We start from the raw sequence: 57,671 nt of genomic DNA on the forward strand, positions 1-57,671 counted from the left end.
CCCCATGTTCGCTAGCATGCTTTCCGCCATGATGTCCACCTCCATGCATGCCACCTTGATGACCCTGCTCATGTTGAGCGTATGCCTGTGCACTTACACTTAGCAGCAGTGCCAGGAGCAATATTTTTTTCATGTTGCCTCCGTAAAATATGGGCGTGATTGCCGCCAGCTTCATTTGAGAATATCAAACTCTTATAAAGAAATGTTGCTGCAGGTTTACATTCATTATTAAGCATTACAAGAAAATTGATAAATTTATTGTATACCTGATAAACGTGAATCTGTTATTTCTCGCTAGCGTCGCCAGCTTTCTTGCGGTTGCATGCACAAAAGATTTCGACTTGATTCCTGCGTGGGAAATGCCACATGCATCAAGATCGGTTATGACTAATGTTGGGGGGGTGGAACATCGATCTAAGTCGGTGCGGTTTTGTGTGCCGGATGAGAGAACGTGTCGGAAAATTTTACAGCCAGTCAATGCTATAAAAAGACTCTGGTTCTCAATGTTTTTAAATCAAAAGTTTATATAAGTTGGCATAAAAATTGCTTGCATGTTATATGGGGCATGACTTTCCATGAGGGGATAGGCATGTAGGCAAATCAATTTGCTTGTGTAGAGTACACAGACTTTGACCGTTTTCTGTTTTAAAAAATAAAAAATATGGAGATCAAGTATGAGTAAAAGGCAGTCCGGACGTTTGTCCCCATCTTTTTATACTTTGCTGGAAGCAAGTCTTGAAAAGAAGACGACCAATACCAAAATACTCGCGCAGCACTTGAATCGTTCTCCGGCGACTGTGCGCACGCAATACCAAAGAATTATGGAGCGTTTGGGTGTTCACTGCCGATACGAAGCATTGCGTACGGCTGAAGAAATTGGACTCATCAGGCGAGATAAACGTATCAACATCTAGGTTTTAAGTGATTCGGGCTTCTGAATGAAAGGCCTCCGGGTCACTCTGATACCAGCGGCATGCGCTTGGAAATTTCCGTTTCAGAATCATCTCCTCAACGCCGTATCCCTTGCGGCGATGCATTGTCGCTGAAAAGTGTCTGCATGGCTGTGGTCCGTTGGGCCTCGCCATGAACTATGAACTGTACTTCAAGTCAAGCAGATTCTGGAAAAAAATTTTTGCCTCAGCTATTGGGTGCGCTTACGCACCATCCAGCCGACGTTAATTCAGGTTGCCGGAAAAAGATCTGGCTTCGCGGTTGTCAGCTGTGTGAAGGATGAACATGTACCCAGCAATAATTTATCATCGGTTTTATGGTGCGCAAGCGCACCCTACCGCCGCGCTCTACCAGCTCTGCATTGGATGGCTTCACATCTTGATGCTGGGTGCCTTGCCAGGCAGCAGGGTAGGTTGCCCATAGTTTTGAAATAGCAGTACGTATTCGTATTAACAGACATCATGCTGTTGCATGATCAATCGAATCCAGTGTTTCCAAACAGCTTCTTAGGGAAGAGTGCATAAATCATTTGTTTCGCTTGTCTATGAGATGAAAGCCTACTTCATATCATGGCTATTCCGCTGCCACGCAGTTTAGCCGGGTAACCCGATTGTGCTATGCCTCTTGTTCCAGCATAAAAGTTAGATTTCAATAAATTGCCTCTGCCTGTCGATGAGGCTGACCTGAAGCAGGCATTTCCCAGCCATTTCTCAGGAATCGATTAAATTTCCCACGCGTTCGATCGCTTTGCGCAGATTATCCATCGATGTCGCAAAGGACAACCGTATGTAACCCTCTGAACCGAAAGCCGAGCCGGGGACCACGGCGACACCTGCTTTGTCCAGCAAATAGGCGCTGAAAGCAATATCGCTATGATCAGGCAGCAGCCGTTGGGCCGCTAGCTTGTCGATTGCCTGGCGAACATCAGCGAAGGCATAAAAAGCGCCCTGGGACAGCAGGCATTGTATGCCCGCTATGGCATTCAGGCTGTCGGTCAGAAATTGATTGCGTTCTTTAAAGGCGGTGATCATGGGGACCATGCAGGATTGATCCCCATTCAGTGCGGCTTCAGCCGCCATCTGGGCAATGGAATTAGGGTTGGATGTGCTCTGCGACTGGATGTTTTCCATAGCGGTAATGATTGCTGCCGGCCCGCCGCAATAGCCGATCCGCCAGCCGGTCATGGCATAGGCTTTGGAGACTCCATTGAGTACAATAGTGCGCGGTTTTAGATCGGGGCAGGCATCCAGGATGTTTACGAATCGACCACCCGTCAACAGGATATGCTCGTACATGTCATCGGTGGCGATCAGGATTTGGGGATGTTTGCGCAATATCTCACCCAGTGCCTGCAGCTCTTGCACGCTGTAAACACTGCCCGAAGGGTTGCTGGGGCTATTGATGACAAACATCCGGGTGTTGGGTGTGATCGCTTTTTCCAGCTGCGCCGGGGAAATCTTGAAATTATCCTCGATCCCGGTTTGAATAAAGACCGGTTTGCCTTGAGCGATCAGGACGATGTCGGGATAGGAGACCCAGTAAGGGGCGGGGATGATGACTTCATCGCCGGGATCGATGGTCGCCAGCACCAGATTGAAGAAGCTTTGCTTGCCGCCGGAAGACACCAGAATTTCTCCAGCGGTGAAATCCAGTGAGTTTTCACGTTTGAACTTGGCAATGACCGCCTGTTTCAATGAGGCAGTACCACCGACGGCCGTATATTTGGTAAAACCATTCTGAATGGCCGTCACCGCAGCATCCTTGATATGCTGCGGGGTATCGAAATCGGGTTCACCCGCGCCAAGACCGATGATATCCTTTCCTTCCGCCTTGAGTTTAGCGGCTTTGGCGGTGACTGCCAGCGTAGGCGAGGGCTTGATGGCTTGAACACGTTGCGAGAGTTTCACGAGAGGGCTCCTGAAGTTTGCGGTTTCCGCATGTTAAAATCAATTTTATAAATTTTGTGGCAATCAAACCCGTGATTATTACCTTTCCCGGCAGCCCTTACAAGCTCAATCAAGCATTTCAGCCCGCGGGCGATCAACCGGAAGCGATTGCCAGGCTGGTGGAAGGCGTCGATGCGGGCTTGTCCTTCCAAACCCTGTTGGGCGTAACCGGTTCCGGCAAAACGTTCACGATCGCAAACATGCTGGCCCGTCTGGGGCGGCCGGCCATTATCATGGCACCCAATAAAACCCTGGCTGCCCAGCTGTACGCAGAAATGCGCGAGTTTTTTCCGGAAAATGCAGTTGAATATTTTGTTTCCTATTACGACTACTATCAACCGGAAGCCTATGTGCCATCCCGCGACTTGTTCATAGAGAAAGATTCAAGCATTAACGAGCATATCGAGCAAATGCGCTTGTCCGCCACCAAATCCTTGCTCGAGCGGGATGACGCGATCATCGTTGCGACCGTGTCCTGCATTTACGGGATCGGCGATCCGGTCGATTATCATGGCATGATTCTGCACGTGCGTGAACATGAAAAAATCAGCCAGCGCGAAATCATCCAACGGCTGGTGGAAATGCAATACCAGCGTAACGAGTTTGAATTTGCCCGTGGGACTTTCCGCGTGCGGGGAGATGTCCTGGATGTCTTTCCAGCGGAAAATTCCGAAACCGCGCTGCGCATCGACTTGTTCGACGACGAGGTGGAAGGCCTGGCGTTGTTTGACCCCTTGACGGGCCGTGTGCTGCAAAGAGTGTCCCGCTACACGGTTTATCCCTCCAGCCATTATGTGACACCGCGCAGCACCACTCAGCGCGCAATCGAAACCATCAAAGTGGAACTGGCCGGGCGGATGGACTATTTCTATGAAAACCACAAATTGGTGGAAGCCCAGCGCCTCGAGCAGCGTACCCGCTTCGATCTCGAGATGCTGAACGAACTGGGTTTTTGTAAAGGTATCGAGAATTATTCGCGCCATCTTTCGGGCCGCCGCCCTGGCGACCCGCCGCCGACGCTGATCGATTATTTACCGGACAACGCCTTGATGATCATCGATGAGAGCCACGTGACCGTACCCCAGGTCGGCGGAATGTACAAAGGGGACCGTTCAAGGAAGGAGAATCTGGTTGCCTATGGTTTCAGGCTGCCCTCTGCGCTCGACAACCGGCCGCTCAAGTTCGAAGAATTTGAGAAATTGATGCCACAAACGATTTTTGTTTCGGCCACCCCGGCGGATTATGAAATACAGCGCAGTGGCCAAATTGTGGAGCAGGTAGTGCGGCCTACTGGCCTGGTGGATCCGGGCATCATCGTGCGGCCCATTGCTACGCAGGTGGATGACCTGATGTCGGAGGTTTCAATACGTGCCGCAAAGGGAGAGCGGGTGCTGGTTACCACGCTAACCAAGCGCATGGCCGAGGATTTAACTGATTATTTTTCCGATCATGGCATCCGGGTGCGCTATCTGCATTCCGATATCGATACGGTCGAGCGGGTTGAAATCATCCGGGATCTGCGCCTCGGCAAATTTGATGTGCTGGTCGGCATCAACCTGCTGCGGGAAGGGCTGGATATTCCGGAAGTGTCGCTGGTCGGCATTTTGGATGCGGACAAAGAGGGATTCTTGCGTTCGGAGCGTTCGCTGATCCAGACCATGGGCCGGGCCGCGCGCCATGTTAATGGCACAGTAATTCTTTATGCAGACCGGATCACTAATTCGATGCGGCGCGCTATAGACGAAACAGAGCGGCGGCGTAGCAAACAGACGTTATTCAATCAGCAGAACGGTATCGTACCGCGTGGAATCAGAAAGCGTATCAAGGACTTGATCGATGGCGTGTACGACAGCGAGAATGCTGAAACACATCGCAAGGTGGCACAAATTCAAGCACGTTACGCTGCCATGAGCGAAACGCAGCTTGCGAAAGAAATTCAGTCACTGGAGAAGCGTATGCTGGAAGCGGCAAAAAATCTTGAATTTGAACTGGCCGCCCAGTGCCGCGATGAAATCAAAAACCTCAAAAACAAGTTGTTCATAGGTATGGTCGATCCGGAAGCGAGCGGGGCAATACCGGAAACTGCCGCCAAAAAGCCCGGCAGGAAATCGAGTAAACGATTGCGAGCCTAAGGAGTCGCTCATAAATAACTGCAACACTTGGATCGCATCTGGCGGGCGCACTGCGGCGTTACTCGTCGTCGCCATAGGCCTTGCTATGACTCCTCCTCTCGCCTTGCATTGCATCCCACCAGACGCGCCCAATTGTCACACTTATTCCTTCACGGCTCCTAAGCGGTTTTGGCGGACTTGTTGGGGGTGGCTTATTGCGCGACTTTGACCTGTGTGGACGTGACAAAGACCAATTTGTCAAAGGTCCGGTTCAGCGTTTTGCTGGTGAAATTGTGCATGGTCATGTTTTCCACAAAACGGATGTGGTCGCCATTTTTGACTTTGGTAGTCGGTGCGGCAATCCAGAATTTTTTCGCACCATTGGACAGCTCGATATAGGTATAGCCGGTGGTGTCCATGGTAGAGACCACGATTCCTTCATCCGAGGGAAGGGTGGCAGCGTTCGCCGAGTGATTATCGGCGTGTGCCACGAGCGGATTCAGGCTCGCAAAAAAAGTGACCAATGCCGTAGCAAGTACCATTCGAAGCAATTTCATAGTTTTCCTTTGTTGATTGAATAGAAAGACCCGATTCGACCGCGCCTAAAAGCGGAAATTGTATTGCGCGTAGAACAGATCGGGGGATACGCCGGGTCGCTGGTTTTTGACGAATTTTCCGGTAAAAAGTTTGGAATAACCCAATAATACGTCCTGATGGCGGCTTACGTGAAAGTTGATTCGAAAATCAATTTCATCGCCGATATGACTGCCTGATTGACCGGTTATGTCTCGCAGCGTTCCTGCCCCTGCTGCGTTGTAAAGATAATCGCGCTTGTTGGCCAGGTAGAAACGGTGGTACTGCCCGATGAATGTAAACCATGGCTGCGGATGCAGGGTCAGCTGGGCATTAAAATCATGAATGTTCTGCCGGCCTACCCGATCCATGAACCCCAGGTAGTAATGGCCAAACGGGAACAGATGGTGAAAAGTAGTGCTGCGGCCATCCTGATGGTTCTTGTCACCCGAGGCAAAATCATAGCGCAACCAAAGCTGTGGATTCATCGGCCAAGTGAAATGATATCCCAGACCGGAGGCAATGGAAAATGCCGAGATGTCGAGTCCGGAGCGCTTACCGAACTGATACATGCCTTCCAGCTCGTAGCGATAGCGTTGATATTCGCCCGCCCAGCGTCCGCCGAGGGTATGCAATTCCGAATCTCCATCCAGAATGTTGCCTTGCTGGATATTTGCCGGCGAGACTATTCGATTATCGATCAGGCTGAGATAATAGAAATCGAGCGTTTGGCCCTGCAAGGCTTTATAGGTTCCCCACAAACCAAAAAAGTTGCGATCTGTGTCCCAATTGTCGAACTGATTCGGCTCGGTAATCATCGGACGAACCCAGAAAGCATCGAGATCGAAGACCGGGTTGTGCCAGAAGGTTTTGACGCCCTGAAAGGTGCGGCGCGTGTTTGCCCAGTCCAGTGTCGAGATCAGCCGTTGTGAACCATATAACAATTCCTGGCGGCCAACCCGCAAGTAAGCAGGGCCATTCTGGAATTGTCCCAGTTTGATATCTGCGAACAGGTTGAGCATGTCAGTATGATTCTTGTCGATCCCGAGCGCGGGCAGATCCAGTCCCACTGCGCGTGCATCCAGGAATTCTGCAAACAATCTGAAACGATCCTGGTACCACAAATCAGCATGAATGCGGGTGCGCAGCAAGTGGTGATTGTTGTTGATGCCCGCGGCATTCAGGCGGCTGTCTGTTTCATGCATGTAGCGATACCAGAAACTGCCACCAAATGAGAGCAGCCAGTTATCACCCAGATGGATGCGTTTGATGGCGTCGAAAAAATCCGGTTCATAACCGGGCTGCTCCAGGTAGCGAAAATCAATATCAAAGGCTGAAGTGGGCAGCAGTGCAAAGGGGGCATAAGGCGCAAGCGGTGGTTTTTCACGCTTGTTTCCCGTCAACATATCCCATACCGAATAATAGCCAGGGCCTGAAGGAGGCTTGAAAAAGATGCCGACTCGCGGTAGCGGGGTGACAGGCGGGGCTTCGGACCAGTCAAATGCCGTCTCGCCGGCGTTTGGGTGCTCGGTGGCGAATGTCTGGCTGGTCCATCCAAATGTGATAACCATTATGCTCATGGCTGCCAGCTTTAGCAGAAACAGGATAGATTTATGCATTTTGAGTAAGAAATGAATAGCGGGATCGCTTAGCGTTTATCGAAAAAATCAATTATTTTATCAAACAGAGCCTCGATTCTGGAAGATTAGAAACTAAACCTAGGAGGCTGTCCGAGAATAGCGATCGTAGCGAGGGCGAGGCTGGTTGAGCGGGATTTTTCGATCATTTGAGGCGAATAGTCGTTCTATTCAACGAAAAGGATCGTAAAATCCCGCTCAATCAGGCTCGTCCGCAGTAGATCAGTCTATTCTCGGACAGCCTCCTAGTATCAGCAAATTTTGCGTATAGTTGCCATCCATGCCAGAATAAAAGACATATCGTCATAAAAGCATGCTTGCTGAAGTTGTTTTGCACTGCATGGACCCTAGGAGGCTGTCCGAGAATAGCGATCGTAGCGAGGAGGGCGAGGCTGATTGAGCGGGATTTTTCGATCATTTGAGGCGAATAGTCGTTCTATTCAACGAAAAGGATCGTAAAATCCGGCCAATCAGGCTCGTCCGCAGTAGATCAGTTTATTCTCGGACAGTCTCCTAGGGACTTTGGCTTGCCGGTTGCGAGCCAGGATCCGTAACCCGTATGATTCATATATATGGGGTAAGTGACCATCACAGATAGGAGTCTTACAGAGAATGCCTACTGATCTTGATAAACCCGCTAAAAACATCATTCTGTTTGGCGAGGCACTGGTCGATGTTTTTCCCGATGGTGCAGTCGTGGGGGGTGCGCCTTTCAACGTGGCGCGCCATCTTCAGGCTTTCGGCCTGCATCCGGTTCTGATTACGAGAACCGGCAATGACCGCTACCGACACAAGCTCATCCAATTGATGGATGCGTTTGCCATGTCCACATCGGGCATTCAATGCGACACCCATTATCCGACTGGCCAAGTCAGAGTGGAATTTGGCGAGAATGGCCATACCTTCGAGATTCTCCCCGAACAGGCCTATGATTTTATCGACCCGGCCGCTGCCGCTGAAGCTGCTTCATCCATCCAGCCCGATCTGGTGTATTTCGGCACCCTCGCACAACGCAACGAGACTTCCAGGGCCGCCCTGCAAGAAATCCTGCATCATTCTCGGCCAAGTCCACGGTTGCTCGATATCAATCTGAGAGAGCCGTGGTATACCCCGCAAATCGTTCGGGATTCCCTGATTCATGCCGATTATGTCAAAGTCAATGAAGATGAGTTAACCGCGCTACCGGAATTGACCGGTCTGCCCGCCATGCATGATGGGCGCGATATTGCTCAGCGTTTGCTTGAAGAATTCCAATTGCAGGCCGTGCTGGTGACGTGCGGAGGAGAGGGCGCATGGCTGCTCGACCGTTCGGGTGCCGTGGCACATACGGGCGGTATTGAGAATGTATCGATCAAGGATACGGTTGGCGCAGGCGATGGCTTTTCCGCCGTATTCATACTCGGGATGCTGTCCGGCTGGCCGGAAGAATTGATATTGGAGCGGGCAAACCAATTCGCCGCTACCCTGTGTGGCATACGGGGCGCGATTCCTGATTCATCGGAGTTTTACAAGCCTTTTATCGATGCCTGGAAATAATCGATGAGAACTGAACGCAGTGCTTATCCAGGGTGCATGGCAGACCTCGTTTGTCTCGATAAATACCCGGCGGTTGTGACCGCTCACCTTTAAGGTTGTAACTACACCCATGCTAGACCAAAAACTCTATATCTTGATGATCAGTGTGCACGGCCTGATTCGTGGCGATGACATGGAACTGGGGCGTGATGCCGATACCGGCGGGCAGATTACGTATGTCGTTGAGCTGGCACGCGCGCTGGGCCGGCATGGCGATGTCGCCCAGGTGGATTTGTTGACCCGGCAAATCGAAGATTCTCATGTTTCGCCCGACTACGCGGAGCGGATCGAGGAACTCGGTTTGCATGCGCGCATTGTCCGGCTGCCCTGTGGCCCCAGGAAATACCTGCGCAAGGAATTGCTGTGGCCGCATCTCGACCAGATAGTCGACCGATGCCTGCACTATCTGCGCCAGCAAGGCCGCTTGCCGGATCTGATCCATACTCATTATGCGGATGCCGGCTATGTCGGTCATCATTTGTCCAATCTGCTCGGTATCCCGCAAATTCATACCGGCCACTCGCTCGGCCGCCCGAAACGTGAACGTCTGCTTGCTTCGGGACGCAAGGAGCAGACCATCGAGCGCCAGTTCAATTTATCCCAGCGCATCGCTGCTGAAGAAGATACGTTGATTCATGCTTCGCTGGTGGTGACGAGTACCTGGCAGGAAATTGAAGATCAGTACGGCATGTATGAGAATACCGACCCCCGGCGTTGCCGTGTCATCCCGCCTGGTACTGATACCTCACGTTTTTCACCTCCGGGGCGCAAACCGATCGTACCATCCGTCCAGACCAGCATCGACAGGTTTCTGAATGAACCGGGCAAGCCGATGATCCTGGCCATTTGCCGTCCGGATACGCGCAAAAATCTACATGGCCTGGTGCAGGCCTATGGCGGTGACAAATCCTTGCAGGCCATGGCCAATCTGGTGATTGTCGCCGGTTCCCGTGAGGATATCCGGGATATGGAGGATTCCCAGCGCAAAGTCATGAGCGATATGCTGTTCGATATCGATCGCTACGACTTGTGGGGCAAAGTGGCCATTCCCAAGCATTTTACCGGGGAAGACGTGCCGGAGCTGTACCGCCTGGCCACGCGCCGACGCGGTGTGTTTGTCAACCCTGCACTGACCGAACCTTTCGGATTGACGCTGATCGAGGCCGCTGCCAGTGGATTGCCGATTGTCGCGCCGGAAGACGGCGGCCCCCGCGATATCATTGCCAATTGCCGTAACGGGCTGCTCGTCAACACCTTGAATCACTCAGATATCGCTGCCGCGCTCAAGGAAGCTTTTGTCGACAAGAAACGCTGGCGCGACTGGTCCAAAAATGGCGTGCTCAATGTCAGGCGGCATTACACCTGGGATGCGCATGTCGCCAAATACCTCAAGGAAGTCGACAAACTGCTGCACAAGGAGCGCAAACGCTTGCGCCGCCAGCATGCGGCGACCTTGCATTACGGCCAGGCGCCGATGCCACTGGCCCAGAAAGTCGTGATTTGCGATATCGACAATACATTGCTGGGTGACGAACAAGGACTGGCCGAGTTATTGCAATGGCTGCGTGCGCATGCCAAAACTATTTCTTTTGGCGTGGCGACGGGCAGAACGGTTGACAGTGCGATCAAGGTACTCAAGAAATGGCGCGTGCCCATGCCTGATCTTCTGATCACCTCGGTCGGCAGCGAAATCAATTATTGGCCTTCGCTGCGGCCGGATAAAGGCTGGATCAATCATATCCGGCACCAATGGAGACGGGATACGTTGGCCGAGGTGTTGAAAGAAGTGCCTGGCCTGACGCTGCAAGCGGCCGAGAACCAGCGTGAGTTTAAATTGAGTTACCTGGCGGCGCCCGAAGACATGCCGCCGCTGGAGCAGCTCTACCAGTATTTGCATCAACAGAACTTGCATGCCAAACTGATTTATTCGCATGAAGCGTTTCTGGATGTGCTGCCTGTACGCGCTTCAAAAGGGCAGGCCGTGCGCTATCTCGCCTATAAGTGGGGGTTGTCGCTGAAAAGCTTCCTGGTGGCCGGGGATTCGGGCAATGACGAGGAAATGCTGGTCGGAGACACGCTGGGCGTGGTGGTGGGCAACCATAGCCCTGAACTGGAACCATTGCGGGGTTTGGAGCAAATTTACTTTGCAAGCAAGCCTTATGCCTACGGGATTCTCGAAGGGTTGGCGCATTATGGATTCATACAAGCCGACTCGCATGGTGATCCACACGCCTCGCGCTAGGCTAGGTATGGGATGGCATGGCATACCATGCCTAGGAGGCTGTCCGAGAATAGACTGATCTACTGCGGACGAGCCTGATTGGCCGGATTTTACGATCCTATTTCGTTAAATAGAACGACTATTCGCCTCAAATGATCGAAAAATCCAACTCAACCAGCCTCGCCCTCGCTACGATCGCTATTCTCGGACAGCCTCCTAGCCGGTTGGGATATGTTACCGATGACCGGCATTGAGTGCTGCACTGGGCACTTGCAACCAGCCGGCATGAATGGATTCTGCAACGGCTGTCTCTTCCTTTCGCCCCCCGGGGCGAATGCCTGATTGATTCGGGATGCCCGTCAGGACATCTCTTCCTGCGTAAACCAGAAAAAGCCTGCTTCACTTTTATAATCAGTGATATAACCGGGAGTACATTACCATGATTGATGCGCTGATCACCTACACCCAACAAAACCGAGACGTTGTCTATACCTTGTTGCGGCGCTATTTTGCGCTGAACCGCACCTTGCTGTTGCAATCCGATCTGTGGCATGAAATGCAGCTGATGGAGAGAACATTCGATCGTTCGGATGCGCTCTATAACTTTGTGCATCGCTTACAGGAAGGGGTATTCTGTTCCCCCTGGGCGTATTTTGTGCTGCGCCCTGATGTCGCTGAATGGGTCTTCGTGCGTATCCATCAGGATCATCTTTATCCGGAAAAAATAACGGTCAGCGAATTTCTCCGCTTTAAAGAAACGGTAGTCAAAGGTGTTTCTGCCGAATCGGTGTTGGAAATCGATTTTGACCCATTTGGCCGCGGATTTCCTAAATTGAAGGAAACCCGCTCGATTGGACAGGGCGTTATTTTTCTTAACCGGCAACTATCCAGTGAAATGTTCACCCGAATTGAAAAGGGGGGTGAAAAGCTATTGCATTTTCTCGGTGTGCATGCGATCGATGGCCAGCAACTGATGTTCACCAGCAATTCGCGCGATACCCATAGCACTCGCAGTCAGTTGCGGCAGGCGCTGGAAGCGCTGGAAAAACACGATGGCGCGACACCATGGTCTGAACTGGAGCAGGAAATGAACCGACTCGGGTTTGCACCGGGCTGGGGGCATGATGCAGCCAGAGTAAGTGAAACCATGAATATGTTAATGGATATTCTGGAAGCGCCTTCTCCGGCTGCGCTCGAAGCATTTCTGGCGCGGATACCGATGATTTCACGGCTGTTGATCTTGTCTCCGCACGGTTATTTCGGACAGGACAACGTGCTCGGCCTGCCAGATACCGGTGGCCAGGTCGTTTACATTCTCGATCAGGTCCGGGCGCTGGAGAAGGAAATGCAAGAGCGCCTGCTGTTGCAAGGTGTGCATGTGCAGCCCAAGATATTGATTGTCAGCCGTTTGATACCCGATGCTGGCGATACCACCTGCAACCAGCGCCTGGAGAAAGTTAGCGGTTGCGAGAATACCTGGATCTTGCGAGTTCCATTTCATAAAAGTAATGGGGAAATCATTCCTCACTGGATTTCGCGTTTCGAAATCTGGCCACATCTGGAAGACTTCACCCGGGATGTCGAACGGGAGGCGCTGGCCGAATTGGGCGGCCGCCCAGATCTGATCATCGGCAATTATTCGGATGGCAATCTGGTGGCCACATTGTTGAGCAAGCGGTTGGGTGTGACACAATGCAATATTGCTCATGCGCTTGAGAAGACCAAATACCTGCATTCGGATCTCTACTGGCAGGAAAATGAGGACAAATATCACTTTTCCTGTCAGTACACCGCCGATTTGCTGGCGATGAACGCCGCCGACTTCATCGTGACCAGCACCTATCAGGAAATTGCCGGAACCCGGGAAGCAGAAGGCCAGTACGAGAGTTACCGGGCCTTTTCCATGCCGGATCTTTATCGCGTGGTCAATGGTATTGATTTATTTGACCCGAAATTCAATATTGTCTCGCCGGGGGCGAATGCCGATGTCTATTTTGCCTACACCGACCAGGAGCGGCGCTTGCGCAGCCTGATACCGGAAATCGATTCCATGATTTTTGGAGATGACGCACGTTTTCCGGCGCGGGGCGTATTGCAGAATCCCGACAAACCGTTGATTTTTACCATGGCGCGTCTGGATCGCATCAAAAACATCACCGGCCTGGTGGAATGGTATGGCGCTTCACAACGCCTGCGTTCACTTGCCAATCTGGTCGTGGTAGGCGGGAATATCGACCCGCAGCAATCTTCCGACCATGAAGAGCAGGAACAAATCCACCGCATGCATCAGCTGATGGACGAATTTGGACTCGACCAGCAGGTCCGCTGGCTGGGCATGCGTCTGGATAAAAACTTGGCTGGCGAGCTCTACCGCCATATTGCCGACAAGCGCGGCATATTCGTACAACCAGCGTTGTTCGAAGCATTCGGCTTGACGATCATCGAAGCCATGGCATCCGGTTTGCCGACATTTGCTACCCGTTATGGCGGGCCGTTGGAAATCATCCAGCATAATCGCTCCGGCTTTCATATCGACCCCACTGAAGGTGCGGAATCTGCAGACCTGATCGCCGATTTCCTCGAACGCAGCCAGGAGAATCCCGAAGAATGGGAGCGCATTTCGCATGGTGCACTCGATCGCGTGGCCAGCCGTTACACCTGGAAACTGTATGCGGAACGCATGATGACACTGTCACGCATCTACGGTTTCTGGAAATTTGTCAGCGGGTTCGATCGTGAGGAAATGGATCGTTACCTCAATATGTTCTACCATCTTCAGTTCCGGCCGCTGGCAAACAAACTGACAAAAGACGTATAGTTTGTTCTGTCCTCCACTGTGGGGAGGTACGAGGTGGCGCCAGCCGGCACTATGCTTCCGGCTCGGCACACACAGGATACATTCGCGTACCATGGCATGATCAGACTCGTTCAAATTCCTGGATGGCTGTGCCGCATATACGGTGCGCAGCGACGATGAACGGGTAGTCAGAGTGCGCTTGCGCGCCGCCAAATACACCCGCCTGTCATCAGCAAGCCGGTGCAAAGTGCATCCAGGCTTGCTCACAAAGACGGCTTCGGTGGATGTGTCCGCCACCCAAAGCACAACCACCGTCTTGGCGAGGCTCGAGGGCCGTGGCCATCCAGCACCGCCGGTAACCCACCATAGCGGTCCGGCCAAGCAGCTTGCCCCATTATTCGTGTGTATGTGCGGTTATCATGGCCGGGTGGCGGCAATATGATTCGCCCGGCCTCCTTCCGTGCTGCACTGGATTGCTTCTCTGCACTCGCGAAGACGGCGGTGGCGGTTGATGAAGAGAAGGGGTGCGCTTGCGCAGCATTGATCGCGAATTGAAGGATAAAACCCGGCGTCACGTCCATTTTGATCCAGAACCGGTTATGCTGGAATGATAGGGGACAAACGGCATAATCAAAATGGATCGCCTGCAGCGCAGCTACCAATTACAGCAAATATTATTCTCCACACACTCTCCCGTTACAAGATGGCAGCTTGAAAAAAGACTCGGGTGCTTGCCGCGATGAGCTTTGCTCCTGGTTTTAGCCCCAAAAGGTTCACTTTAAAAAATGAAAAATGAAAAAAAGCAGATTCTTGCTCACGTTCGGCAGGATGATAATGGTGTCTGGAGAGTGCATACGCTGGATGAACATTTGCATGAGGTGGCGCGGCGAGCGGGGGAGGCCGCGGCTATATTCGGAGGTGAAGATTGGGCCAGACTTGCCGGGCTATGGCATGACCTGGGCAAATACCGAGAGAAATTTCAGAAATATATTAAATCAGCGAGCGGCTACGATACCGAAGCGCATATTGAAGGTGCGCCAGGTCGAGTGGATCATTCAACGGCAGGAGCGATTCATGCTGTTGAGAAACTGGGGTCGCAGGGTCGCATTCTGGCTTATTTGATTGCGGGGCACCATGCTGGATTGCCGGATTGGAATACAGCGGAAGGTGGGCAATCTACACTTTTCAACCGGATTGAGGAAGGTAAGAAAAAGGCATATTTGCAAGAAGCCTTGTTTGCTTCTCCGCCTGCTGAGATTCTGGATCAGACCCGTCCGTCATCCTATCCCCCAAAGGGTTCGTTGGCCTTATGGCTCAGGATGTTGTTTTCTTGTCTGGTGGATGCGGATTTTCTGGATACGGAAGCTTTTATGGATGACAAAAAGAGCATGTTACGTAGCGGCTATCCTTCGCTGAAAGTACTACAAAACATGTTTGACCAGTACATGAAGGATATAGCTGCCAAAGCTAAAAGCAGTTCCGTGAATCGTATCCGAGCGGAAGTTCTACGTCAGTGCTGTGAAAAAGCACAATTACCTTCTGGCTTATTCTCGCTTACCGTGCCGACGGGTGGCGGCAAGACACTTTCGAGCCTGGCATTTGCACTCAAGCATGCGGGATTTCATGGTAAGAAGCGAATCATTTATGTCATTCCCTATACCAGTATTCTTGAGCAAACTGCGGAAATCTTTCGGAGTATTTTTGGTGATGAAAATGTAATTGAGCACCACAGCAATCTCGATCCTGATCGTGAAGATTCGCGCTCAAGGTTGGCGGCAGAGAATTGGGATGCGCCTATTATCGTTACTACTAACGTGCAGTTTTTTGAGTCACTATTTGCTGCGAAGACCAGTCGTTGCCGCAAGTTGCACAATATCGTCAACAGCGTGGTGATTTTGGATGAAGCGCAGTTGTTACCTCCGAAATTTCTGGCACCCATCCTGCACGTGATGCGGGATTTGGTTGATGGTTATAAAGTCAGTTTTGTGCTTTCAACGGCAACACAGCCAGCTTTCTCACCACGTCCCAAATTTTCGGGTCTCAGTGGTGTGCAAGAGCTGATGGATAATCCTGAACAGCTATATGCTGATCTCAAGCGCGTCGAAACTAAATTACCTGATAACTTTACCTGTCATTGCAGCTGGGAATCCATTGCCGAAGAATTGCAGCAACATGAATCTGTGCTCTGTATTGTCAATTCGCGCGGAGATTGCCGTGCATTGCATGATCTGATGCCGCACGACACTATTCATCTTTCTGCCCTGATGTGCGGACAGCACCGCAGCGAGGTCATCGCCGCGATCAAGCAGCGTTTGAAGGACGGCATTCCAGCACGCGTGATTAGCACCCAATTAGTCGAAGCAGGTGTGGATATGGATTTTCCAGTAGTCTATCGCGCATTGGCGGGATTGGATGCGGTGGCGCAGGCCGCTGGACGCTGTAATCGCGAGGGTGCGCTGCCAGGGTTGGGAAAAGTAGTGGTCTTTGTTCCGCCCAAGCCAGCTGCACCTGGTTTACTGCGCAAGGCGCAGCAAAGTGGACAGGAAATCATGCGGCTGACTGAAGGCGACCCACTGACTCGCGAACGTTTCGAGGCTTATTTTCAACATTACTATGCCAGTCTGAACAATCTGGATAAAGCCGATATTGTTGGCTTGTTGGATTTACACAATCATGCGGAAGCAAGACGAGCAGAATTCAACTTTCGCACGGCCGCTAACAATTTTCGCTTGATCGATGAAGAGGGGCAAACTGCTGTCATTGTGCGCTTTGGTGAAAGCTTGAGACTGATCGAGGCGCTTGAAAAAAGCCAAGCCATGCAACCGCATGAGCGCCGTGCGATCTTGCGTAAGTTGCAGCGCTATACAGTCAATATCCGTGAGCATGAATACAGAACAATGATAGAAAATCAAGAAATTAGAGAGATCTTTCCTGGGGTGTGCATACAAAATACAGATCTGCTTTACCATTCACAGCTAGGGCTCTTGATCAACAAGGATATGGTTTTTGATCCAGCACAAGGCGTGGTTTAAAAAGGGGAATGAATGAAAACATATTGTCTTGAAGTCAGCGGAGATTTTGCCTGTTTCACTCGACCGGAAATGAAAGTAGAACGCGTAAGCTACGATGTGATGACGCCGTCATCGGCTCGCGCAATATTCGAGTCCATCCTGTGGAAGCCGGTCATTCGCTGGCATATCGATCAAATTGAGGTACTTAAGCCGATCCGCTGGGTTTCCATCCGGCGCAATGAGGTGGGTGCAGTGATTTCGGTGCGCAATGCCCAGGAAGCAATGAATAAGGGTGCAGGCTGTCTTGGGCTGAACATCGAAGATGAGCGCCAGCAGCGCGCCGGATTGTTTTTGCGCGACGTGACTTATCGTATCCATGCGCATTTCGAGTTGCAACCCAATGCTGGTGAAAACAACACGCCTGCAAAATTTTTGGATATGTTTGAGCGCCGTGTTGAAAAGGGGCAATGTGTTAATCAACCTTATCTCGGTTGTCGCGAGTTTGCCTGTAATTTCCGGCTGGTCGACTCTGTTCAGGCGCAATCGAATTCTGTAGCAGAAACGCGTGATTTGGGTTGGATGCTGTACGACATGGACTACAGCGATGCCACTGATCCGCAGCCACGCTTTTTTCGTGCCGCGCTGGAAAACGGCATACTCCGGGTGCCAGCGTGGAATAGTCATGAGGTGAAAGGATGATCCTGCAAGCGCTCAACGAATATTATCAGCGTAAAACCCGGTTGCCGGACAATAGCTTGGCACCACTTGGTTTTGAGCATAAAGAAATACCCTTTCTTATCGTCCTGACTGCAGATGGCAATTTTGTGAGTTTTGACGACACACGCGAAGGTGCAGGAAAGAAAAAAACCGCAAAATCCTATCTTGTGCCGCAGACCGTTAAGCGATCCTCTGGGGTTGTGGCTAATATGTTATGGGATCATTCTGGCTATGTTTTTGGTGTTGATAATAAGGGAAAGCCGGAGCGTGCCAAGGAGCAACATTTGGCATTTGTAGAAACCATTCGCTCTCGCTTTTTTGATTACAATGACTTAGGTATATGCGCTGTTTTGTCATTTTTAGAGCAGGCTAACTTTGAAAATGTTTTTTCACACCCCTTATGGCCGGAAATTCTTGAAACAGGAGCTAATCTAACGTTTCGCTTGGAAGGTGATCCTGGTCCGGTTTGCGAGCGTCCCGCAGTTGTTGCGGCATTATCCAACGCAGAGAATGTAATTTCTGAGAAAACTGCACGCTGTTTGATATCGGGAGAAGAAGATGTAATCGAACGCCTACATCCTTCGATTAAGGGCGTATGGGGTGCGCAAAGTTCTGGTGCAAGCATTGTTTCTTTTAATTTGGATGCATTCAGTTCTTATGGCAAGTCTCAGGGTGATAATTCACCAGTGGGACAGCGTGCAGTTTTCGGCTATACCACCGCACTCAATCATTTACTAGCAAAAGACTCAAAACAACGGCTGCAGGTGGGCGATGCATCGACGGTTTTCTGGGCCGCTACACCGGGGCATCCGATGGAGGAATTATTCCCCGGCTTATTTAGTGAACCACCTAAAGATAATCCCGATCTTGGTGCTGCGGCAGTCGCCGCATTATTGAAAGCACCGAAAACCGGTGCTGGTAACTTTGAAGACGATAGTACCCGGTTTTATGTGCTGGGTCTGGCGCCCAATGCTGCTCGTATCGCTGTGCGCTTCTGGCATGTCAAAACAGTAGGTGAACTCGCAGTAAATATTCGCCGTCATTTCGATGATCTGCATATTCTCCATGCGCCGCATGAACCGGATACATTATCGCTATTCCGCTTGCTGGTAGCGACTGCAATGCTGGGTAAATCAGAAAACATTCCACCCAATCTCGGGGGCGATGTCATGCGCAGCGTGATCGAGGGCTTACCCTATCCGCAAACCCTGCTTTCCGGAGCAATCCGTCGAATTCGAGCCGAACAAGAAGTTACCTATTCGCGTGCTGCAATCATCAAAGCATGTATAAATCGTCAATCAGGCAAGGAGGAACTCAAAGTGTCACTGGACGAAAATAATATCAATACCGCTTATCAGCTGGGCCGGTTGTTTGCGGTATTGGAGCGCATTCAAGAACGCGCCAATCCAGGCATCAACGCAACCATACGCGATCGTTATTACGGAGCGGCATCGGGGACGCCAGTCACTGTTTTTTCAACGCTACTCAAGCTGAAAAATCACCATCTTGCCAAGTTGGATAACAGAGGCGAGGTTATCAATCATGAAAAGCTATTGGGGCAGATAATGGATGGTATTACCGACTTTCCGGCTCAATTAACTCTTCGGGATCAAGGCCGTTTTGCTATTGGCTACTATCATCAGAGACAAGCATTTTTTACCAAATCTGAATCCTCAATCAAGGGAGAATAATTATTATGGTACTGAACAACCGCTACGATTTTGTTTTGCTGTTCGACGTCAAGGATGGTAATCCTAACGGTGATCCGGATGCTGGCAACTTACCACGTGTGGACGCAGAAACTGGACGCGGTTTAGTGACAGATGTCAGCTTGAAGCGCAAGGTGCGTAACTTTATCGGTACAGTCAAGAATGAAGAACCTCCCTTTGAAATCTACATTAAAGAAAAGGCAATACTCAATAATCAGAATAAACGTGCTTATATCGGTATTGGGAAAGCAGAGCTTCTTGAAGGTAATGATAAAAAACGCAAGGGTGGTGATGCAGTCGATGAAGCCAGACAGTGGATGTGTCGTAATTATTATGATGTGCGCACTTTCGGAGCAGTTATGTCGATGGGTATCAATTGCGGGCAGGTACGTGGGCCGGTGCAACTAACCTTTGCGCGTTCGATTGATCCAATTGTGGCGCAAGAACATTCCATCACGCGCATGGCAGTTGCGACCGAAGCAGAAGCAGAAAAACAAAGTGGGGATAACCGCACCATGGGGCGAAAATTTACCGTGCCATATGGCCTCTATGTTGCGCATGGTTTTGTATCCTCTTTTCTTGCGAAACAAACCGGTTTTGATGAAACAGATCTTGAATTGCTCTGGCAATCACTCGCTAACATGTTCGAACATGATCGTTCTGCCGCGCGTGGAGAAATGGCAACACGTGGTTTATACGTTTTCAAACATGATAGTGAATTGGGCAATGCGCCTGCCTACAGTCTGTTCGAACGAATTCAGCCGAAGCTCAGGGATGGCATTGCCATCCCCCGTAACTTTAGCGATTACCATGTGGCAGTAGATCAATCCAATCTGCCGTCTGGTGTACAGCTGCTGCAGCTGGTTAGTTAAGCGTAATGGGTTGCGGGGTGCCATGGCGCTGCTGTCTTTGCCTAAATTGGAACTAGAGATCATTTCTTACTGGGATGAAGCGCGAATGCTTGAAAGTTATCCATATCTGATTCCGGCAGATTTGTGAGTGATGGAGAAACCCAGGGCTAATGCTGGATGATTCTGAAGTTACTGACTGTTGGGAATTTTCCTTTCCTGGCTATCCCCAGAGTTTCATCGAAGGGGTTTGCGATGTTTTTTCAACTAACGAGCCCTAAACGTCCAGGGAATGACTGCCAGCCATGGGAAAGGATGGACTGAAAGGAGTAAATTACTATGAATGAAATCATTTTCCTCGTCGAAGAAGCGCCGGAAGGTGGATATGCCGCTCGTGCACTGGGTGAATCGATTTTTACCGAAGCAGATGATCTTGCTAGCCTGCATCAACAAGTGCGTGATGCCGTACATTGTCATTTCGATGAAGGTGAGGTGCCCGAAATGATTCGTCTGCATTTCGTACGTGAGGAAGTCATTCAGGCATGAAAATGCCACGCAATATATCCGGTCAACAGTTGATTAAAGCATTGGGCCGGCTTGGGTATGAAACAACCCAGCAAACCGGTAGTCATGTGCGGCTGGAATGCCATCTGCCAAAAAGACATCATTTGACGGTTCCGTTGCACGATCCATTACGCATAGGAACGCTGGCGTCCATATTGAGTGAGGTAGCAAAGCATCATTCCTTATCAAGGGAGCATGTGATTTTGAAATTATTTGGAAATGATTGATGGCAAAGGGTGAAGCGGACGATCCCATCATGCTTTCAGCTTTGCAGCATTACAGCTATTGCCCCCGGCAATGTGCGCTGATTCATATGGAGCAGATTTTTGACGAAAATGTGCATACCATGCGGGGTAATGCGGTGCATGAGCGGGTTGATCAACCTGGGCTGGAATCATTTGAGGGTGTGCGCACGGAATATGCCTTGCCGGTCTGGTCTGATCGTTTGGGCTTGATTGGGAAATGCGATGTGGTTGAGTTTTATCCGGATGGGCGTATTTATCCGGTGGAATATAAGCATGGAAAGAAACGCGCTAAAGTACATGATGACTTGCAACTGGCAGCGCAGGCACTCTGCCTGGAGGAAATGCTTGGTACGCCGGTTACGCATGGTGCGATTTATCACCACTCTTCTCGCCGCCGACGCGAGATTGTCATCACAGATTCGTTACGTCAGCAAGTGGAAGAAACCGTGAAAGCTGTACGGTCAATGCTGGTGTCGCAGAAACTGCCATCTCCTGCAAACGATGCGCGATGCAAGGAATGCTCCTTGATGGAAATCTGCCAACCGCAAGCCATGGCTGATAAGGCCGGGCAAAGTAAAGCGCGCGAGAGTTTATTCGAACCCGACTGATAGCAGGAATTGTATGTATCAAATGCTCAATACATTGTACGTCATGACACCAAGCGCTTATGTGCATTTGGAAAATAATACGTTGCGTATAGATGTGGAACGGGAAAAGCGTCTGCAGGTGCCATTGCACCATTTGGGGTCTGTGGTTTGCTTTGGCAATATCATGATATCGCCAGCATTGATGCATCGTTGTGCCGATGAAGGCATCAACTTTGTTTTGCTTGATGGAAACGGGCGCTTCAAGGCCAGGCTGGAGGGGGCTGTCAGCGGCAATATTTTGTTGCGCCAGGCGCAGCATCGCATGGCGGCCGATGCTTCGTTTGCATTGACGATCGCTAAGGCCGCGATTGCTGGAAAATTGCGTAACTGTCGTCAGGTATTGCTGCGAGGGGCGCGAGAAGCATCGGATGAAAATGATCAGCAGGCGTTAAGTATGGCAGCACAATCTCTTGCTGTTTCGATTCGTAATTTGCCGTTTGCGGATAACCTGGATAGTGTGCGCGGCATCGAAGGGGATGCAGCAAAGACCTATTTCTCGGCCATGCCTTGTCTGGTACGTCGTGATATACGCGAATTCTTTACCATGAATGGGCGAACACGCAGGCCCCCGCGTGATCGCTTCAATGCGTTGCTATCGTTTCTCTATTCCATGGTAATGAATGATTGCCGTTCGGCGGTTGAAAGCGTGGGACTCGATCCTCAGTTGGGTTTTCTGCATAGTGTTCGTCCTGGCAGAGCCGCGCTGGCACTTGATCTGATGGAGGAGTTTCGCCCGATTCTGGCAGATCGTCTCGCTCTGACATTGATCAACCGGGGGCAGATTTCTGAGCGGGATGTACAGGCACGAGAGGGCGGGGCGGTTTATCTGCAGGATGATGCAAGGAAAATTGTGGTGACGGCCTACCAGGAGCGCAAGCAGGAGGAAATCACGCATCCCTTGCTTGAATCCAAAGTACCATTTGGATTGTTGCCGCAGCTGCAGGCACGATTTTTATCCCGCACCATCCGGGGTGAAATGGATGGTTATATTCCTTTTCTTGTGAGGTAATGATGTTGATTATCGTGACCTATGATGTTTCGACAGAAACCAGAGAAGGCCGGAAAAGGTTGAGACGTGTGGCCAAGGTTTGTGAGGGGCATGGTCAGCGGGTGCAAAAGTCGGTATTTGAACGCAAGGTCAATTTGATGCAATTCGAGGAATTGGAACGACGATTGTTGGCTGAGATCGATGAAAAGGAAGATAGCCTTCGGCTTTATCGTTTAAAGGAGCCATTCGAATTGCATGTGAAAGAATATGGTAATTTCAAGGCTGTAGATTTTGAAGGCCCTCTCGTTATCTGATTTGCGCGGATGTCAAGCAACCGTAAAAATACAGGGATATTCGCGCTTCTGTTATCTGTATGAAAAATAGATACATTCCATCAGGAAATCAAATTTCCTGCTCTCTCAAAGAACCGATGCGTATGGGTTCGCGTATTGGCTACAATTTTATTTGCTGTATGATGGAGTTGTAGTTGTACTGTAGCGCCCGGCCATTCGGCTGGGCGAGGATTGAAACAGTTTCTCGGCCTTCAAAGAAAAAATCAAATACAGTAGCGCCCGGCCATTCGGCTGGGCGAGGATTGAAACAAAATCTTTCTCATGCTCTCCTCTTCTTCATGGCGTAGCGCCCGGCCATTCGGCTGGGCGAGGATTGAAACCTCAATAAGTAAATACGCCTGCGTTGATTCGATTGTAGCGCCCGGCCATTCGGCTGGGCGAGGATTGAAACAGACTACAGCGGTCGGCTTAATAGTGGCGTGGGACGTAGCGCCCGGCCATTCGGCTGGGCGAGGATTGAAACTGGAATTAGAGCGAGGGTATGAGTAAAAACTACGTAGTAGCGCCCGGCCATTCGGCTGGGCGAGGATTGAAACCTTTTGATCGATTAGAGAGGGGAAGTACAGATGGCGTAGCGCCCGGCCATTCGGCTGGGCGAGGATTGAAACAATGCTATCGGCTGCTTCTCTGATATTTTCAGCCTGTAGCGCCCGGCCATTCGGCTGGGCGAGGATTGAAACGATAGATCCGCGATGACCAGCTTCAGGTCCCTGCCGTAGCGCCCGGCCATTCGGCTGGGCGAGGATTGAAACTGCTACCAGAACGGGGATAACAAGGCCCATAAGTGGTAGCGCCCGGCCATTCGGCTGGGCGAGGATTGAAACTGAATCATATCCACGCGACCATGCTTTTTAACCAGTAGCGCCCGGCCATTCGGCTGGGCGAGGATTGAAACTTTGTACGGCATTACATTGTCAATTCTTATGTCGGTAGCGCCCGGCCATTCGGCTGGGCGAGGATTGAAACACGACAACCTCCAATAACCAGACCCTTCCTTGCGGTAGCGCCCGGCCATTCGGCTGGGCGAGGATTGAAACAATCAAAGTATCAGCAAATAGCATTAGAGTATTCTGTAGCGCCCGGCCATTCGGCTGGGCGAGGATTGAAACACAGAAGAGGAGCTGACAGGACGGCTAGCTGAAGGTAGCGCCCGGCCATTCGGCTGGGCGAGGATTGAAACACCCTTCGGCACTGGAATTTCTTGTGGCATAGAAGGTAGCGCCCGGCCATTCGGCTGGGCGAGGATTGAAACTGTGATCGTTCGGCGGGGACGAATCGCACATGGGGGTAGCGCCCGGCCATTTTGTCGAACGTATCAATAAACACTCGGAATCCCGTTCTGGCCGGGTTTGTTTTTACGCCATACCGGGTTTACACTACTTATCCTAAAGGTTGGGCTGTGGTAGCTCGGAGTCTACGAGCTTGGTCTTCAGTGATCCTGAATGAAGGGATGTCCGGCTTCTCAGCTTTTCCGTTTCAATTCTCTCGTGGGATTGTGAGATAGGTTGTCAGTAAATTGATCTCGATGGCTGCTGAATGCTGCTTACTTATCGATGGATGTGATTTCATACTTTTTTGAGGCGGTTGGGTACTTGGCTGCCTTGACGGTTATCCGGGCCGATCAGATGAGCCGGGTTGAGGTAATCATTGAAGAACTTTTCTCAGCCAGCGTGAGATGTCGGCTAATTCAGGGTCGCAAACAGCATGCGCCATGGGGTATTCATGCCATTCTACGGCATGGTGGTGTTCGAGCAAGAGTTGTTGCGAGGTGTTGGCAAGTGCGATGGGTACAACGGGGTCTTGAGTGCCATGTGCCATGAATATGGGTGTCGAAATATTGGCGGAGTGGGCTTCCCGCGCCAAATGATGAGGCAGTGGCAGGTAGCCGGACAGGACCATGATGCCGGCCAGCTTGTACGGAAGGCGCAGGCCGGTTTGCAGCGCCATGGCGCCGCCTTGGGAAAAACCGGCCAGCACGATATGTGCGGCCGGGATGCCTCGCTGGATTTCGTGTTCGAGTAGTGCAGTAATTGCGCGCTGTGAGTTGCGTAACCCGGTTTCATCTTCCTGCCAACTTAAATCGTTATGTTTGATGTCATACCAGGCGCGCATTTTCCATCCACCATTGATGGTGACGGGCTGGACCGGAGCATGCGGAAACAGAAAACGGATGGAGATTTCGGGTGACAAATCAAGTGCATGTACAATGGGCACGAAGTCATTGCCGTCGGCACCCAGCCCGTGCATCCATAAGATTGTATGGGTGGGGTTGGCGCCGGTTGTGATTTCGATTGCGGGGAGTAGGGATTGTGTGTCGAGCATGAAATATAGGAATTGACTGAAGTAGCTGGCAGCGCTAGATTTGCTGTTTCTGGCTGTATTTATTTTATACCAACACTGTTCAGGAGTCGTATGAAACGTAGGGATTTTTTCAAACTGATTGGCACCGGTGGAGCAGGCGCTGTGTTGTTTCCTTCCATCCCGTCATCGGTATTTGCGCAATCTTCGGCCCCAGCTAAATGGCGAAGTTATCGTTTGTCTTATGAGGTGGCGTTGCCATCCGCAGGAAAAGTTGCGCGGTTGTGGCTGCCTTTGCCGGATACCAATGATACGGATTATCAGTTTACACAGGGCAGTAACTGGAATGGGAGTGCGACTGCTGGTGGATTCAGTGTTGTGCCTGATACGCGTTTTCCGATGTTTCACGCAACCTGGCAGGGCAGTGGCGAGCGAACCATAAAAGTCAGCAGCATTATCAAGACTGCTGACCGCTCTATTGACCTGCGGCATTATCGTGCACCGGCCTCGGCTGCAATACCGCAGGCGGTGAAACAATACCTGAAACCGAGCAAACAGATTCCTGTTGATGGCATTGTCAAGAAAACTGCGCTTGCCATCACTGAGCAGGCCGGTGCGAAAACGCCGCTGCAGCAAGCGCGGGCCATTTATGACTGGGTGATTGACAACGCGACTTTTGATAACAATCTGCGTGGGCAGGGCTGGGGGGATGTCCAGAATATGCTGGCGAAGGAAAATCTCCGTGGTAAATGTGTCGATATTCATGCGCTGTTTGTGGGGCTGGCGCGCGCCAGCGGCATTCCCGCCAGGCAGAAGTATGGTATTCGGATCAATGATTCGGTGCTCAATAAGCATCTGGGCAAGTTTGGCGATGTCAGTCGCGCGCAGCATTGCCGGGCTGAATTCTATCTGGCCGGCTTTGGCTGGGTGCCAGTAGATCCGGCTGACGTGAGCGAGGTCATGGCTTTGGATATGTTGCCCCGCAATCACGAATTGATTGTGCAATTGAGAGAGAAGTTGTTCGGTTCCTGGGAAATGAATTGGGTCGCTTTCAATGACGGCGAGAATGTTGGCCTGGGCAAGACAAGTGCTGTGGGCAAGTTGCCGTTTTTCCTTTATCCGCATGCCGAAATCGACGGGCGGCAACAGGATAGCCTCGAACCGGAAACATTTTCTTATAAAATCACTTCGGCTTCGCTGGTGGGTACAGGCGCCAAGTTATAAAATTTTCCATAACATAACAGTTGCTGAAAAGTATTTGGATGACCGCGACGGCTGCCGGCAGGGGGCGGCCGCGTTGTATTGCCGCTGGCTTTGCCGGGAAACCACGAATGGACACCAATGCACACGAGTTGTTGGGTTGCGGCGCTCTCTTGATTTGAGCTTTGTTATGTGGCCGGGCGAATGATGGATGGCTGGTCTGGTTGCGGGTGAAAATACAGCCGAAGTGATTTTGCAATATTAGCGTGTTAGTGTGCCTTGGTGTTCATTAGTGGTTTGATCATGATGGTGATCAGGTTGTATGCGTAGGGTACAAGGGTGCGCTTGCGCACCGTCCGGCTGACGCTAAAAGGCGATTGTCGGTTCAGCGACGTGAATGATGAACATGCGCCCAGTAATAATCCATCGTCGGTTTTATGGTGCGCAAGCGTACCATCCGGCTGTTTGATCATTTCTTCTGTTTCATACCGACCTCATCAGTTTTGCCTGCCGGCCTTGCTATGACGGTACGGAGTACTAGCTGTGCAGGTGTCTGGCCTGGTTTCAGGCTGGTTCTTGTCGTTGCGGATGGGCCAGTGCCTGTTTGATGGTTTCTGTGTCCAAATGTGGGGCGAACATTTCAATGAAGTCGTAAATATAGCTGCGAATGTAGCAACTGCGGCTGATGCCAATCCGGGTGGTGCTCGGTTCGAAGAGATGGGCGGCATCGATGGCGCGCAGACCTTTATCGCGCGCAGGGTCGAAGGCCATTTGCGCGAGAATCCCCACGCCCAGCCCGATTTCAACATAGGTCTTGATTACATCGGCATCGATGGCGGTCAGGACGACATTGGGCTGCAGGCCTCTGGACTCAAAAGCCAGGTTGATTTTTGAGCGCCCGGTGAAGGCAAAATCATAGGTAATGATGGTGTATTGCGCGAGAGATTCAAGTGTCAGCTTTTCCTGTTCCAGCAGCGGGTGTTGGGGGGGGGCCACGATGCAGCGGTTCCATTGGTAGCAAGGAATCATGATCAGCTCGTCGAATAGTTCTATCGCTTCGGTTGCGATAGCCAGGTCCGCTTCACCTGAAGCAACCCAGGTGGATATTTCGATTGGGCTGCCCTGGCGCAGGGTCAGCCTGATCTTTGGGTAGCGTTCGATAAATCGTTTGATGATGGGTGGCAGGGCGTATCGGGCCTGGGTGTGGGTGGTTGCGATGACGAGTGAACCGCTTTCCTTGTCGTTGAATTCTTCTCCGATTCTTTTCAGATTGTCCGCATCCTGAAGCATTCTTCTTGCGACTTCGAGAATGGCCTGTCCTGGTGGCGTGATTTTGGTGATGCGCTTGCCATTGCGTATGAAAATTTCAACGCCCAGTTCCTGCTCCAGTAATTGAATTTGCCGGCTGATGCCTGGTTGCGAAGTGTGCAGGGCTTCGGCGGCTTTGGAAAGATTGAGCTGTTGTTTGGCGATCTCAGAGAGGTAGCGTAATTGCTGAAGTTTCATGGGTGTTATGAATGTGTGTTATATGCATGTAATATAATATTATTTTATATTATATAAGATTTTTGTTATTCTGTTACAAGTACGAGAAGTATATTCTGCAGATCAATACATGCTATCGCATCTGCGAACAAATCGCTGCGAGCGGTATATTGGTAAGTTGGATGAGGAACTTATTTTCTGCCGCTATCACCCGCTGGAAATCGTCGACCGATCTTGAGTGAGCATGATGCTGGCCCAAGGCGGCGTTTTTTACAGCTTGACCCTGAATTTTCTGGCTATTTTCTGACAATGACGTTACGCAGCGGGCGGTTATCGGATAAAATAGCACGTTTTGGCTGTTGAAAATTATTCCGTGGATATATTGATAATGCCATGGAAGCTATGGAGAGATGGAATGGATTATTTGACTGATCTTGCTGACAACGAGGAAATCGACGCCTACGAACAAGCCTTGCAAGGTTTCTTGAATGGCCAGATCGATGCGGACCGTTTTACGGCCACCCGTTTGCAAATGGGCATCTACGGCCAGCGCCAGGAAGGCGTGAACATGGTGCGCGTCAAGATCCCCGGCGGGCGTTTGGTCGGGACGCAACTCGATGCAATTGCCGATGTCGTCGAACATCACACGCAACGTGGCGAAGCGCATATTACAACGCGCCAGGATATACAACTGCATTACGTACCATTGGCGGATACGTCAGTTGTCATGCGCAAGTTGTCAAAAGGTGGATTGACGACGCGCGAAGCATGCGGCAATACGATTCGCAATATTACAGCCTGCCCGCTGACCGGGGTATGTCCGCGCGAACACACCGATATTACGCAGCATCTCAATGGCACAGTGCGGCATTTTCTGCGCAAGCCGCTCAATCAGCTGATGCCACGTAAATTCAAAATCAGCTTTTCGGGTTGTGAATCGGATTGCGCACAAGCGATGATTCATGATTTGGGGGTTGTGGCTGTCAAAAACGAGGATGGGCGTTTCGGCTTCAAGGTGCTGGTAGGCGGTGGCCTTGGGCATAAACCCCATGAGGCGATTGTTGTCGAATCGTTCGTTGAGGAAAAAGACCTGTTCCTGGTGATCGAAGCGGTGCTGACCGTGCACAACAAGTATTCCGATCGGGTCAAGCGTGCCAAGTCACGCATCAAGTTCCTGGTGGACCGGTTCGGTGAGGCGGGCTTCATCGAAAAATATCAGGAAGAGCTGGCTCGTGTCAAAGAGGCCTTGCAGAATCAGGGCTACCCCAAAGGCGAATGGACCACCGGCAGAACCGATGTTGCGGCCCCGGGGCAAGGCGCGCCACGTGAAATTTATGAACAAAAACAGGCTGGGTTGCATGTGCTGCCAATCAGCGTGCGGCTTGGGCAGTTGACGGTGCCACAAATGCGGGGGCTTTCCGGGCTGTTGAAACGGTTCGATTTGGCGGAAATTCGTACGACCCAGGATCAAAATCTGATGCTGGTCAATGTACCGCAAGCTCAGCTGGCGGATATTCAGGCGGTACTGGCCGATTTGGGACTGGGTTTGCCCAAAGCCGGTGACGATGTCGTGGCCTGTCCAGGCACTTCCACTTGCCGTTTGGGTATTACGTCGAGCCCAACGGTGGGTGGGAAATTATCCGGTGGTGAGCATGATCTGCGTATCCGCGTGTCGGGATGCCACAATGGTTGTGCACAACCCGAGGCTGGCGATATTGGCATCTATGGCGAGGGCAAACGCATGCATGGCAAGCTGGTGCCGCATTACCAAATGTATTTTGGTGGCAACGGCATGGCTGCAGGCGGACTGGCTTTCAAAGGGCCATCAGTTCCGAGCGCTCGTATTGAGCCGGCCATCGATCGGGTCCAGGCTGCCTATACCGCTGATCGCACCGATAATGAGACGTTTTTCAATTGGACGCGCCGCAAGGGTAAAGACTATTTCGTGGAGTTGTTGGCGGATCTGATGGCCGTCAGTGCCGAGGAGATCCTGTCGGTCATGCGGGACCATGGTCATACCGACGATTTCAGGGTGTTGCAGCTGGGTGGTGGCGAATGCGCAGGCGCCAAGCAGGTACAGATCGGTACCACATTCTTTGATGCTGCAAACGAGCGAAATTACCGGAATGCCTTGAAGTTCCAGCGCAAGTTTGAGGAATCTGCGAAATGTGCCGAGGCAATCGCCTGGCTGATTGGCCAAGGATTGACCCAGCTGGTTGGCGGGCGCAAATGCGACACGCTGGCCGAGCAGGCGGAGGAATTGCTGCAAGTGTTGCCCGCCAAACCGGCTTTGGCCAAATCGCTGGCAAACTTTGCGCACTATTTCTCAAAACCTGCGGAAGAGTTGAATGATCAGCTGCTGACCGAGTGGTACGCTGAAATGGACGGCTGGACGAATGATGTTGCGGCATTCTGTATGGATTTTGACCGTCAGCTGGATTTGGCCGGTGCACTGCCTCAAGCTGGAGCCGCTTCAAGCCGGCGGGAAACCCAGTCAGCTTCAGTGGCTTGATTGCGTAGACTTGGCCTAATCGAACGCGTATGAGTCAACAGGACTTGCAACAGAAAGTTGAGCAATTGTGCAGTGTGCTGGAGCATATCCAGCAAAACTATGCGCCAGCGGTGTTCGCCAATAGTTTCGGTGCCGAAGACATGGTGCTGACAGACCTGATTGCGCGTCACTATCCGCAGATTGTGATCTTTACGCTTGATACCGGCCGTTTGCCGCAAGAAACCTACGATCTGATGCAGGCAGTGAAGGACCGTTACGCTGTTTCCATCCGGGCCTATTGCCCGGATGCGGCGTCGATTGAAGACTATGTCGCGCAGCATGGGCCGAACGGTTTCTACAAGAGCATCGCCTTGCGGAAAAGTTGCTGCTATTTGCGCAAGGTCGAGCCTCTGAAGCGGGCACTGGCAGGGAAAAAGGCCTGGATTACAGGAATGCGGCGTGAACAGGCCGTGACACGTGACAGCCTGGAAATCTCGGCCTATGACAGCGAACACGGCTTGCATAAATTCAATCCGCTGTGTCACTGGACCCATCAGAATGTGTGGGATTACATCAAACAGCATGATGTGCCCTACAATGCATTGCACGATCGGTTCTACCCCAGCATTGGTTGCGCGCCTTGCACCCGGGCGATCACGCCGGGTGAAGATGTCCGGTCGGGGCGCTGGTGGTGGGAAAATCCGGATTCCAAGGAATGCGGCCTGCATGTAGAGAAAACGTAATCTACACTTAACGTGTTATCAAATAAATCAAAATGAATCATCGAGCTTTTACACATTTGGATGCCCTGGAAAGTGAGGCGGTCCATATCATGCGGGAAGTGGCAGCAGAATGTACGAATCCGGTATTGCTGTTTTCGGGTGGCAAGGATTCAGTGGTCCTGTTGCGGCTGGCAGAGAAGGCTTTCCGGCCCGGCCGTTTCCCGTTCCCACTGATGCATATCGATACCGGTCATAATTTTCCGGAAGTTATCGAGTTTCGTGATTATCGGGCCAAGGAGCTGGGTGAACGTCTGATCGTGCGCAGTATGGAGGATTCCATTCAACGCGGGCGGGTGGTCTTGCGTTCTGAAAATCAGAGCCGCAATCCGTTTCAGTCTATTACTTTGCTGGATGCGATTGCGGAATTTGGATTTGATGCCTGTATCGGTGGCGCGCGCCGGGATGAAGAAAAGGCGCGTGCAAAAGAACGCATTTTCTCGTTCCGCGATGAATTCGGCCAATGGGATCCAAAAAATCAGCGTCCGGAATTGTGGAGCCTGTTCAACACGCGTACTCACCCCGGCGAAAATATCCGGGTGTTTCCTATCAGCAACTGGACCGAACTGGATGTGTGGGAATATATCGGGCGCGAGCGTCTGGAAGTGCCATCCATTTATTTCGCGCATCAGCGGGAAGTTATCCCGCGCAACAACGGATTGTTGCCGGTCTCGAGCCTGGTTCAACCTGGAGCAGACGAGCGTGTGGAGAGCGTGATGGTGCGGTTCCGTACGGTCGGGGATATGAGCTGTACTTGTCCGGTCGCGTCTCAAGCTAGAAATGTCGAGGAAATTATCGCCGAGACCGTGCTTACCCGTATCACTGAGCGTGGGGCTACACGCATGGATGATCAGACATCTGAGGCGTCGATGGAATTGCGTAAACGGGAAGGCTATTTCTAATTCAAGGTTTAATCATTCCCCATCTTAATTTTACTTTTCTTCAAAGGTTCATCTAGTACATGTCAGTCGTTGAAAATGTCGGACTCGATCGTGCCGAGTTGCTTCGATTTATTACTGCCGGAAGCGTGGATGATGGGAAAAGCACCCTGATCGGGCGCTTGCTGCATGATTCGAAATCCATATTCGAAGATCAGCTGAGTTCTATTGCCCACACTTCCAGCAAGCGTGGTATGGAAAAAGTCGACCTCTCTTTGTTGACGGATGGTTTACAGGCCGAGCGGGAGCAGGGAATTACCATCGATGTGGCTTACCGTTATTTCACCACACCTAAACGTAAATTCATTATTGCCGATACGCCCGGGCATGAGCAATATACCAGGAACATGGTGACGGGGGCCTCTACCGCCAATCTGGCTATTATCCTGATCGATGCACGCAAGGGTGTGCTGACGCAATCGAGGCGGCATGCCTTCCTGGCCAGTTTGGTGGGTATTCCGCATTTGGTTGTGGCCGTCAACAAGATGGACCTTATGGACTATTCCCAGGATGTTTTCGAGCGCATCTGTGCCGATTTTGCTGCTTTTGCCCAAAGATTGGGGTTGCGTTCCATCGATTATATTCCCATGTCCGCTTTGCTTGGGGATATGGTGGTGGAGCGGGGCGACCGGCTGGACTGGTATACCGGCAGGCCTTTGCTGGAATTGCTGGAGAGTATCGATATCGAGCATGATCTCAATACGAAAGATTTTCGTTTTCCGGTACAGTGGGTCTGTCGCCCACAAACGGAGGCGTTGCATGATTTCCGCGGCTATATGGGACGTATCGAATCCGGTGTGGTGCGCAAGGGGGATGCAGTCACCGTGTTGCCTTCCGGTTTGACCTCGCATATCAAGGAAATCCTGTTCTATAACGATACGCTGGAGAGTGCTTTTGCACCCCAGTCCGTGACGTTGACAATTGAAGATCACCTGGATATTTCCCGGGGCGACATGCTGGTCAATACCGGCAAATCGCCACGTACCATCCGGGAATTCGATGCCATGCTTTGCTGGTTGTCTGAGAGCGGATTTGACCCCAGGCGTAAATATATCGTCAAGCATACCACGCGCATGGTCAAGGGTTTGATTGCCCGGATCGATTACCGCGTGGATGTCAATACAATGGATCATGAAATGACCGATACGCTCAGCATGAACGATATCGCCCGCGTCGGGATGAAAGTGCAGCTGCCACTGGTTGTGGATGCCTATGCGAACAATCATGGCACTGGTTGTTTTATTCTCATCGATGAGGTTAGCAATAACACGGTTGCCGCCGGCATGATCTGTGATTCCGAAGATTAAACCTGAAACTCCTGGTTAAGCGTAAGCGCTATTTGATATAGCCATTATTCATTAGCTATATACTCGCTTGATTCTCCTGGAAAGCCTGTAAACAGTTCTGGTCTGCCGGGAGTATGAAGCCAGCATTATTTGTTCCCATTATCCTACGTAAAAATACCTGAATAAACATGATTGACTCACCCTCAACATCCGCTCATCCTTCGACAGCCGCTTTGGCTACCCTCGCGCTCGGTTATGGCATGACTTTCAGAGAGTTATATGATCGTGACGGTCTGGTCAAGCTGGATCAAATATTTCTGGATGTCCTCAAGGAGGGTGATGCGGCATTGCGAGCCCGCCTGGATCAAGCCCGCCAGCATCCTGAGTCACTGGCAACGAAAGACGAATCTGCTCTGCTGATAGAATTGGCGCCCTGGTTGGAGGACTTTATCGCGACCTTGTTCGGTATTGGCAATGAAGTGCGTGCCTTGGCCCAGCGGCATCATGAGTTGGCGCCGCTCTATTTTTGCAAACGTCAGTTCGTGCAGCGGCGGGCCAAAACCAAGGTCAGTGATCAGGTACTGCAGACCATCGATGGATTGGTGCTGGAGCAGAAACTGGTGGAAATATTCGGGCAGCCTTTTTCCGAGTTGGTTTTTGCGAGCCATGTTGCTCGCTGGATGGAAGATGAAGCCCAATATGCCGATCAAATTGAGCTTGCCTTGCATTATGCCGCATGGGCGCTGCGCACGCCCGAAGGTCAGGCGCATACCCGGCAGGGTATATTGTTCAAGTCCCCACGCAAGCTGGATCCAAAGCATTTGCTGTCGCTGGTGACTGAAGACAGCGAGGGCTATACGATGCATCATCTCGATCATTTGCGCCACCGGGAAGGCTTTTCTTTGACCGATGTCGGCACAGATCTGGCGGGTGCGCTGGACGAAGCCAATTATTGTATCTGGTGTCATGAGCAGGGCAAGGACTCCTGTTCGAAAGGCTATTTACAAAAATCGAAGGATGCGCCCGAGAGCAAGGTATTCAAGAAAAGCGAGCTCGGCGCTTTGTTGGCGGGTTGTCCGCTGGAAGAGCGTATCTCCGAGTTTCACAAACTCAAGACACAGGGCGTGGCGGTTGGCAGTCTGGCAATGATCGTGCTGGATAATCCGATGTGTGCCGGCACGGGACACCGGATTTGCAATGATTGCATGAAATCCTGCATTTATCAGAAACAGGATCCTGTCAATATTCCACAGGCGGAAACGCGGACGCTCAAGGATGTGCTCGAGCTGCCATGGGGATTTGAGATTTATAGCTTGTTGACACGCTGGAATCCACTCGATCTGGGCCGGCCTTATCCCAAATCGCCAACTGGCAAAAAAGTACTGGTAGTAGGAATGGGTCCTGCGGGCTATACCTTGGCGCATCATTTGATGAATGATGGGCATACGGTCATCGGTGTGGATGGACTGAAAATAGAGCCTCTGGCCGCCGGGATATCTGGTGTGGACATGAACGGCACCCGTATGCCTTTTACGCCTATCCTTGACGTCGAATCCTTGCGCGAGGATCTGAATGAGCGCTTGCCCATGGGTTTTGGGGGGGTTGCCGAGTATGGCATCACGGTTCGCTGGGACAAGAATTTTCTGAAACTGATCCGTCTTTTGCTGGAACGACGTTCGGAATTCGCGCTTTTTGGCGGGGTGCGTTTTGGTGGCACATTGAGCGTTGAAGATGCCTGGAACATGGGTTTCGATCATATTGCGCTGGCTGCCGGTGCTGGGCGTCCGACTATTTTGGATTTGCCCAATGGGTTGGCGCGTGGGGTGCGGGCGGCATCTGATTTTCTGATGGCGCTGCAATTGACGGGCGCAGCACAAAGCGATTCCATCGCCAATATGCAGTTGCGCTTGCCGGTTGTGGTGATTGGTGGCGGGCTGACTGCCATTGATGCAGCTACCGAGGCGCTTGCCTATTATCCTGTGCAAGTGGAGAAATTCCTGCATCGCTATGAAACATTGGTGGCCGAACAGGGCAGGGCGGTGGTAGAGGCCGGCTGGGATGATGAAGAGCGGGAAATTGCAGCCGAGTTCATGAACCATGCCCGCGCCATTCGGGAGGAGAAGGCGCAGGCAGCCCAGGAGGGCCGTGCGCCACGTATTGCGCAGTTATTAAAATCCTGGGGAGGCGCGACGATTGCGTATCGCAAGCGCTTGATCGATAGCCCATCTTATACGCTGAATCATGAAGAAGTAGAGAAAGCTCTGGAAGAGGGGATCTATTTTGCCGAAGGGTTGACGCCTTTGCGGATTGATGTGGACCGCTGGGAGCACACCCAAACGATCCGTTTCGTAGTGCAGGCACTGGATGAGGAAGGTCGCTGGCATAAGACCCGGGAAGTGGATTTGCCGGCACGGGCACTTCTGGTGGCGGCCGGGACACAGCCGAATACCGTGCTTGCACGGGAAGATGCCGATAACTTCAAGCTCAACGGGCGCTATTTCGCGTCCTGCGATGAACAAGGCCAGCCTGTTGACGTGACCAAAGGTAATCCGAAGCCGGAAAAAGCGGTGGTATTGCTCAGCCGCTCGGATGATGGGCGTTTCATCAGTTATTTCGGCGATCTGCATCCTTCTTACTCGGGTAATGTGGTCAAGGCCATGGCCAGTGCCAAGCAGGGTTATCCGGTCGTGAGCCGGGTGCTGGCGCAGATAGCGCCGGCAGCGAGTACGCCGGCACCGGATTTCATGCATGCGCTGGGTTCCCAGTTGCGGGCAACGGTGCATAAGGTAGAGCGCCTGACTTCTACCATTATCGAGGTGGTTGTCCATGCGCCACTGGCTGCTCGTCATTTCCAGCCAGGGCAGTTTTACCGTTTCCAGAATTTTGCCGCGCTGTCAAAGGTTTCCGAGGAAACGCGCCTGGCCATGGAGGGCATTGCACTGACTGGTGCGGCGGTAGATGTCTCGAAAGGGTTGGTATCGTTGATTGCGCTCGAAATGGGCGGCTCGGCAGACTTATGCACATTACTCAAGCCTGGTGAACCGGTGGTGTTGATGGGCCCGACAGGCACGCCAACCGAAATTGTGTCCAATGAAACGGTCGTGCTGGTCGGCGGTGGATTGGGCAATGCAGTGTTGTTTTCGATCGGTGCAGCGGCGCGTGCGGCAGGCTGTAAGGTATTGTATTTCGCGGGCTACAAGAAATTGGTCGATCGGTATAAGGTTGCCGAGATCGAGGCGGCTGCCGATACCATTGTCTGGTGTTGTGATGAGGCGCCGGGCTTCCAGCCATCGCGGCCGGGTGATGCGAGTTATGTCGGCAATATTGTTCAGGCGATGGTCGCATATGCTCGTGGCGAACTGGGACAGCCTGCAATCGCTATGCAGGAAGCAGACCGTATCATCGTGATTGGTTCCGACCGGATGATGGCTGCAGTCGGCGCTGCCCGTCATCAGCAACTGGCGCCTTATTTGAAGGCGGACCACTTTGCGGTCGGCTCGATCAATTCGCCGATGCAGTGCATGATGAAAGAAATTTGCGCGCAGTGTCTGCAGCCACAGAAAGATCCTGTCACAGGTGAGGTGTCATATGTCTTTTCTTGCTTTAATCAGGACCAACCATTGGATTGGGTAGACTTTAGTGGGCTAGCTTCCCGCTTGCGGCAAAACAGTGTCCAGGAGAAATTGACAAGTCAATGGATTGATCACTGCTTGCATGCTGAAAGCCATACTGCCACTTCTTGACCAGGGATTCATAAGAAGCTGTTTGGTAATTTCTATTTTGGGACCATCTCATTAACGTCATGTCAATGGCGGCGATGCATGGTCGCCGAAAAGCGTCTGGATGGCTGCGGCCCGTTGGGCCTCGCCATGACGGCAGTCAAGATATGTGCGGCGGTCATTTTTTACTGTCCGTCTTTGCGAGCGCAGCGAAGCAATCCAGCCCAACGTCAACTTGACCTTGATGCCGAATATCTCGCCAGGCAGCTAGGAGGCTATCCGAGAATAGACTGATCTACTGCGGACGATTCTGGCTGGCTGGATTTTCCGATCCTTTTCGTTGAATAGAACGACTATTCGCCTCAAATGATCGAAAAATCCCGCTCAACCAGCCTCGCCCTCGCTACGATCGCTATTCTCGGATAGCCTCCTAGCAGGGAAGATTGCCCATGGTTTTAGAAAAAGTAGTACGTATTAACACATGTCATGCTGCTGCATGATCGCTCGAAGCCATTGTTTCAAAACAGTTTCATAGCAGAATCCACGAGCGACTTACTCGGGCGAACGAACCGGGGTTTACGCCGCCTGACTCGCATTATATGAGGCGCTTGACATAAAACAGGAGCTTCCAAACAGCTTCTAAGACCGGATCGGATTTCATCTGATCCAAATTGATTTATAATTCAAGGCTGACTTGAATCTGGGGGTCTGTAAAAAATGGGGTATGCATTCCACAGCAAGAGCATGATGATGCGTGCGCAGCATCGGGGTTCGTGATAAGCAGTCAGGTAATTGGGATCCTTGTTAGGGCCTCGGCCGGAACGTGACGCCTGCTTTACAGACAATTAATATATTGATTTTATTAACGAATTAGCAAGATAACAGGGGAGAGTATCCATGCACATAGGCATACCTGCCGAGACGCGTGCAGGTGAGACGCGTGTGGCGGCCACACCCGAAACCGTCAAGAAATATACAGCTAAAGGGTTGCACACAGTTTTGGTGCAAACCGGCGCGGGAGCGGGTGCCAGCATTCCAGATGCGGCCTACCAGGAAGCTGGTGCGACCATCGTCGCCGAAGCGTCGCAGTTATATGAGCAATCCCAAATTGTATTGAAAGTCCGTGGTCCACAAGCTGATGAGCTCGCCCTGATGCGCAAGGACGCTGTATTGATCGGTTTGCTGTCACCACATCATGCCGAAGGCGTTGAAGCACTGGCCAAGCATGGCCTGACCGCCTTTTCCATGGAGAAATTGCCGCGGATCTCCCGTGCGCAAAGTATGGATGTATTGTCTTCTCAGGCCAACATTGGCGGGTATAAGGCCGTAATTATGGCAGCCAATGTTTACCAGAAATTCTTTCCCATGCTGATGACGGCGGCGGGTACGGTAAAAGCTGCGCGTGTACTGGTGCTGGGAGCAGGGGTGGCTGGATTGCAGGCGATTGCCACGGCCAAACGGCTGGGCGCAGTGATTGAAGCTTTCGATGTGCGTCCAGCCGTTAAGGAGCAGGTCGAGAGTCTCGGTGCAAAATTTGTGGAAGTCCCATTGACCGATGAGGAAAAGGCAAAAGCCGAAACAGCTGGTGGCTATGCTGCCGAGATGTCCGAGGACTATAAACGCCGTCAGGGTGAGTTGATTCATGAACGTGCGGCGGCGGCGGATATTATCATTTCTACTGCCCTGATTCCTGGGCGTCCGGCACCGGTTTTGATCAAGGAGGATACCGTCAAGGCAATGAAGCCGGGCTCTGTGATTGTTGACATGGCAGTAGAAGCTGGAGGCAACTGTCCCTTGTCGGAATTGAACAAGACCGTGGTGAAACATGGTGTACATTTGATTGGTGTAGCCAATCTTCCCGGATTGGTGGCAACCGATGCCAGTGCGCTCTATGCACGCAACCTCATGAATTTCTTGAATCTGATGCTAGATGCCGAAACAGGCGCGCTCAAGATAGATCGGGAAGATGAAATTATTGCAGGCAGTCTGATTTGTGCAAACGGTGAAATCATCAGCTGAACACGAGTGGACTCGTTGCTGGTTTTTGGAAAATTTATGAATTTAGAAGGGAAAGAACATGATTGGCGAAATTGATCCAACGATCATTCATCTTACGGTGTTCGTTTTGGCTGTATTTGTTGGTTACCATGTGGTATGGAATGTGACGCCAGCCTTGCATACGCCACTGATGTCGGTGACGAATGCAATATCCAGCATTATTCTGGTCGGTGCGATGTTGGCTGCTGGAACCGCAGAGTCCGACTGGGGCGTCTGGTTGGGTGCGGTCGCGGTCGTTTTGGCTTCTGTCAATGTATTTGGTGGTTTTCTCGTTACCCAGCGAATGCTGGAAATGTTCAAGAAAAAAGAAAAGAAAGGGAACGCCTAAATGTCCGCTAATTTCATTGCACTTGCTTATCTCGTCGCAGCGGTATTTTTCATACTCGCGCTCAAAGGATTGAGCTCGCCACTTTCGGCCCGGCGCGGCAACCTTTTCGGTATGCTCGGGATGACGATCGCTGTGGCGACCACGCTGACCATTACCGAGAATTGGGCACTGATCCTGGGCTGTATTGCCATCGGTGGCTTGATTGGTTCCATCGTGGCGTATCGCGTTCAGATGACGGCCATGCCGGAGTTGGTCGCGTTCATGCACTCGCTCGTTGGCCTGGCGGCAGTATTTATAGCGATCGCCGCTGTCAACAATCCTGTTTCGTTTGGTTTGCCTGAGGTGCTGCCCACCGGTAGCAAACTGGAACTTTTCCTGGGCACGTTCATTGGCGCCATGACCTGGTCAGGTTCTGTGATCGCATTCTTGAAACTTTCCGGCCGTATGAGCGGCGCACCGATTGTTTTTAGCGGCCAACACCTGCTCAATCTGCTGTTGGCGATCGTCATGATAGGCTTCGGTCTGTGGTTCTTCTTCACTGAAACCACCAACTGGACTGCATTCTCCGCCATGACGGCCATCGCCTTCCTGCTGGGTTTTCTAATCATTGTTCCCATTGGCGGGGCGGATATGCCGGTCGTAATTTCCATGCTGAATTCCTATTCAGGATGGGCGGCAGCCGGTATCGGTTTCTCCCTCGGCAATCCGATGCTGATCATCGCAGGGTCGCTGGTTGGTAGTTCCGGTGCAATTCTGTCCTACATTATGTGCAAGGCGATGAATCGCCCGTTCCTGTCGGTTATTCTGGGCGGCTTTGGCAGTGATGGGGGTGCCCAAGCTGCGGGCGACGGGACACAGAAAACCTATCGCAGCGGGAGTGCCGATGATGCGGCTTTCCTGATGGGAAATGCCGACAGCGTCATTATCGTGCCTGGATATGGGCTGGCTGTGGCACGCGCCCAGCATGCTGTAAAAGAGCTTGCTGAGGCCTTGCTCAAGGCGGGCGTGAATGTGCGTTTTGCCATTCACCCGGTTGCAGGCCGTATGCCTGGCCATATGAACGTGTTGCTTGCCGAAGCAGAGATTCCCTACGAGCAGGTATTGGAGATGGATGAAATCAATAGTGATTTTTCCAATACGGATGTCGTGCTGGTGCTGGGTGCGAATGACGTCGTGAATCCGGCTGCCAATGTGCCAGGTAGTCCTATTTATGGCATGCCAATTCTGGATGCCTACAAGGCACGCACTGTGATGGTGGTCAAGCGCAGCATGGCTGCCGGCTATGCTGGCCTGGACAATGATCTGTTCTATATGGACAAAACCATGATGGTATTTGGTGATGCCAAGAAAGTCGTGGAGAACATGGTCAAGGCGCTATAGCGCATGCGTAGTTGATCTTTGCAAACAGAGATGGCCGATCCAGGAAGAGTCAGCGTTGGACTATTTTCTGGATTCGAGCCACTCTCTGGCTGCTTTTTGTGCGGCCGTCAATTGTTTGGAGCTGAGTGCGCGCATCGCTTTGTCCCGCGCCAGCATCGCTTGTTCGACACCTGCAGCCGCAGCCAGATTGAACCACATATAGCTTTTTTCAAGATCCATATCTACCCCCTGGCCGACCTGATAGAGCAATCCAAGCTCATATTGCGCGAACGGGTGATTCTGCTCAGCTGCCATAATGAACCACTTGGCCGCTTCTGAAAAATCCTGCAAAGTGCCTCTGCCAGCCAGATAAAGCAATCCCAGCTGGTATTGCGCATCGGGATTGCCTTTATTGGCCTTTTCCAAAAAGAGACTTACGGTATAAAACCGATTGTCACCGGGATCGGGCAAGCCAGATTTTTCATCCAAGGCCTGCGTGTCAATTTCCTGGCGGCGCTCGACTGCCGCTGACAGAATGGGGTTTGAGGAACGACCATTGGCAGCGGCGGAAATAGAATCCTGTGCGGTTTCTGTGATGCTGCTGGCTTGTGACTGAGAGGAAAGTCTTACTGAACTGATCTCGTCAGGCGATAAAGCCAGCCAGACAAATGTGCCGAATAGTACAATACCGCCTGCACTGATGGCGGCCACGAAATAAGCGCTGGTATTCCGTTCCCAAAAGCGTGCCTTGCAATCACGGCAGCGGAAGGGGGCAAGAAACAGGTTTGAAGCGGTCCGCTCACCGGGCCTGAAGCGTGACTGATGTACACGCTTGCTGCCGCATTGGGGGCAATTGTATGTCATGTCGAAATTCTTATGGTGTGAGCATGCACGCCGTCAAGTCGGGCACTAAGCAGATTCACAATGAGAATAAATAGCCATTCTACCAAATACCTTTTGCTGATCTGGCAATAAATGCACAATCAACCTGGAAATCACAGTTGGATGGGGAGTGGAATGTATGATTCCAAGCCGCTGTCACGCTGCCATGTGACTGATAAGCCGTGCCACTCAGCTGGTAGTGCAATCAGCAATCGGGTGAGTTCGTAAATTGCGACTTATTTATTTAGCGTAGAAGCATCTGCAGGCAGGACCGAGGTCACGGTCATATATATGGGAGTCGGCGCTTGGTGGATAACCGCCCTGAAGAGCAGTGTGCTGCAGGAAATATGTTGAGTGACTGCGTATCAGGGATCAAGGCAGGGATATGGTGTTAATCCATTATCTTGGTCCCTTTTAAGGGATCATCCAACGCCATCGCTGTGATAGCGTCTGGATTGTCAGTTGGCCTTGTTTTGGTCCAATTGACAGGATGGTATTGAGATATTGGGGTTATATCTGACTTTGTAACCAGTTATGGATACCCACTTTTTGTATCATGTCACGTTGCGTTTCGAGCCAATCGATATGTTCTTCCGTATCTTCCAGGATGCGCTCGAAAATTTCGCGTGACACATAATCCTGCGTGGATTCGCAGGCGGCTATGGCACTGATCAGGGTTTCGCGGGCGGCCAGTTCGAGATCAAGATCGCAGGTCACGCATTCTTGTGCGGATTCTCCGATCAGTAACTTATCGAGCTGCTGGAGATTGGGCAGGCCTTCGAGGAAAAGTATGCGTTCGATGAGCTTGTCTGCATGTTTCATTTCATCGATTGATTCATGGTATTCGTGTTCTGCCAGCTTATGGAACCCCCAGTTTTTATACATACGGGCATGTAAGAAATACTGGTTGATGGCGGTCAATTCATGTTGCAGCTGGCGATTGAGCCAACGAATGATATCTGCATTACCTTTCATGTTTGTCTCCTTGAGTATTAGATAGCCGGCTCGCGATGAGTGGTTTCCAGGCGAGTCGCCTAGGAACCGCCCGCGGGTTCGGGCGAAGGCGCTAGCTGCCGTAACTTGTCCAATGCCATTTTTGCATGGCAGGCACATGCGCCGCACTCCCCGGCCACTCCCAGGCAAATTCTCAAATCACGCATTCTTTCAGCGCCTTGCTGGACAGCTTTGTGAATATCGCGATCAGTGACGCCTTTACAGACACAAATATACATGAAAGATAACTCTTAGAGAATGAATTTTCCGATTGTTTCTTGGCTGCAGCCGATATTCCTTGCCAGATTCAATTGGTTGTCAATGAGAATGATTCGTAATTATATTCCATTCAGACTGATTTGCAAGCAATAAGTTCTTTGCTGAAACATGTTCGGTTGCTAGGAGGCTGTCCGAGACTGATCTACTGCGGACGAGCCTGATTGGCCGGATTTTACGATCCTTTTCGTTAAATAGAACGACTATTCGCCTCAAATGATCGAAAAATCCAACTCAACCAGCCTCGCCCTCGCTACGATCGCTATTCCCGGACAGCCTCCTGGCCTGAACCGTGCCGATTGGTGGCGTTACTTTTTGAGGGCACCTCTAAAAATCCATATTTCGTCACAATACGTCGTTGTTCACAAAAAATGCCTCCTTACATATCAATCATATGCTGTGTCAACATTTTTTGTTCTCGCCTCGTCTTGTTTAAAACGCTGAATTTTTAGAGGTGCCCTTGAGTGAATAACTTTCGATTGGCTATTTATTTCGGTAATCTGTCATGTTTTTATTTCTACACATTCTTACTATGAATTTACATTTGGTCGTACCAGCCTTATTTTGGCCCGATCGCTCCCAGTCAGAGATTTATCATGACTTGCCGTTACCCGCTTTGCAGACCATTTTGGCAAAAAGCCAATCCAATGAAGAGCCTGGGCATCAACTGGAGGCCTGGTTATGTCGGCTGTTTGGCGTGGATAAACAGCAGGATTGGCCCGTCGCGCCCATTATGTTACAGCTGGATGGGGAAGGAATCGATATTGGCGAGGCTTACTGGTTGCGGGCCGATCCCGTGCATTTGCGCATTGAGAATAATCATATTCTTCTGGCCGATAGCCAGATACTGAATATTTCCCTGAAAGAGGCGCAGGCGTTTACTACTTTCATCAACGCGCAACTTGCCAAAGACGGTCTGATGTTATTGCCGTTGCATGCCGACCGCTGGTATGTGCGTGTTCATCCGTCACCGGAGTTGAATACACATCTCCTGAGCGAGGTGGCGGGCAGGAATATCAATCATTTATTGCCGGGCGGCAGGGATGGGGTCGCCTGGAACAATCGAATCAATGAGCTTCAGATGCTGTTGTACGACAGCCCATTGAATCAGGCAAGAGAGGCGCGTGGTGAGCTGGCTATCAACAGCCTCTGGATATGGGGGGGGGGAATGAGGCCAGAAAGCATGCTGGCCCCTTATCCAGAGATATGGAGCAATCATCCCTTTGCGCAGGCATTGAGCAAAGCAAGCGGGGCGGTTGGCTACCATTTGCCGGCAAACGCGGGGGAATGGCTTGGGGAGACTCGATCGGGCGATCAAATGATTGTGCTTGACCATTTGCAAAAATACGCCTGCTATAAGGATGCCTTTGCTTGGCGCAATGATCTGGTAAGGCTGGAGCAACAGTGGTTTGTGCCGCTCTTGCAGGCGTTGAAGGCAAAGCAAATCAAGCGACTCGAATTGACTGCGATCGATGAACACGCTACCAAGCGCTTTACCCTTACGCCTAACAGTTTGTGGAAATTTTGGGCGACTGGCCGACCGTTGCAATCCTACGCCTGATCCCACTTGCCTTTGCCCATGAAAATGATCTGCTGCCCGGTTGTTCAGGGAACTGAACCGGAAGGAGACTTTTGGTTTCAGGGCAGATAAAGCGAAAAGCCGATTTTACTCGATCAGTAAGCGGCATGCCTCCCGGTATTTTTCCACGGTTTGTGCCAGAATATCGTCCGGAATGGCTGGTGCTGGCGGTATTTTATTCCAGTGGATCTGTTCCAGCCAATCGCGGATAAATTGCTTGTCATAGCTGGGGGGGGTACGCCCGGGCCGGTAGTCGTCAGCTGGCCAGAAGCGAGAGGAATCCGGTGTGAGCGCTTCATCGATGAGATAGAGCTGATTCGTATCGTCCAGACCGAATTCGAATTTGGTATCGGCAATAATTATGCCTCGTTCAAGCGCATACTCTGCCGCCTGGGTGTAAAGCGCGATGGCCTGTTTGCGAACCAGCAGGGCAAGTGGCGCGCCCAGCAATTGTTCGCAAGTTGCGTATGAAATGTTTTCATCGTGCTGGCCTGCCTCGGCTTTGGTGGAGGGTGTAAAAATTGCTCCACCCGGTATCATGCCGGCTTCCTGCAATCCATGGGGCAAAGCGATGCCACTGATTGCGCCGCTCTGTTGATAATCTTTCCAGCCAGAACCTGAGATATAGCCGCGTACGATGGCTTCGATCGGTAATGGTTTTAATTTTCTGACCACAAAGGCACGGCCTGTCACTTGGTCGCGTTCATGGGGCGCGACCACTGATTCCGGGGCGATGCCGGTTAGATGATTGGGCAGGATGTGCGCTAGCTTGTTAAACCAGAATTGAGAAATCCTTGTCAGGATATATCCTTTTTCTGGTATCGGGGTGGGTAACACGACATCGAAAGCTGAAATGCGATCGGTTTGTACGATCAGCAATCTGTCTTCATCCACGGTGTAAATATCGCGCACCTTGCCTCGATGAAGCAGTGGCAGACTGGATAGATGGGTTTCGAATAGGGCAGAGGTCATAGCGATGTTCGATTTTGTTGAGTGCTAGGATTTGGGCTGCAATGCATGCTTGATGGCTTGGGCATGGCCGAGTGCTTCGTCCGCTGTGGCGGCCAGCACGGTGAAATGGCCCATTTTCCTGCCAGGTCTGGCTTCACGCTTGCCGTATAAATGCAATTTGACGGTTGGATGGCACAATACCTGGTGCCAGTCCGGTTCGTTGCTTTGCCAGAGATCTCCCAGAACATTGGTCATGACAGCAGCCTGGGTCAACGCAGTGCTGCCCTGGGGCGCACCGCACAAAACTCTGACCTGCTGTTCAAACTGGGAAGTGATGCAGGCATCAAGCGTATAATGACCACTGTTGTGTGGACGTGGCGCTATTTCATTGATCAGGATTTGACCGTCAGCCAGGATAAAGAACTCGATGCATAGTACGCCGATGTAGTTCAGGCGGACAGCCACTTGTCGGGCGATTTCGCAAGCATGCCGGATGGTTTCTTGGGCGATTCTGGCAGGGACGATGCTCATGTCCAGAATGCCCTGGACATGGTGGTTTTCCGCAACCGGAAAATACGTGACCTGGCCATCATGGCCGCGTGCCAGAATGACTGAAATTTCAGATTCGAGTGGCAGCATTTTTTCCAGTATACAAGGCTCATGCCGGAAGCTAGCAAATGCCTCTGAAAGGGCGCCGATCGATGCCACTTTGTGTTGTCCCTTGCCATCATAACCAAACCGGCTGACTTTCAGAATTCCGGGCAATAGCGATGCGTCCAGTTGGCTGGAAATATCCTGCTGGTGATGGATGACAGCAAATGGCGCGACGGCAAAACCATGTTCGGCAAGAAACTGTTTCTCGAAGATGCGATTCTGGGCGATCGAGACACTTTCAGCTGTTGGGCTGACCATGCAATATTTCATTAGGTAGCGCAGCGCCTCGGCAGGCACATTTTCAAATTCCGTCGTCACGCCTTCGCAAGTCGAGCCGAGTACATCGAGCGCCTGATAATCAAGATAATCTGCACATAAGTGGCGTTCGGCAATATTACCGGCGGGACTGTCTTTGGCCGGATCCAGGACCGTTACGCGATAGCCCATGCATTGTGCGGCCATGGTAAACATACGCCCGAGCTGCCCGCCACCGAGCAGGCCGATCATCGCACCAGGTTTGATGTTCATGCTTCCGGCAGCGTCATCGATGTTACAGCCGCCGCTTGCTCCTTACGAAACTGATTGAGTTTTTCTGCGAGGGAAGAATCTTCCGTTGCCAATATGGCAATCGCACATAACGCTGCATTGGTCGCGCCTGCGTCACCGATTGCGAATGTCGCAACGGGCACACCTTTGGGCATTTGCACAATCGATAGCAGCGAATCCACGCCCTGCAAGTGTTTGGATGTGACCGGCACACCTAGTACCGGCAGGATGGTTTTGGCGGCGATCATGCCGGGCAGGTGGGCCGAGCCGCCTGCGCCGGCGATGATACATTTGATTCCGCGCGCACGTGCGGTTTCCGCATAGCCGAACATACGGTCTGGTGTACGGTGCGCCGAGATGATTAAGGTTTCATGCGGGATGCAGAAATTTTTTAAAACATTTGCAGCATGCTGCATCACACTCCAATCGCTATTGCTGCCCATTACAATGCTGACTGATGGACGGTCCACACAAGATCCTTATACTAAATTCAGAAATAAATCAATAAACACCGAAGCATGGTGAAAGTGGTAATAATAAACTAGAATAGGCGCATCGACCGGGAAGTTTTTTTATGGATTGGGCTGCAGCGTTCGTATGCTGGTTTCAACTGGACCAGTGTATTACAATCGTTTGACCTATTAATCGAGTATCGGGAATCGAATCCAATGAATTTTCAGCGTGGGCAGAAGAAAGAAGAGCCGGAGATTAATCTCGTGCCTATGATTGATGTATTGCTGGTCATACTTATCTTTCTGGTTATCACGACCACCTATTCCAAATTCTCGGAACTGGAAATCACTTTGCCGCAGGCAATTGCTGAAACGGATAAGAAATCCGATGCGCCTCAAGTCATTGACGTGTCAGTAAGTGCAAAGGGCGACTATACAATTGATCTCGTACCAATCAAATTCACCAGTATTGAAGGCTTGCGTGACGCGCTGCGGGCGGCTTCCAAAAATCAGGAGAATCCGGCCATCATCATCAGCGCCGATACAAAGGCGACACATCAGTCAGTGATTACGGTCATGGAAGCCGCAAGATTGGCGGGATACAATCAAGTGACGTTTACGACCGAAGTGTCGAATAACAATCAATAACATTCTTTTGACATAATACTCGACCTCATGACTTCATTATTCAACTTCATTTTTAAAGGAAAAAAAATGAGCAACAATCTGGATAATTTTTCCAAGGCAGCACTGGCTGGTGATACCTATGTATTGGCGCCTCTTCCTTATGCCGATAATGCGCTCGAGCCTGTGATTTCCGCTCATACACTGAGCTTTCACTATGGCAAGCATCATAAAACCTATGTGGATAATCTGAACAAGCTCGTGGCGGGCACCCCGTATGCCGGGCAGTCACTGGAGCAGATCATCACCGCCACGGCTGGCCAGGCGGATAAGGCCGGCATTTTCAATAATGCTGCTCAGATCTGGAATCATATGTTCTACTGGCATAGTCTCAGCCCGCAAGGCGGCGGAGAGCCACCCGCGGCATTGAAACAAAAAATTGAAGCGGCATTTGGCGATGTCGAGACTTGCAAGCGTGAATTCGCCAATGCGGCGGTCACCCAGTTTGGAAGTGGCTGGGCCTGGTTGGCGCAGGACGGAGACAAACTGACGATTGTCAAAACCGGCAACGCCGATTCGCCGCTCACGCACAACCTTCGTCCACTGTTGACCATCGATGTTTGGGAGCATGCCTATTATCTGGATTTCCAGAATCGGCGGCCTGACTATGTCAATACAGTCCTCGACAAATTGATTAACTGGGAGTTTGCTGCGGCAAATCTCGGGTAATCATCCATTTATGTCGGATATTACCATTGCGCTTTCCAAAGGGCGCATCTATGAAGATACCGTTCCATTCCTGAGAGCAGCCGGGATTGTCGCGCAGGATGATCCCGATGCTTCGCGCAAGTTGATCATTGCAACCAACCAGCCGCGGGTGCGGCTGATCATGGTGCGTGCGACCGATGTGCCAACCTATGTGCAATATGGCGCTGCGGATTTGGGTGTGGCTGGAAAGGATGTGCTGCTGGAGCATGGTGGTGCTAGCCTGTATCAGCCGCTGGATTTGAAAATCGCCCGCTGCCGCATGATGGTTGCGGTCAGGAACGATTTCGATTATGCCTCGACGGTTTTCCAGGGTGCGCGCTTGCGGGTGGCCACCAAATATGTGAAAACGGCTCGTGATCATTTTGCGGCCAAAGGCATGCATGTGGATTTGATTAAACTATATGGCTCGATGGAACTGGCGCCACTGGTGGGTCTGGCCGATGCGATTGTCGATCTGGTTTCGACCGGCAGCACTCTGAAAGCCAATCAGTTGCAAGCCGTCGAGGAGATCATGCCGATTTCAGCCCGCCTGATTGTCAATCAGGCGGCACTCAAGTTGAAAAATAGTACGATCCAGCCTTTGTTGGAAGCCTTCAGCGCGGCAATTCCCGCTAACGTATAGTTCAAACGAACTGGAAAATCTCATGGTTGATATCAAACGCTTATCTTCCTCTGATGCGCATTTCGAGCAGGCACTTGATAAGCTGCTGATGTTCGAAGCGACCCAGGATGCCACCATCGATCAGACCGTGCTCCAGATTCTTGCGGCGGTGCGTGAGCGTGGCGATCAAGCGCTGCTGGAATATACGCGCCGCTTCGATAAACTGGAGGTGGCGAGTATCGAACAGATCGAGTTGTCGCGTGATCGCTTGCAGTCCGCTTTGCAATCGCTCAATGCCAGCGAACGCACTGCATTGGAATTGGCGGCTACCCGTATTCGCACTTATCATGAAAAACAGGTATCGCAATCCTGGCATTATGTTGAGGCGGATGGCACCTTGCTCGGCCAGAAGATTACGGCGCTGGACCGGGTGGGCTTGTATGTGCCGGGCGGCAAGGCAGCCTATCCTTCATCGGTCTTGATGAATGCGATTCCGGCCAAAGTAGCTGGTGTGCAAGAACTTATCATGGTGACACCAACCCCAGCGGGAGAATGCAATCAGTTGGTGCTGGCGGCAGCCGCCATCTGTGATGTGGACCGGGTTTTTACCATCGGTGGCGCCCAGGCCATCGGTGCACTGGCTTTTGGTACGGGAACCGTCCCCAAAGTCGACAAAATCGTCGGACCGGGTAATGCTTATGTGGCTGCGGCCAAGCGTCATGTTTTTGGTTTGGTCGGCATTGATATGCTGGCCGGGCCCTCTGAGATTCTGGTGATCTGTGACGGGAAAACCGATCCGGAATGGATTGCCATGGATTTGTTCTCTCAAGCCGAACATGATGAACAGGCGCAATCTATTTTGCTTTGTCCGGAGCCTGCCTTTCTGGATGCGGTGATGGAGAGTATCAATCGGCTGATAGCGGCCATGCCGCGTCAGCATGTCATTCGCGCTTCGCTGGAGAATCGCGGTGCCTTGATCAAGGTGCGTGATCTGGAAGAAGCTTGTGCCATCGCCAACCGAATTGCGCCCGAGCATCTTGAGCTGTCGGTGGAACAGCCGGAACAATGGGTTGAGCGCATCCGGCATGCGGGTGCAATCTTTCTCGGGCGGCATACCTGTGAGGCGCTTGGGGATTATTGTGCCGGTCCCAACCATGTACTGCCAACTTCCGGGACGGCGCGCTTTTCTTCGCCACTGGGTGTCTATGATTTTCAGAAACGTACCAGCCTGATCCAGGCTTCCCCGGCCGGTGCGGCCAAGCTTGGCCGTGTGGCAGCCATCTTGGCGAAGGGGGAAGGGCTGGAGGCACATGCGCTGTCTGCCGAATACCGTTGCACCAAGTGACAAAATGGATACGCCGGTATTGAGGCCAACCAAATGATAACCAGTATTTTCTCTGTAGAAATGGGCGTGAATGCCACATGCCCGCTATGACCAGACCGGGAGAAGCTATGACCGATCAGCAGTTCGATGTCATCATTGCTGGCGGCGGGCCGGTAGGGATGGCACTGGCGCTCGCCTTAACGGAATATGAGTTTTCAGTGTTGCTGCTTGAAGCGCGCAAATTGCCGGAGAATGTAAGCGATCCCCGTCCATTGGCGCTATCGTATGGCAGCCATTTGTTATTGCAGCGCCTGGGTGTCTGGGAGAAATTGACCCAAGCCACGCCAATCACGACTATCCACATTTCCAATCGAGGCCATTTTGGGGATGCTGTGCTGACGACAGAGGAAGCAGGCGTCCCCGCGCTGGGCTATGTCGTGAACTACCATGACCTTTACGAGTCGATGCGTGGACTATTGCAAGCACACCAGGTCAATTATCAGACGGGGGCTCAGGTATCCGGCATACAGACGAGTCCAAGTCTTGCTCAAGTGACCTATCAGCAGGACGAGTCGAACAAATTGGCGCATTCCAGTTTATTGGTATTGGCTGATGGGGGGCGGCTTGCAGAACAGGTCGAAGGAATCCGCTATCATGTGCACGACTATCGACAGTGGGCGGTCGTGAGTAATGTCCAGGTCGTGGCGCCTGAGAGAGGCGCTGCCTTCGAGCGTTTTACCCTGGATGGGCCCTTGGCGCTACTGCCTTCTGGCGATGATTATGCGCTGGTTTGGACGATGCCGGCCACGAAAGCTGAAGAAATATTGCAGCTGGATGACCAGTCATTTCTGACATGCCTGCATGACCACTTTGGGGACCGAATGGGTAGCATTATCCGGGCGGGTAAACGTTCAGGTTTCCCCCTGGCGCTCAAATATGCATCAGCTGTGACTTCACAGCGGACCGTCTTGATAGGCAATGCTGCCCAAACACTTCATCCGGTCGCTGGCCAGGGTTTCAATCTCGGTTTGCGTGATGCATGGGAACTGGTCGATGAAATTCGCCATGTGCCGGCGGGGGTGGCAGGTGAGCCAGGCTCGGCCAGAATGCTCGCAATGTATAATCAGCGCCGCCAGCGTGACAAGCAAGCGGGAAGGTTGTTTACCGATTCCTTGGTGAAGCTGTTTACTGCGGATATTCCACTGTGCCAGACATTTGCTGGCCTGGGGCTAACTGCGCTGGATTGCTTGCCGCCTGCCAAGCGTTTCGTTGCACGCCGCATGATATTTGGTGCACGCGGCTAGTTTTCTTGGATAATCTAGGAGGCTGTCCGAGAATAGCGATCGTAGCGAGGGCGAGGCTGGTTGAGTTGGATTTTTCGATCATTTGAGGCGAATAGTTGTTCTATTTAACGAAAAGGATCGTAAAATCCGGCCAATCAGGCTCGTCCGCAGTAGATCGGTCTATTCTCAGACAGCCTCCTAGGGGGCTGCTTCTTCACCAGGATACCGGTTCTGTTGTTCTCTTCCAATGAATCGCCTCCGAGAAAGAAGGGAATGGTCAAGAATACTCAATCTTTGTCGATTTTTAACCTTTTAATCGCAGTTTAGCCATTTTCCATGCAAATTGGTTCATATACGCTCAAAAATAAGTTGATTGTTGCGCCGATGGCGGGAGTGACAGACCGTCCTTTCCGGCAATTGTGCAAGCGGATGGGCGCAGCAATGGCGGTATCTGAAATGGTTTCCAGCAATTCCCTGCTGTGGGGTTCGGAAAAGACCCGGCGGCGCGCCAGCCATGATGGCGAGGTCAAGCCCATTTCGGTGCAGATAGCAGGCGCGGATCCTGCTATGATGGCACAGGCTGCTCGATACAATGCTGCGCAGGGCGCCGAGATCATCGATATCAATATGGGGTGTCCCGCCAAAAAGATCTGTAATGTCATGGCCGGTTCGGCTTTGCTGAAAGATGAATCACTGGTCGGGAAAATTCTCGATGCGGTGGTCAAGGCGGTGGATGTACCGGTGACTTTGAAGATCAGAACGGGGTGGGATATACAAAACAAGAATGCGGTCCATGTGGCGCGTATCGCAGAAGACGCTGGGGTGCAAGCCTTGGCCATCCATGGACGAACCCGTGCCTGTGCTTATCAAGGGCAGGCCGAATACGATACCATTGCAATGGTAAAGGCTGCTATCAGGATTCCGGTGATTGCAAATGGTGATATTGATACGCCGGAAAAGGCCAGGCAGGTTCTGGACTACACGCATGCTGACGCGGTCATGATCGGACGCGCAGCACAAGGTAGGCCATGGATTTTTCGTGAGATCGATCATTTCCTTGCCACCGGCAAACGATTGCCTCCACCTGAGGTAACGGAAATCCATCATGTGCTGATGCATCACTTGCATGACTTGTATGATTTCTACGGGGAGTATTCCGGGGTACGGATTGCCCGCAAACATATTTCCTGGTATACCCGCGGACTCGTCGGCTCTGCCGCTTTTCGTCACGCCATGAATCAACTTCAGACAATTGAAGCACAACTATCTGCCACCCATACATTTTTTGAGCAACTTGCTGACCAGGGTCGCAGGCTTGCATATATTCAAGACGAGGTAATCGCGGTATGAGCGTTATTGATGAAAATGAAATCGCGTTCTGTATCCGTAAATCAGTGGAAGCCTATTTTCATGACCTGGATGGTGAGAAACCCTGTCCGATTTATGAAATGGTGATAAGCAGTGTCGAGAAACCGCTGATTGAAATCGCCATGCATCACGCTCAGGGCAACCAAAGCAAAGCCGCTGAGCTACTCGGTATCAACCGCAATACTTTACGTAATCGCTTGCTTAAGCATCAGATCAAATAATTAATTCTCTGAAATGACCATAAAACAAGCTCTTATCAGTGTTTCTGACAAAACCGGTATTATCGAACTCGCTACCGCCCTGCAAAAACTTAAAGTGGCGATCATTTCAACGGGTGGCACCGCAAAATTATTGCAGGAAGCTGGAATCGACGTCACAGAGGCCAGTGATTATACGGGTTTCCCAGAAATGCTCGATGGACGCGTCAAAACCCTGCACCCCCGTATCCATGCAGGCATCCTGGCCAGAATGGATTTGCCCGCGCATCGGCAAGCCATGGATGAAGTGCAGATTCCGACAATAGATCTGGTGATCATCAATCTGTATCCGTTTACGCAAACGATAGCCCGGCCGGATTGTTCGCTGGAAGAAGCGATCGAGAATATCGATATCGGTGGACCGACCTTGATCCGGGCGGCCGCCAAGAACTTTGAGCGCGTGACGGTCGTCACCGATCCACAGGACTACACTGCGCTGCTCACACAGATGCAAACCGGCAATGGATCGGTCAATGCCGAGCAGCGTTTTCAGTTTGCACAAAAGGCTTTCTCGCATACCGCGCGTTACGATGCGGCGATCAGCAACTACCTGACCGCACTCGATCCGGCCGTCGATCTGGCCGGGCAGCGCAAACCCTTTCCGGATCAACTCAATCTTAATTTCTCACTGGCGCAGCCACTTCGCTACGGCGAGAATCCACATCAACAGGCTGCTTTTTACCGTGAAGTGCTCGATATATCAGGCAGCCTAGCGAGCTATGATCAAATTCAGGGCAAGGAATTGTCCTACAACAATATCGCGGATACCGATGCCGCCTGGGCGTGCGTGCAAACCTTCGACAAACCGGCTTGTGTGATTGTCAAGCATGCCAATCCATGCGGTGTGGCGATTGCCGACACATTGCTGGCTGCGTATGAGAAAGCATTCGCGACGGATCCGGTATCGGCATTCGGCGGGATCATTGCGCTCAACCACATGGTTGAGGCTGATTTGGCCACAGCGATATTGAATCAGTTTGTAGAAGTTATCATTGCGCCGGAATTTACCCCGGAAGCCAGGCTTGCATTGGCTGCCAAGCCGAATATACGGGTGCTGACCGTTCCTCAAGGCATGTATGCCAATTACTATGATCTGAAGCGGGTCGATGGCGGCTTGCTCGTGCAGACCCCAGATAATTTCAATCTTGCGATCGACCAGCTGCAATGTGTTACGCAGCTTCAACCCACTCCGTTGCAGATCGAAGACTGCTTGTTTGCGTGGCGCGTTGCAAAGTTTGTCAAATCAAATACGATCGTATTTTGTTCTAACGGTCAAACACTCGGCATCGGTGCGGGGCAGATGAGTCGAGTCGACAGTGCGCGAATTGCTTCCATCAAGGCCGAACAGGCCCGTCTCGATCTACAGGGATCCGTGGTTGCCTCGGATGCTTTCTTTCCATTCAGGGATGGCCTGGATGTGTTGGCCCAGGCCGGCGCCAAGGTTGTGATTCAACCGGGGGGAAGTATCCGGGATGAAGAGGTTATCGCGGCTGCCAATGAACAGGGCATAGCAATGCTGTTTACAGGCGTCAGGCATTTCAGGCATTAGCAGGGACTGGATTCTTTCTGCCATTTGCCGTATACACTTGGTCACATAACCGATTCGAATAATAAAATGAAACTACTCGTTGTTGGCGGTGGTGGCAGAGAACATGCCATAGCATGGAAACTCGCCCAATCCCCACGTGCAGAAAAAATATTTGTCGCACCTGGAAATGCCGGTACAGCACTGGAACCCGGTCTGGAAAACGTTCCAATCACTGCCATTCCAGACCTCATTGCTTTCGTGCAACGGGAAAAAATAGAGTTGACAGTGGTGGGTCCCGAAGCCCCCTTAACGGAAGGGATTGTCGATGCATTTCAGGCGGCTGGCCTGAAGATATTCGGCCCGAGCCAGGCCGCCGCCCAGCTCGAATCATCCAAAGCCTTTGCCAAGACATTCATGCGCGCACAGGGGATTCCGACAGCGGCCAGTGAATGTTTCCACGATGCGGCGATGGCCCGCGAATATATTGCGCAGCACTCACTGCCGGTTGTGATCAAGGCCGATGGTTTGGCGGCTGGCAAAGGGGTGGTGATCGCGCATACCGTGAATGAGGCACATGCGGCGGTCGATGCCATGCTGGTCGAAGACAGGCTGGGCGAGGCTGGCGCATCGATCCTGATCGAGGATTACCTTGAAGGCGAGGAGGCCAGCTTTATTGTTTTGTCCGATGGGCGCAACGTTTTGCCGCTTGCCACCAGTCAGGATCACAAGCGCTTGCTGGATGACGACCAGGGCCCCAATACCGGCGGTATGGGTGCTTATTCGCCCGCGCCGATCATTACGCCCACATTGCATGCCAAAGTCATGCGTGAGATTATCGCGCCCGCGATCAATGGTATGGCGCAGGCGGGGCAACCCTATATCGGATTTTTGTATGCGGGCCTGATGATTGCGCGCCAGGGCGATATCAAGGTGCTGGAATTCAATTGCCGCCTGGGTGACCCTGAAACCCAAGCGATTATGCTGCGATTGAAAACCGATCTGGTGGGTTTGATCGAGCATGCCGTCAACGGTACGCTGGATCAGGCCGAAATTGAATGGGACCGGCGGGTCGCATTGTGTGTTGTGATGGCGGCACAAGGCTATCCTGATAAGCCAAGCAAGCATGACGTTATCCATGGCCTGAATGCCATCATGGCCAGACAGCATGCAACGGATGAATATCATGTATTTCATGCTGGCACCGCCCTTGGTGGCCAGGATCAAGAGGAAATCCTGACGGCCGGCGGTCGCGTGCTGGGTGTGACAGCGCTGGGTGAAAATCTGAAATTGGCGCAGCAACGGGCCTATGAGATTGCTGGCAATATTCGCTTCAAAGGTTGTCAGATGCGCAAGGATATCGGATCCAGGGGATTGACCAGTCATCACTCAGCTGGCTAGTACTCCGTTCCGCCAAAACGCTTACATGAAATCGCGCCTTCGCCTATCATGCGTTGTTGCAAATCCTCGCCATAGCTACGGCTATGACTGCGGTTTGCGCCTAGCCTGGCAGGCGAATCCATCGATTTCATTTGCAAGCTAATTGACGGAACGGAGTACTAGGGAGATACGAATTATTTCCCCAACCCTTGCTACAAAGTAGATGCCAGAAAATGTAGGGCTTCCGCCTGATTCCGTGTGCGTTTCATTGGCGGCAGGCTTTGCCAGATGCGTTTGCCATACGGTTTGGTGACCAGACGCGGGTCGCAGATCATGAGTACCCCCCGGTCGTTCTCGTCGCGAATCAGACGTCCGGCACCTTGTTTCAGACTGATGATGGCATGCGGCAACTGGTATTCCATGAAGGCATTGCGGCCTTCCTGGTTAAACTTTTCGATCCGTGCGGATAGAACCGGATCATCCGGCGATGCGAACGGTAAACGGTCGATGATCACCAGCGACAATGCGCGCCCCCGTACATCCACACCTTCCCAGAAAGATTGGCTGCCAATCAGGACAGCATTGCCCAGTTTGCGAAAACGATCCAGCATGGCGGAGCGCGTTTCCTGCCCTTGTAATAACAAGGGAAAGGTCAGCTGCTCTTGCTCGAAAACAGCCTGCAGTGATGCGTGAACCTGCTGCATGGCCCGCAGGCTCGTGCATAGAAAGAATGCGCGCCCTTGGCTTGCCCGAATCAGCGGCAAGGCTGTCTGCACGATATTTTCAGTATATTGCGGCGTGTTGGGATCTGGTAATTTGTCCGGAACATAGAGTAGTGCCTGATTCTGAAAATCGAACGGGCTTTCCCAGCTCGCCGTTTTTGCATCAACCAGCCCCATCATCTGGTTGTAGTGTGAAAAATCCTGTTTGACCGACAGGGTCGCAGAGGTAAAAATCCATGCGCGGGCATTGGCATGGACTTGCTTACTGAACATTTCGGCGACGGAGATGGGGGTCGCATTGAGCTGCAGGCTCTGGCTGAAGGCTTCCAGCCAGCGGACAAAGTGCTGGGTTTCAGCCGGTTCATGCCACTGCCTTATTTTCACCAGTAGCACTTGCGCACGTTGCCAACAGTTTTCCAGGCCCTGTGAGCGTACTGCCTGACTTTCCAGTAAAGCGACAAACTGGGTCATTGTTTCCTGTAGCCGGTGCAGTGTATCGACAAAACCGGGTGTTTGCTCGGCCTGACTCGAAGACAAGCGTTGCTGCTTTCCGGAAACAGTCAAATGCAGATCGCGCGCAACATTCTCCACCGCAGCTGCGGCATCCGCAAGTGGCGTGAAATCTTGCGCACTCTGTGCCGCCTCGGATAAG

At 51.7% G+C, this 57,671-nt stretch carries 48 protein-coding genes and 1 CRISPR repeat array (2 of these 49 cut by a window edge); of the genes, 34 read left to right on the plus strand and 14 right to left on the minus strand.

Annotated elements, in window-relative coordinates; translation table 11 throughout:
- A protein-coding gene (locus tag ABTW62_RS00230; RefSeq protein ID WP_430902560.1) for a cytochrome-c peroxidase crosses the window boundary here: on the minus strand, nt 1–133 show its beginning. 458 nt of this gene lie to the left of the window's left edge; only the first 133 of its 591 coding nucleotides appear in the window; the start codon lies at nt 131–133; the stop codon falls past the left edge of the window.
- A gap of 541 nt (nt 134–674) precedes the next feature.
- Here ABTW62_RS00230 and ABTW62_RS00235 point away from each other — a divergent pair.
- Nucleotides 675–914 carry a DNA-binding response regulator gene (locus ABTW62_RS00235; RefSeq protein ID WP_430902561.1) on the plus strand — a complete coding sequence of 80 codons (240 nt, stop codon included), beginning with the start codon at nt 675–677 and terminating at the stop codon, nt 912–914.
- A 747-nt stretch (nt 915–1,661) separates the two neighbouring features.
- On the opposite strand, the gene ABTW62_RS00240 is transcribed toward ABTW62_RS00235, so the two are convergent.
- Nucleotides 1,662–2,858, minus strand: a complete 1,197-nt coding sequence (locus tag ABTW62_RS00240; RefSeq protein WP_430902562.1) for a pyridoxal phosphate-dependent aminotransferase — start codon at nt 2,856–2,858, stop codon at nt 1,662–1,664.
- A 71-nt stretch (nt 2,859–2,929) separates the two neighbouring features.
- Here ABTW62_RS00240 and uvrB point away from each other — a divergent pair, with 71 nt between their 5' ends.
- Complete coding sequence (gene uvrB, locus ABTW62_RS00245) at nt 2,930–5,029, plus strand: excinuclease ABC subunit UvrB (RefSeq protein ID WP_430902635.1); 2,100 nt, start codon at nt 2,930–2,932, stop codon at nt 5,027–5,029.
- Between the two features lie 191 nt (nt 5,030–5,220).
- Here uvrB and ABTW62_RS00250 read toward each other — a convergent pair whose 3' ends face one another.
- Nucleotides 5,221–5,565: an NrfJ gene (locus ABTW62_RS00250; RefSeq protein ID WP_430902563.1), complete on the minus strand. Its 345-nt coding sequence runs from the start codon at nt 5,563–5,565 to the stop codon at nt 5,221–5,223.
- A gap of 45 nt (nt 5,566–5,610) precedes the next feature.
- Nucleotides 5,611–7,200 carry an alginate export family protein gene (locus ABTW62_RS00255; protein WP_430902564.1) on the minus strand — a complete coding sequence of 530 codons (1,590 nt, stop codon included), beginning with the start codon at nt 7,198–7,200 and terminating at the stop codon, nt 5,611–5,613.
- A 630-nt stretch (nt 7,201–7,830) separates the two neighbouring features.
- Between ABTW62_RS00255 and ABTW62_RS00260 the strand changes: the two genes are divergently transcribed.
- The 13 genes from ABTW62_RS00260 (at nt 7,831) to cas2 (ending at nt 22,854) form a co-directional block, all read left to right on the plus strand.
- On the plus strand, nt 7,831–8,754 hold the full coding sequence (locus tag ABTW62_RS00260) for a carbohydrate kinase family protein (protein ID WP_430902565.1): 924 nt from the start codon (nt 7,831–7,833) through the stop codon (nt 8,752–8,754).
- A 109-nt stretch (nt 8,755–8,863) separates the two neighbouring features.
- Nucleotides 8,864–11,035, plus strand: a complete 2,172-nt coding sequence (locus ABTW62_RS00265; RefSeq protein ID WP_430902566.1) for an HAD-IIB family hydrolase — start codon at nt 8,864–8,866, stop codon at nt 11,033–11,035.
- Nucleotides 11,036–11,453: 418 nt separating this feature from the next.
- The gene (locus ABTW62_RS00270) at nt 11,454–13,832 is read left to right on the plus strand and encodes a sucrose synthase (RefSeq protein ID WP_430902567.1); all 2,379 of its coding nucleotides are present in this window, start codon (nt 11,454–11,456) and stop codon (nt 13,830–13,832) included.
- A gap of 142 nt (nt 13,833–13,974) precedes the next feature.
- Nucleotides 13,975–14,253, plus strand: a complete 279-nt coding sequence (locus tag ABTW62_RS00275) for a hypothetical protein (protein WP_430902568.1) — start codon at nt 13,975–13,977, stop codon at nt 14,251–14,253.
- Nucleotides 14,254–14,596: 343 nt separating this feature from the next.
- Complete coding sequence (locus ABTW62_RS00280; protein WP_430902569.1) at nt 14,597–16,843, plus strand: CRISPR-associated endonuclease Cas3''; 2,247 nt, start codon at nt 14,597–14,599, stop codon at nt 16,841–16,843.
- A 12-nt stretch (nt 16,844–16,855) separates the two neighbouring features.
- The gene (gene cas5c / locus ABTW62_RS00285) at nt 16,856–17,521 is read left to right on the plus strand and encodes a type I-C CRISPR-associated protein Cas5c (protein ID WP_430902570.1); all 666 of its coding nucleotides are present in this window, start codon (nt 16,856–16,858) and stop codon (nt 17,519–17,521) included.
- The gene (gene cas8c, locus ABTW62_RS00290) at nt 17,518–19,230 is read left to right on the plus strand and encodes a type I-C CRISPR-associated protein Cas8c/Csd1 (RefSeq protein WP_430902571.1); all 1,713 of its coding nucleotides are present in this window, start codon (nt 17,518–17,520) and stop codon (nt 19,228–19,230) included. Before cas5c ends, cas8c begins: the two co-directional genes overlap by 4 nt.
- A gap of 5 nt (nt 19,231–19,235) precedes the next feature.
- A complete protein-coding gene (gene cas7c, locus ABTW62_RS00295) occupies nt 19,236–20,120 on the plus strand; it encodes a type I-C CRISPR-associated protein Cas7/Csd2 (RefSeq protein WP_430902572.1) in 885 nt (294 codons plus the stop codon).
- A gap of 315 nt (nt 20,121–20,435) precedes the next feature.
- A complete protein-coding gene (locus tag ABTW62_RS00300) occupies nt 20,436–20,642 on the plus strand; it encodes a hypothetical protein (RefSeq protein ID WP_430902573.1) in 207 nt (68 codons plus the stop codon).
- Nucleotides 20,639–20,887, plus strand: coding sequence for a type II toxin-antitoxin system HicA family toxin (locus ABTW62_RS00305; RefSeq protein WP_430902574.1), 249 nt, complete (start codon nt 20,639–20,641; stop codon nt 20,885–20,887). The genes ABTW62_RS00300 and ABTW62_RS00305 overlap by 4 nt, the downstream gene beginning before the upstream one ends.
- Nucleotides 20,887–21,513 (plus strand): CRISPR-associated protein Cas4, encoded by a 627-nt coding sequence (gene cas4 / locus ABTW62_RS00310; protein WP_430902575.1) that lies wholly within the window; start codon nt 20,887–20,889, stop codon nt 21,511–21,513. Before ABTW62_RS00305 ends, cas4 begins: the two co-directional genes overlap by 1 nt.
- A 13-nt stretch (nt 21,514–21,526) precedes the next feature.
- A complete protein-coding gene (cas1c, locus tag ABTW62_RS00315; RefSeq protein WP_430902576.1) occupies nt 21,527–22,561 on the plus strand; it encodes a type I-C CRISPR-associated endonuclease Cas1c in 1,035 nt (344 codons plus the stop codon).
- A gap of 2 nt (nt 22,562–22,563) precedes the next feature.
- Nucleotides 22,564–22,854 (plus strand): CRISPR-associated endonuclease Cas2, encoded by a 291-nt coding sequence (cas2, locus tag ABTW62_RS00320; RefSeq protein ID WP_430902636.1) that lies wholly within the window; start codon nt 22,564–22,566, stop codon nt 22,852–22,854.
- A gap of 180 nt (nt 22,855–23,034) precedes the next feature.
- A CRISPR array of direct repeats spans nt 23,035–24,145; the repeat unit is 37 nt; unit sequence GTAGCGCCCGGCCATTCGGCTGGGCGAGGATTGAAAC.
- Between the two features lie 392 nt (nt 24,146–24,537).
- Here the strand turns inward: cas2 and ABTW62_RS00325 are convergent.
- Nucleotides 24,538–25,215 (minus strand): alpha/beta hydrolase, encoded by a 678-nt coding sequence (locus ABTW62_RS00325; RefSeq protein ID WP_430902577.1) that lies wholly within the window; start codon nt 25,213–25,215, stop codon nt 24,538–24,540.
- A gap of 90 nt (nt 25,216–25,305) precedes the next feature.
- On the opposite strand from ABTW62_RS00325, the gene ABTW62_RS00330 reads away from it, so the two are divergent.
- Complete coding sequence (locus ABTW62_RS00330; RefSeq protein ID WP_430902578.1) at nt 25,306–26,415, plus strand: transglutaminase domain-containing protein; 1,110 nt, start codon at nt 25,306–25,308, stop codon at nt 26,413–26,415.
- A 245-nt stretch (nt 26,416–26,660) separates the two neighbouring features.
- Here ABTW62_RS00330 and ABTW62_RS00335 read toward each other — a convergent pair whose 3' ends face one another.
- Complete coding sequence (locus tag ABTW62_RS00335) at nt 26,661–26,864, minus strand: hypothetical protein (protein ID WP_430902579.1); 204 nt, start codon at nt 26,862–26,864, stop codon at nt 26,661–26,663.
- A gap of 91 nt (nt 26,865–26,955) precedes the next feature.
- Nucleotides 26,956–27,897 carry an HTH-type transcriptional regulator CysB gene (gene cysB, locus ABTW62_RS00340; RefSeq protein WP_430902580.1) on the minus strand — a complete coding sequence of 314 codons (942 nt, stop codon included), beginning with the start codon at nt 27,895–27,897 and terminating at the stop codon, nt 26,956–26,958.
- 394 nt (nt 27,898–28,291) lie between these two features.
- Here cysB and ABTW62_RS00345 point away from each other — a divergent pair, with 394 nt between their 5' ends.
- The 8 genes from ABTW62_RS00345 to ABTW62_RS00380 all read left to right on the plus strand — a co-directional run bounded on the left by ABTW62_RS00345 (nt 28,292) and on the right by ABTW62_RS00380 (nt 40,855).
- Nucleotides 28,292–30,388: a nitrite/sulfite reductase gene (locus tag ABTW62_RS00345; protein WP_430902581.1), complete on the plus strand. Its 2,097-nt coding sequence runs from the start codon at nt 28,292–28,294 to the stop codon at nt 30,386–30,388.
- Between the two features lie 29 nt (nt 30,389–30,417).
- The gene (locus ABTW62_RS00350; protein WP_430902582.1) at nt 30,418–31,110 is read left to right on the plus strand and encodes a phosphoadenylyl-sulfate reductase; all 693 of its coding nucleotides are present in this window, start codon (nt 30,418–30,420) and stop codon (nt 31,108–31,110) included.
- A gap of 32 nt (nt 31,111–31,142) precedes the next feature.
- On the plus strand, nt 31,143–32,048 hold the full coding sequence (cysD, locus tag ABTW62_RS00355; RefSeq protein ID WP_430902583.1) for a sulfate adenylyltransferase subunit CysD: 906 nt from the start codon (nt 31,143–31,145) through the stop codon (nt 32,046–32,048).
- A gap of 59 nt (nt 32,049–32,107) precedes the next feature.
- Nucleotides 32,108–33,391 (plus strand): sulfate adenylyltransferase subunit CysN, encoded by a 1,284-nt coding sequence (gene cysN / locus ABTW62_RS00360; RefSeq protein ID WP_430902584.1) that lies wholly within the window; start codon nt 32,108–32,110, stop codon nt 33,389–33,391.
- Nucleotides 33,392–33,558: 167 nt separating this feature from the next.
- Nucleotides 33,559–37,113: an FAD-dependent oxidoreductase gene (locus ABTW62_RS00365; RefSeq protein WP_430902585.1), complete on the plus strand. Its 3,555-nt coding sequence runs from the start codon at nt 33,559–33,561 to the stop codon at nt 37,111–37,113.
- 873 nt (nt 37,114–37,986) lie between these two features.
- Entirely contained in the window at nt 37,987–39,108 is a 1,122-nt protein-coding gene (locus ABTW62_RS00370; RefSeq protein ID WP_430902586.1) for a Re/Si-specific NAD(P)(+) transhydrogenase subunit alpha, read from the plus strand.
- Between the two features lie 58 nt (nt 39,109–39,166).
- A complete protein-coding gene (locus tag ABTW62_RS00375) occupies nt 39,167–39,475 on the plus strand; it encodes an NAD(P) transhydrogenase subunit alpha (RefSeq protein WP_090411647.1) in 309 nt (102 codons plus the stop codon).
- The gene (locus ABTW62_RS00380; protein WP_430902587.1) at nt 39,476–40,855 is read left to right on the plus strand and encodes an NAD(P)(+) transhydrogenase (Re/Si-specific) subunit beta; all 1,380 of its coding nucleotides are present in this window, start codon (nt 39,476–39,478) and stop codon (nt 40,853–40,855) included.
- Nucleotides 40,856–40,915: 60 nt separating this feature from the next.
- Here ABTW62_RS00380 and ABTW62_RS00385 read toward each other — a convergent pair whose 3' ends face one another.
- From ABTW62_RS00385 to ABTW62_RS00395, 3 genes are all read right to left on the minus strand, one after another.
- The gene (locus ABTW62_RS00385; RefSeq protein ID WP_430902589.1) at nt 40,916–41,698 is read right to left on the minus strand and encodes a tetratricopeptide repeat protein; all 783 of its coding nucleotides are present in this window, start codon (nt 41,696–41,698) and stop codon (nt 40,916–40,918) included.
- A gap of 528 nt (nt 41,699–42,226) precedes the next feature.
- Nucleotides 42,227–42,691, minus strand: coding sequence for a bacterioferritin (gene bfr, locus ABTW62_RS00390; RefSeq protein WP_430902590.1), 465 nt, complete (start codon nt 42,689–42,691; stop codon nt 42,227–42,229).
- Between the two features lie 59 nt (nt 42,692–42,750).
- On the minus strand, nt 42,751–42,948 hold the full coding sequence (locus tag ABTW62_RS00395; protein WP_430902591.1) for a (2Fe-2S)-binding protein: 198 nt from the start codon (nt 42,946–42,948) through the stop codon (nt 42,751–42,753).
- Between the two features lie 569 nt (nt 42,949–43,517).
- Here ABTW62_RS00395 and ABTW62_RS00400 point away from each other — a divergent pair.
- Complete coding sequence (locus tag ABTW62_RS00400) at nt 43,518–44,546, plus strand: hypothetical protein (RefSeq protein ID WP_430902592.1); 1,029 nt, start codon at nt 43,518–43,520, stop codon at nt 44,544–44,546.
- A gap of 105 nt (nt 44,547–44,651) precedes the next feature.
- Here the strand turns inward: ABTW62_RS00400 and ABTW62_RS00405 are convergent, their stop codons facing one another.
- From ABTW62_RS00405 to purE, 3 genes are read right to left on the minus strand one after another with little or no spacing between them, the layout of a single operon-like run.
- Nucleotides 44,652–45,536, minus strand: a complete 885-nt coding sequence (locus ABTW62_RS00405) for a phosphoribosylaminoimidazolesuccinocarboxamide synthase (RefSeq protein ID WP_430902593.1) — start codon at nt 45,534–45,536, stop codon at nt 44,652–44,654.
- 24 nt (nt 45,537–45,560) lie between these two features.
- The gene (locus tag ABTW62_RS00410) at nt 45,561–46,697 is read right to left on the minus strand and encodes a 5-(carboxyamino)imidazole ribonucleotide synthase (protein ID WP_430902594.1); all 1,137 of its coding nucleotides are present in this window, start codon (nt 46,695–46,697) and stop codon (nt 45,561–45,563) included.
- The gene (gene purE, locus ABTW62_RS00415) at nt 46,694–47,158 is read right to left on the minus strand and encodes a 5-(carboxyamino)imidazole ribonucleotide mutase (protein ID WP_430902637.1); all 465 of its coding nucleotides are present in this window, start codon (nt 47,156–47,158) and stop codon (nt 46,694–46,696) included. Before purE ends, ABTW62_RS00410 begins: the two co-directional genes overlap by 4 nt.
- A gap of 225 nt (nt 47,159–47,383) precedes the next feature.
- Here purE and ABTW62_RS00420 point away from each other — a divergent pair, with 225 nt between their 5' ends.
- The 9 genes from ABTW62_RS00420 (at nt 47,384) to purD (ending at nt 56,318) form a co-directional block, all read left to right on the plus strand.
- Nucleotides 47,384–47,815, plus strand: a complete 432-nt coding sequence (locus tag ABTW62_RS00420) for an ExbD/TolR family protein (protein ID WP_430902595.1) — start codon at nt 47,384–47,386, stop codon at nt 47,813–47,815.
- Between the two features lie 66 nt (nt 47,816–47,881).
- A complete protein-coding gene (locus ABTW62_RS00425; protein WP_430902596.1) occupies nt 47,882–48,520 on the plus strand; it encodes a superoxide dismutase in 639 nt (212 codons plus the stop codon).
- Nucleotides 48,521–48,530: 10 nt separating this feature from the next.
- Nucleotides 48,531–49,181, plus strand: coding sequence for an ATP phosphoribosyltransferase (gene hisG, locus ABTW62_RS00430; RefSeq protein WP_430902597.1), 651 nt, complete (start codon nt 48,531–48,533; stop codon nt 49,179–49,181).
- Between the two features lie 22 nt (nt 49,182–49,203).
- Nucleotides 49,204–50,505, plus strand: coding sequence for a histidinol dehydrogenase (gene hisD / locus ABTW62_RS00435; RefSeq protein WP_430902598.1), 1,302 nt, complete (start codon nt 49,204–49,206; stop codon nt 50,503–50,505).
- Between the two features lie 107 nt (nt 50,506–50,612).
- A complete protein-coding gene (locus tag ABTW62_RS00440) occupies nt 50,613–51,788 on the plus strand; it encodes an FAD-dependent monooxygenase (protein ID WP_430902599.1) in 1,176 nt (391 codons plus the stop codon).
- Between the two features lie 315 nt (nt 51,789–52,103).
- Nucleotides 52,104–53,117 (plus strand): tRNA dihydrouridine synthase DusB, encoded by a 1,014-nt coding sequence (gene dusB, locus ABTW62_RS00445; RefSeq protein ID WP_430902600.1) that lies wholly within the window; start codon nt 52,104–52,106, stop codon nt 53,115–53,117.
- On the plus strand, nt 53,114–53,356 hold the full coding sequence (locus ABTW62_RS00450; RefSeq protein WP_090411615.1) for a helix-turn-helix domain-containing protein: 243 nt from the start codon (nt 53,114–53,116) through the stop codon (nt 53,354–53,356). Before dusB ends, ABTW62_RS00450 begins: the two co-directional genes overlap by 4 nt.
- A 13-nt stretch (nt 53,357–53,369) precedes the next feature.
- Complete coding sequence (gene purH, locus ABTW62_RS00455; protein ID WP_430902601.1) at nt 53,370–54,941, plus strand: bifunctional phosphoribosylaminoimidazolecarboxamide formyltransferase/IMP cyclohydrolase; 1,572 nt, start codon at nt 53,370–53,372, stop codon at nt 54,939–54,941.
- 66 nt (nt 54,942–55,007) lie between these two features.
- Nucleotides 55,008–56,318: a phosphoribosylamine--glycine ligase gene (gene purD, locus ABTW62_RS00460; RefSeq protein ID WP_430902602.1), complete on the plus strand. Its 1,311-nt coding sequence runs from the start codon at nt 55,008–55,010 to the stop codon at nt 56,316–56,318.
- A 191-nt stretch (nt 56,319–56,509) separates the two neighbouring features.
- Here the strand turns inward: purD and ABTW62_RS00465 are convergent, their stop codons facing one another.
- Nucleotides 56,510–57,671, minus strand: partial view of an ATP-dependent DNA helicase gene (locus ABTW62_RS00465; RefSeq protein WP_430902603.1) — the 3' portion only. It continues 776 nt past the right edge of the window; only the last 1,162 of its 1,938 coding nucleotides appear in the window; its start codon lies beyond the right edge, outside the window; its stop codon occupies nt 56,510–56,512.

This window comes from Nitrosomonas sp. ANs5 (assembly GCF_050584665.1).
Taxonomy (GTDB): domain Bacteria; phylum Pseudomonadota; class Gammaproteobacteria; order Burkholderiales; family Nitrosomonadaceae; genus Nitrosomonas.

Excerpts from the sequence above, each read along its gene's own strand:
- ABTW62_RS00235 (WP_430902561.1), top strand. The coding sequence starts at position 675 with ATGAGTAAAAGGCAGTCCGGACGTTTGTCCCCATCTTTTTATACTTTG.
- ABTW62_RS00250 (WP_430902563.1), bottom strand. The coding sequence starts at position 5,565 with ATGAAATTGCTTCGAATGGTACTTGCTACGGCATTGGTCACTTTTTTT.
- ABTW62_RS00255 (WP_430902564.1), bottom strand. The coding sequence starts at position 7,200 with ATGCATAAATCTATCCTGTTTCTGCTAAAGCTGGCAGCCATGAGCATA.
- ABTW62_RS00260 (WP_430902565.1), top strand. The coding sequence starts at position 7,831 with ATGCCTACTGATCTTGATAAACCCGCTAAAAACATCATTCTGTTTGGC.
- ABTW62_RS00265 (WP_430902566.1), top strand. The coding sequence starts at position 8,864 with ATGCTAGACCAAAAACTCTATATCTTGATGATCAGTGTGCACGGCCTG.
- ABTW62_RS00270 (WP_430902567.1), top strand. The coding sequence starts at position 11,454 with ATGATTGATGCGCTGATCACCTACACCCAACAAAACCGAGACGTTGTC.
- ABTW62_RS00280 (WP_430902569.1), top strand. The coding sequence starts at position 14,597 with ATGAAAAATGAAAAAAAGCAGATTCTTGCTCACGTTCGGCAGGATGAT.
- cas5c (WP_430902570.1), top strand. The coding sequence starts at position 16,856 with ATGAAAACATATTGTCTTGAAGTCAGCGGAGATTTTGCCTGTTTCACT.
- cas8c (WP_430902571.1), top strand. The coding sequence starts at position 17,518 with ATGATCCTGCAAGCGCTCAACGAATATTATCAGCGTAAAACCCGGTTG.
- cas7c (WP_430902572.1), top strand. The coding sequence starts at position 19,236 with ATGGTACTGAACAACCGCTACGATTTTGTTTTGCTGTTCGACGTCAAG.
- ABTW62_RS00300 (WP_430902573.1), top strand. The coding sequence starts at position 20,436 with ATGAATGAAATCATTTTCCTCGTCGAAGAAGCGCCGGAAGGTGGATAT.
- ABTW62_RS00305 (WP_430902574.1), top strand. The coding sequence starts at position 20,639 with ATGAAAATGCCACGCAATATATCCGGTCAACAGTTGATTAAAGCATTG.
- cas4 (WP_430902575.1), top strand. The coding sequence starts at position 20,887 with ATGGCAAAGGGTGAAGCGGACGATCCCATCATGCTTTCAGCTTTGCAG.
- cas1c (WP_430902576.1), top strand. The coding sequence starts at position 21,527 with ATGTATCAAATGCTCAATACATTGTACGTCATGACACCAAGCGCTTAT.
- cas2 (WP_430902636.1), top strand. The coding sequence starts at position 22,564 with ATGTTGATTATCGTGACCTATGATGTTTCGACAGAAACCAGAGAAGGC.
- ABTW62_RS00325 (WP_430902577.1), bottom strand. The coding sequence starts at position 25,215 with ATGCTCGACACACAATCCCTACTCCCCGCAATCGAAATCACAACCGGC.
- ABTW62_RS00330 (WP_430902578.1), top strand. The coding sequence starts at position 25,306 with ATGAAACGTAGGGATTTTTTCAAACTGATTGGCACCGGTGGAGCAGGC.
- ABTW62_RS00335 (WP_430902579.1), bottom strand. The coding sequence starts at position 26,864 with ATGATCAAACAGCCGGATGGTACGCTTGCGCACCATAAAACCGACGAT.
- cysB (WP_430902580.1), bottom strand. The coding sequence starts at position 27,897 with ATGAAACTTCAGCAATTACGCTACCTCTCTGAGATCGCCAAACAACAG.
- ABTW62_RS00345 (WP_430902581.1), top strand. The coding sequence starts at position 28,292 with ATGGATTATTTGACTGATCTTGCTGACAACGAGGAAATCGACGCCTAC.
- ABTW62_RS00350 (WP_430902582.1), top strand. The coding sequence starts at position 30,418 with ATGAGTCAACAGGACTTGCAACAGAAAGTTGAGCAATTGTGCAGTGTG.
- cysD (WP_430902583.1), top strand. The coding sequence starts at position 31,143 with ATGAATCATCGAGCTTTTACACATTTGGATGCCCTGGAAAGTGAGGCG.
- cysN (WP_430902584.1), top strand. The coding sequence starts at position 32,108 with ATGTCAGTCGTTGAAAATGTCGGACTCGATCGTGCCGAGTTGCTTCGA.
- ABTW62_RS00365 (WP_430902585.1), top strand. The coding sequence starts at position 33,559 with ATGATTGACTCACCCTCAACATCCGCTCATCCTTCGACAGCCGCTTTG.
- ABTW62_RS00370 (WP_430902586.1), top strand. The coding sequence starts at position 37,987 with ATGCACATAGGCATACCTGCCGAGACGCGTGCAGGTGAGACGCGTGTG.
- ABTW62_RS00375 (WP_090411647.1), top strand. The coding sequence starts at position 39,167 with ATGATTGGCGAAATTGATCCAACGATCATTCATCTTACGGTGTTCGTT.
- ABTW62_RS00380 (WP_430902587.1), top strand. The coding sequence starts at position 39,476 with ATGTCCGCTAATTTCATTGCACTTGCTTATCTCGTCGCAGCGGTATTT.
- ABTW62_RS00385 (WP_430902589.1), bottom strand. The coding sequence starts at position 41,698 with ATGACATACAATTGCCCCCAATGCGGCAGCAAGCGTGTACATCAGTCA.
- bfr (WP_430902590.1), bottom strand. The coding sequence starts at position 42,691 with ATGAAAGGTAATGCAGATATCATTCGTTGGCTCAATCGCCAGCTGCAA.
- ABTW62_RS00395 (WP_430902591.1), bottom strand. The coding sequence starts at position 42,948 with ATGTATATTTGTGTCTGTAAAGGCGTCACTGATCGCGATATTCACAAA.
- ABTW62_RS00400 (WP_430902592.1), top strand. The coding sequence starts at position 43,518 with ATGAATTTACATTTGGTCGTACCAGCCTTATTTTGGCCCGATCGCTCC.
- ABTW62_RS00405 (WP_430902593.1), bottom strand. The coding sequence starts at position 45,536 with ATGACCTCTGCCCTATTCGAAACCCATCTATCCAGTCTGCCACTGCTT.
- ABTW62_RS00410 (WP_430902594.1), bottom strand. The coding sequence starts at position 46,697 with ATGAACATCAAACCTGGTGCGATGATCGGCCTGCTCGGTGGCGGGCAG.
- purE (WP_430902637.1), bottom strand. The coding sequence starts at position 47,158 with ATGGGCAGCAATAGCGATTGGAGTGTGATGCAGCATGCTGCAAATGTT.
- ABTW62_RS00420 (WP_430902595.1), top strand. The coding sequence starts at position 47,384 with ATGAATTTTCAGCGTGGGCAGAAGAAAGAAGAGCCGGAGATTAATCTC.
- ABTW62_RS00425 (WP_430902596.1), top strand. The coding sequence starts at position 47,882 with ATGAGCAACAATCTGGATAATTTTTCCAAGGCAGCACTGGCTGGTGAT.
- hisG (WP_430902597.1), top strand. The coding sequence starts at position 48,531 with ATGTCGGATATTACCATTGCGCTTTCCAAAGGGCGCATCTATGAAGAT.
- hisD (WP_430902598.1), top strand. The coding sequence starts at position 49,204 with ATGGTTGATATCAAACGCTTATCTTCCTCTGATGCGCATTTCGAGCAG.
- ABTW62_RS00440 (WP_430902599.1), top strand. The coding sequence starts at position 50,613 with ATGACCGATCAGCAGTTCGATGTCATCATTGCTGGCGGCGGGCCGGTA.
- dusB (WP_430902600.1), top strand. The coding sequence starts at position 52,104 with ATGCAAATTGGTTCATATACGCTCAAAAATAAGTTGATTGTTGCGCCG.
- ABTW62_RS00450 (WP_090411615.1), top strand. The coding sequence starts at position 53,114 with ATGAGCGTTATTGATGAAAATGAAATCGCGTTCTGTATCCGTAAATCA.
- purH (WP_430902601.1), top strand. The coding sequence starts at position 53,370 with ATGACCATAAAACAAGCTCTTATCAGTGTTTCTGACAAAACCGGTATT.
- purD (WP_430902602.1), top strand. The coding sequence starts at position 55,008 with ATGAAACTACTCGTTGTTGGCGGTGGTGGCAGAGAACATGCCATAGCA.